A 57,671-nucleotide genomic window follows, 5' to 3' on the forward strand; every position below is an offset into this window, starting at 1 on the left:
GAAGTTCAACATTTCTCACGGAAATCCTTGAAAATTAAAAGGCCCCTCAGCTAAATTTAGAGGGACCTAAGTAGTAACGAATAAAATCAGTTATGGTTGTGGGCTAGAATATACCATGATGTAATCTAATCGGTAAATAAGGTAAATAATGAATTTAGATAATTGATTCTTAAGTATGGGGACGGTTTATATCGCCTTTAAGTCAACCCTTCTTTGAGTCCCACTGAGAGTTGACATGTGTAGTTCCGCAGATATGTTTAGGAAGGAGCGGCTTTGGCCATGTGACGCGCTAAATCTGATTCTCCCGCTCCTTGCAGGTTGAGTATTGTCGGTTTTTGTCGTAGAAGTAGGGGCTGATTGAGTGAAAAGAGGGGAGAGTTATGCTCAAGAGGACTGACTGATTACGACAATTTTCATAAAAAAAACGCCGGGAGCCTAAGGCTCACCGGCGTTGCTGTTGGGGTATTGAATTAGTTTTGCTCGTTCAGCATTTGGCGCAGAACGGTTTGCAGGATGCCGCCATTGCGGTAGTATTCTACCTCAACGAGGGAATCGAGACGTACCGTAACCGGGAACTGGAAGGAGCTTCCGTCTTCACGGGTAGCAGTAACCGTCACATTATCACCAGGTTTCACATCGTTGTTCAAACCTTCGATATTGAACGTTTCACGGCCTGTGATGCCGAGCGTTTTCCAACCTTGGCCTTCGTGGAAGCAAAGCGGCAGAACGCCCATACCGACCAGGTTGGCGCGGTGGATACGCTCGAAGCTTTCCGTAATAACGGCTTTGACGCCAAGCAGGAACGTTCCTTTAGCTGCCCAGTCGCGGGAGCTTCCGGTGCCATATTCCTTGCCGCCGATAACGATCAGATTCGTCTTGTCGGCTTGATATTTCATCGAGCCTTCGTAGACGGAAGTCACTTCATCGGTAGGCAGGTAGGTCGTAAAGCTGCCTTCAGTACCCGGAGCAACCTGATTACGGATACGGATATTCGCGAACGTACCGCGAACCATAACCTCGTGATGACCGCGGCGGGAACCATAGGAGTTGAAGTCCTTTTTCTCCACGCCATGCTCGATCAGGTACTTACCGCCCGGATAATCGGCACGGATGCTGCCTGCAGGGGAGATATGATCCGTCGTAACGGAATCGCCCATGAGGAGCAGTGTTTTGGCATGTTTGATGTCTTCAACATCACGAATTCCGTCCGCCAGGCTATCGAAGAACGGTGGGTTGGCGATATAAGTGGAGTTTTCATCCCACTCATACAGCTCGCCCTCTGGCACCGGAATTTTGTTCCAACGCTCGTTGTGCGTGTAAACGTTATCGTACTTGTCGCGGAACATCTGCGGTGTGATCGCCGAGCTTGCCGCGTTCGCGATTTCTTCGGAGGAAGGCCAGATGTCGCGCAGGAACACAGGCTCGCCTTGTTGATCATGTCCAATCGGATCGTTCGCGAAATCGATGTTAACTGTTCCTGCCAGAGCATAAGCAACTACGAGCGGCGGAGATGCCAGGTAGTTGGCTTTGATCTGAGCATGGATACGGCCTTCAAAGTTCCGGTTACCGGAGAGGACCGCCGCAACAGTCATGTCGTTGTCAGCGATCGCTTGGCTAGTCTCATCCGGAAGCGGGCCGGAGTTACCGATGCAAGTCGCGCAGCCGTAACCAGCAACGTAGAAGCCGAGTTTCTCCAAATAAGGAAGCAGGCCGGACTTGGTGAGATAGTCGGTTACGACGAGCGATCCTGGAGTCAGGGAGCTCTTCACGTATTCCGGTTTCACAAGTCCTTTTTCTACTGCTTTTTTGGCGACGAGGCCCGCACCCAGCATAACGCTTGGATTGGAGGTGTTCGTGCAGCTTGTGATAGCTGCCAGAACTACTGCACCTGTGCCCATTTGGCTGACTTTGCCGTTGTTGTGTTTAACTTCAATAACTTCTTCGATCTTCGCGTCGGAAAGGCCATAACCGCCCTTGTCAACAGGAGTGCGAACTGTGCTGCTCCAGGCTTCTTTCATCTGAGTCAGCTCGATGCGGTCTTGTGGACGCTTCGGACCAGCCAGGGAAGGTACGATCGTGGACAAGTCTAGCTCGACAACTTCCGTGAAAGCAGGATCTGGCGTATCGTCCGTACGGAACATGTTTTGGGCTTTGTAGTAGGCTTCAACAAGCTCGATCTGCTCTTCTGTACGGCCTGTTTGGCGCAAGAAGTTCAGCGTAATTGCGTCAACGGGGAAGAAGCCGACAGTTGCACCATACTCAGGAGCCATGTTGGCAACCGTTGCACGGTCAGGCAAGCTGATGTTGGACAGGCCAGGGCCGAAGAACTCGACGAACTTGCCAACAACGCCGCGTTTGCGGAGAATTTCAGTAACGGTCAGTGCCAGGTCGGTCGCCGTAGCGCCCTCTGCCAGCATACCCGTCAGCTTGAAGCCGATAACTTCAGGCATTACAAAATAGAGCGGTTGACCCAGCATACCGGCTTCTGCCTCGATGCCGCCAACACCCCAGCCGACAACGCCAAGACCGTTGATCATCGTTGTATGGGAGTCTGTACCTACGAGGGAATCAGGGAACACAACGGTTTCGCCGTCAATCACTCTAGTAGTTGCTACGGAAGCCAGGTACTCCAGGTTAACTTGGTGAACGATACCCGTATCTGGCGGTACAGCGCGGAAGTTATCAAACGCGGTTTGCGCCCAGCGGAAAAATTTGTAACGCTCGGCATTGCGCTCGAATTCGATTTTTTGGTTGATTTCAAGGGCGTCCGGTGAGCCGTAAGCGTCGACCATGACGGAGTGGTCGATAACAAGATCGACTGGCACGAGTGGATTGATTTTTTTAGGATCTCCACCGGCTTTTTTCACGGTTTCGCGCATGGCGGCGAGGTCAACAACGACCGGTACGCCGGTTAAGTCCTGCAGCACGATGCGTGCGGGAATGAATGGAATTTCCTTGTCTTCGCGTTTCTCAGCCCAGCTTATGAGCTGCTTGACGTGATCAGCAGTAATGCCGCGGCCATCGAATTGGCGAATAGCGCCCTCCAATAGCACTTTAATGGAGACGGGCAATTTGGAAATGGACCCATGTCCCTTCTTTTCCAAATCTTCGAGGCTGTAGTAGGTGTAAGACTTGCCTCCGAGTTCAAGTGTAGAACGGACCGAATACTGGTTCTGCAATGGCATCTGGCTTGCTCCCCTCAGGCGGATTTGCAATTGTTGAAACGAAAGTAGGCTGCGGGAGCGGCGGACGACTCCGGACAGGGGGTATGAAACAGAACCCATTCCGGCCAGGCCGGGCATGCCAAAACGCCGGCAAACTTCATCCGGCATCTGCTGCAAGTAAGCAGGCTGCTGTTTCATACAGTAAAACTTCATTTCAAAATCGCTTTATACTTATTATAAACGGATCGATGCCGTTTAGTAAAGGGATGAAAGCTGAATCCGAATGGGCTTTTCGAGCGTATAAGTGGACCTAAGCCTTGCTTTAGTATTTGCAGCTTGGCCGCCATATGATTATGATTTGAAGAACAGTAAATTTTGGAAATTGGAGGGACGCTTGTGGATTCAATGCAGCAGGAGCGGCAGGAGGAAGCCCGCCTTAACCGCTTCCGTAAATTTTTCATCAACAACAATTTTGTCTTGTTTCTGCTTATTCTGCTCCTCGTGGGCGTCAATATTTATATCTTTGCCCATATTACCTTCGTTTTTTCACCGCTGATTGCGCTAGTAAAAACAGTGCTGCTGCCGTTGTTGCTGGCCGGAGTTGCCTATTACCTGCTTAACCCGATGGTGGATTGGATGGAAAATCGAGGTTTGAAGCGGGGCTGGGTCATTGCCGCGTTGTACATCATCATTATCGGTTTCCTCACTGTGCTCGTTACGATCGTAATCCCGGTTGTTCGTCTGCAGATTCAGGGACTGATTCAAAACTTTCCGCTGTATATCAAGTATGTCCAAGATATAGTAACGGAGTATTTAGGAAGCAATATTGTGCTGGATTTGCAGCGGGAATTCAATGTTGACCTGCAGCAGATTGCCACTGAGCTTTCTCAAAGGGCAGGAAGCATCTTTCAGACAACACTGACCAACATCGGCGGCTTCCTCGGCACTGTAACTGAATTTGTTTTGGCGCTCGTAACACTGCCGTTCATCCTGTTTTACATGCTTAGAGACGGCAAAAAACTGCCGGAATTCATTTTGAAGCTGCTGCCGACTAGCTTACGCCCGGAAACGCGCCGTGTGCTGAGCGAGTCCAACGATCAGATCAGCTCGTACATCCGCGGCCAAATCATCGTGAGCATCTGTATCGGCATTCTATTGTATATTGGCTATCTCATTATCGGACTCCAATATTCACTCGTGCTGGCCATTGCTGCTGCCTGTACGGCGGTTGTTCCTTATATCGGGCCTGTGATCGCCATTACGCCTGCTTTGATCGTCGCTGCATTCACATCGCCGATCATGCTGCTAAAGATGATTGTTGTCTGGACGATTGTGCAACTGATCGAAGGTAAATTTATTTCGCCTCAAATCATGGGCAAGACGCTCAAAATTCATCCCATTACGATCATCTTTGTCATTCTGACGTCCGGCAAGCTGTTTGGCTTCCTGGGTATTATTCTTGCTGTTCCGGGTTATGCGGTGCTCAAAGTGTTCGTTATCCATCTCTTTGGATGGTTCATGGTGAATTCCAAGTTATATGGACCGGAGCCCGAGTATAAGATTCTAGGTGTCAAAAGGGATTCTGATCTGTTGCCATAAAAGAACGAGATGAAACAAGGCGCTCCTGCCGTCACGCGAACGTGTCGGAAGGAGCGCCTTGTCATTTGGCTGTAGCGATACAGGCCTGTTAATGACCTTACTGTGCCGAATGGCTGTGCGCGCGGCTCAGATGGCTGCGCAGCAAGTAAGCTTTCCAGCGGGAGAGCGGCACGCGCTTGGATTCAGGACCTGTACTACCGAAGTAGATCGTATTGTCTTCGATCGTACTGATCAGTGCGGTATTCACGTAACAGCCGGAAGTGACAGGAAAAAAGACTTCATTACCGCGCAAGCGGTTAATCTGTTCGGCAGACAGTTTCTTTTTTATGTTGTAGTTGCTGCCGTGAAAGCTGACCAGGCCCAGGGAACCGAGCCTATAATACAGAATGTCCGTTTCAACATCAAAGTCCTCGTACACGTTGCGGTCCTTTAATGGCACGTTTACCATTCCGTTTCCCCCCAGCATGTGTTGAAATCGCGCTTGATAACGCTTACATATCATAGCATAGCGGAATGAGTTTGGAAAGGGAGTAATGAGGCAGTACGCGGCTTTTGGCTGGTCAAACCAAAGAACGCTCTGCTATAATTAAATGAAAGAATTAAACTCGACAAAGAAACAGGTGAACGATGAACCCTGAAAAATTGTATTCTAGCTCCTTTGACGAGGCGGCTGATCATATTTTAGATCTACTTAGCCGGCTTCTTAACCTTAATACGTTGTTCGTCGCGGTCAATGACGGCAAAACGAATCGAATAATGAAGGCGCTCAACCGCGGCCAGCAACTAGTTAAAGAAGGGATGGTACTGCCCTTTTTTGAAGCTTACTGTAGCCTCGTACCCAATAAATTTGGCGGTTCAATAGTGATCCCGAGCACAAAAGTGCATGCATCAACCGCAACGATGGCGGTTACCGAGAAGCTGGGCGACCACTCCTTCGTGGGAATGCCGATCCGGCTCGCTGATGGTAGCTTGTATGGTACTCTCTGTGCAATGGATCAGCCTGGTTACCCATTCAGTGATTGGGAGATCCGCACGCTTCACTCCATGGCCATGTTCCTGACTTACACCGTTGAGTTGGAGGCCGAGAACGCCCTTCAGAAGGAACGGACCAATCAGCTTGCCCGGCGCAAACAAGAAGATGAAACCCGAATTCAACAGTTGAGTCAGCGTCACCGAACCGCTCAGGCCAAGCTTAGCCGCAACTCGGATCTGCTCGCAATGGTGAGCCATGAGGTTCGCAACTCGCTTAACGGTAATATCGGTATGACCGAGCTAATGCAGCAGTCAGAGATGTCTGAGGAACTGCAGACTTATGTAAAATTCATGGAAGATAGCAACAAAAACCTGCTGCAGTTGCTCGACAATGTGCTCGATTACAGCAAGCTGGATGAGGGCGAGATGAACCTCGAAATTTTCCCGCTGGATCTGTTATCGCTCATTGAGGACAGTATGTTCCTCTACGCTTCTCAGGCGCAGCTCAAAAATTTAGAGCTGCTACTTGATTTAAACAGGGAGCTGCCTTTACTGTACGGCGATGCGGGAAAGATCCGGCAGATTGTACTGAACCTGCTGAGCAATGCGATTAAATTCACGAGTAGCGGTAACATTACGATCCAGGTTCGATCGAATCCCATTGACAATCGCCCGGGATATGAACGAGTTTATATCGCAGTATCCGATACGGGAATTGGAATGACAGCTGATGAGCAGGAAATGTTGTTCCAGAAGTATAGCCGACCTCATGAAGGACAGGGAAGACAGGAGCTCGGAACCGGACTTGGCCTATATATTTCTCGCCAGTTGACGGAGCTTATGGGTGGAAAGCTTGAGGTGGAGAGCAAGCCGGGTAAGGGGAGCCGATTCTTCTTCTGGATTGAACTCAAGTCAGAGCCGATGCCTCTCGTGCAGTTGAATCATAAGCCGGTAGTTGGCAAAAGAGTGCTGCTGCTCGATGACAGCGAGGAACTGCTAGCCATCTTGGGCTCACTTCTGACGAGCTGGGGCATACATGTCTCAACTTGCTCGGAGCCGATGGAAATTATGAGCTTACTGGAGCAAGGATATTCCTATGACGCACTCATTGTAGACGAAAACCTTGGCGGTTCAGACACTTTGGAGGCTCTGTTAGCAGAGGCCGCCAAGCGTAGCTTGCCAATCATTCTAATGGCGCCGATCGGCAGCACGGCTTCACCGAAGCTGCACGAGCAAGCTCGGACTCTGCTTACCAAGCCGATTCGGCGGTTATATCTTTTACACGCGCTGACGGTCGTGCTTGGCTCAGGAGAATGAGGGGACCCGATGGGCTTTTCATAGATACAGGATTCTAAACAAGGCTGATCTGCAGCGCCGAAATCAGGCGACAGCAGATCAGCCTTTTTCAATACAAGCTGGTGGAACAATGGGAGCGAAGTTTAGCTATTGTCCCACAGGCGGCGGGCATTCGCCATGCCAACACGAGAGCCGAAACGGCAATCCTCAAGTCCCTCGAACTCGATGGAAATATAACCGTCGTAGCCGGAAGCTTTTACTAACCGTATGACCTCAGGCATATCAATGTCGCCCTGACCAACAACGGCTCCTCGCAGGAAATTTCCAGAGGCGGTCGTGAACCAGCCATCACCAGGATTGCGGTACGAAGGACGGAGATAAAAGTCCTTCAAATGTACGACGGATGCGATCGGCAAGTTTTTGCGGACGGCAGAAACGGAGTTCTCATCGGCGCACATGAAATTGCCCACATCCAGCGTTGTGCGGAAATTCGGCCGATCAACGGCTGAGACAAGAGCCTGCACTCGGTCGCTCGCCTGGATGAAGTAACCGTGGTTTTCCACACTCGTTGTAATACCAAAGCCTGCTGCATAATCGGCGATTTCGCGGCATGCGGCTGCTAAGCGGTCCAGCGAGTTGTTGAAGTTCTGGATGGACAGATCGGAGTCGCTAGCCACATCATGGCGCATGAACTTAACTCCGAGCGCATAAGCGATGTCCACTTCTTGCTTCACGCGGCTGATCTCGGTACGGTAGTCCGCATCGGACAGCCCTTGGAAGTTGGCGCCGATCGAATAGTTCGACAGTTCGATGCCGCGCGAGGCCGCTTTGTCGATAAGCGCTTTGGCGAGCTCCGGATTGCCTTTCAGTTCGAATCCAATCGGTACGATTTCTACATGTTCGCCGCCGTTGTCGGCAGTGAAGTCGATAATGTCTAGCACGTTCATTTCTCCCTTATGGAGAGCGCCGGCCAGGCTATACGTACTCAATCCGATTTTCATGGAAAGGTCACCTCGGCTCCTTTGGCTGCGGACTCATAAATAGCGCACAGAATTTTCATGACCTCGACGCCGTCCTCAACAGGGCTGATCGGTTGTGTGCCATTCACAATGCAATCGACGAAGTGGTCAATCTCGCTTTGGAATGCTCGGCCAATCTGCAATCCCTTACTGTCTGTTTGCGGAGAGGTGTTGAGAATCGTGTTATTCTTCTCGGTTACCATGACGACCTCAGGATCAATCTCAAAGCCGCCCTTCGTTCCAAACAATTTGATAACGCCTTCATCTTTGACGGAATGCAGAGAGAAGCTGACATCAACGAGCAGGGAAGCCCCGTTTTCGAAGCGGATGAGCGCGTTCGCCATATCCTCTACATCGTTTTGCTCGGCGTTGTAATCGGCTGCCATGTAGCGAGTCAGATGTTTGACATTGGCGCGATTGCCCAGATGTTTATACTCGTTTGCGCTGACGGACTTCACTTTTGGACGTCCCATCAAGTACCAGCATAAATCGATTACATGAACACCGATGTCGATTACAGGGCCGCCGCCGGAGCGGGACTTGTCGGAGAACCAACCGCCTGGATTACCCATACGGCGGATATAAGAAGCTTTGGCAAAGTAGAGATCACCGAACTCACCGTTCTCTACAAAGGAATTCAGCATCATGGCGTTAGGATCATAGCGTCGAACATAACCGACCATCAGCGTTTTACCGGATTTGCGGACAGCCTCCTGAACGGCGTAAGCTTCCTCGACCGTACGGCAAAGCGGCTTTTCAACAAGTACATGTTTGCCGGCTTCAAGCGCTGCGATGCTGATCTCCGCATGTGTATTATTCCAGGTGCAGATGCTTACAGCATCGATGTCTGGATCGGCGAGCAGATCGGCGTACTGCGTATATACTTTGGATGCGCCAAACTTGTCAGCGACCGCTTGGGCGCGCTTTTCATTGAGATCACAGATGGCGTAGACTTCGCTTTCTTTGTTGGTCGCATACCCTTGCAGGTGGAACTCGGAAATGGAACCCGTACCGATGACGCCGATTTTAATACTCATGCTTGCTTCACTCCCTATTGGCTTGGTAACCTTGATATAGGGCAAGTATAACGGGGCCTGAATCATCTCGCATGGGCGATTATGCGAACAATTTGCACAAATGTGCGATTTATCGCCGAGGGGCTCGGCCTGCCGAAACTCATGCGCGGGACGGCTTGCTCGCAGTGTTTAAGTCTAAGACGATTAACCGGAAGGAGCCGGATCTATGCAACAACGGCCTTTGTCTTTGCTGGAGCCGATGAATATGCCCGACCCGCATTTTCCGGTCAAGCATGGCACCATGCGTGAGACCGGGAGAGGGGTCACGCTGTTTCCCGCTCACTGGCACAATCATATCGAGCTACTGCAATTCCGCTCCGGCCATGCGGTTATCGAGGTCAATTACGTTCCAATCGAGGCTGGACCAGGCGATATTATGGTGTTCAACAGCAACGATATTCACATGGGAATTCTGCAGTCGGAGTCCGTGGAGTACGATATTCTGATCGCTGATCTGACCTTGCTGCAGAGCCAGTCGCCGGATGCTGCGGAAACGAAATACATCACCCCGATGGCGCAAAACCGCATCCTGTTCCGCAATCAGATTTCCGGTGATGCCAGACTGACGGCCATTCTCGATCAGCTTGCTGAGGAATTCCGCACTCGTCAGTCCGGCTTTGAGTTATCGGTCAAGTCACTGCTGTACGGCATGCTGACCGAGCTGCTGAGAGGTTATGTCGACCTGCGCCTGACGGAGAACGAATCGCATACCCGTTTGCGCAATCTGGAACGCTTTGAGCCCATTTTTCATTATATTGAAACCAATTACACCGACGACATAACGGTAGATGATCTGGCCGCTCGTGCGTCGCTCAGCCGCTTTCACTTCAGCCGGTTATTCCGGCAGCTTACGGGGCGGACGGTGACGGACTACGTCAACCGCATTCGCATCAACAAGTCGGAGTATCTCCTGCGTAGCAGTGAGAAGACGATTGCCGAGATTGCGATGGCTGCCGGTTACAATGATCTGAGTTACTTCAGCCGCACATTCCGCAAATATCGGGGGTATGCACCTTCCGAGGTGCGAAGCCGCCGCGATACGGAGACGGTGTTTTTGGATTAAAACAACGCACAGCCGCAGCGCCCTGAGGAGGGGAGCTAACAGCTGTGCGTTGTTTATTTGATATAGACGCCGCCAAACGGAAGCAGCTCGCGCAGCGTCCGGCGCAGGAAACCGCCCTTCTCCAATAGCTCCGGGAGTGAGCGATCAAAAGATCCACTCTGGATCAGCGCGGGGCCGCGGCCGCGCAGCTCCCATTGCACATTCATATGCTGGCTGGCCAGCGGATTTCCATAGACGGCAAGGCGAACTTGCGCCGATTCGGGGAAGGCGATAAGCGAGGCGGCATCGACGTACAGCGGCTGTTCCTCGCACAGGTCGATGGAGGCAAGACCGCCTGCGGTCAGTATGCCGAGTGTACCGGGACCGCTAAAGCGCATCCGAGTCAGCTCGCGCGTAATCCAAGCATTCTTGAGCTTTTGTACGCGAGGTTTCAGTGTCATGCCATCGCTGTAAAACATGACATGCCGGAAGTCGAACAGCAGATCGCTGCCTTCTTCAAGCTCTATTGCCTCCAGTCCGAAGCCGGGTGGCAGGCCAAGCAACAGCTCACTCGGGCCTTGCAGCCGGGAGCGAATCCACTTGCGCTTACGATAAATACCGGCTGCGTCCATGAAGCGATCCTCGCGGCTCTGGGGCGCTCCGCGATAGGCGAGAATCGCCTTTGGGTGAAGCACATGGAGCGCTTCTTGGGGCTCCAGCATGATGCGGGCATGTCCTTGTGGAGGCGGCGCGACTACTTTCATAATGCAGTTCCGCGTCCGCCGCGTTGCTGAGATCGGTAAACCCGATAACGCCAGATGCGCAGCGCCGCAATATAAGCGAGGAAGGTTACCGAGATGATCAGCACCGTCCAAGCGATGCTGCGCTTTATTTTGGCTTGGCGCTCCTCCGCCTGCTGCATTTGAGCTTCCAGCGCTTTGTTGTCCTCTACCAATTGCTCATTCTGGCGGCGGAAGTCATCATTCTGCCCGGTAAGCTCTTGCTGACGCGCTTCCAGCTCAGCCTGTTTACGAGTGTACTCCTCTTGTAAAAGCTTCTGTTGCTCCTCTAGACGGGATAGAGATTCGGTATATTGTTTCTCCAGCTCATCGACCTTGGCTGGAGTTTCGTATATATCTTTAAGGTTGTTCCATACTCCTGCACTTGCCTTCGGCAGCGGGCCGGTCGCAGCATGCACTGCAACTATTGCTAGCAGTAGCACGGCGGCCAAGCCGGTTTTATGCCATCGGATCCAATATTTCATGCGTTGCGATCCCTCCCTTTTCCCGGGAAATAATATTAAGTATATCAAGGATTAGAACTTCCTGTAAGTGATTGGCATAAAAAGTCGAAAGATAAATCAAGCGTGATAGAATTTGTAGGAATGGGTAGATTATGGTATCTTCACAGAATATAGAGCCGGGCAGAAATGAAAGGAAGTGATTTGTTTGGCTAACAAACTCGACATCTTCTATATCGGTACTTACGGCAAAGCTGCTGATCCTACTATCTATGGCTGTCATTTTGACAAAACTAGCGGCAATCTGAGCGTTTTTCAGAGATTTGCCGGCATAGAGCAGGCGTCCTTTCTGGCGGTTCATCCCGGGGGCAGAATCCTGTATGCGTGTAGCGAAACGGGAGAGACCCGAGGCGAGCCTAGCGGCTCTGTACATTCCTTATCGATCGATCCGCAGACAGGGGAGCTGGAGGCGCTGGAGGATGGGCTGACCTATGGAGAGCACCCCTGTTATGTCAGCGTATCGGTCGAAGGCGACGCTTTGTATGTGGCCAACTACAGTGGAGGCAACGCGGCCGTAATTCCGCTATCGTTCGAGGGCAGGCTGGAAGAGCCGGCTTCTTCTGTAATCGCTGGAGAGGGCGAGCTTGGTACCCTTAAAGACCGGCAGGAGAAGCCCCACGCCCATTGCATTGATCCACTTCCGGCTACGCCGTATGTGTATGTGGCTGATCTTGGCACGGATTCGGTCTACATTCATCGCCGCTCTGTTGACGGACGCTCGCTGCTGAGGACAGGTTCCTTGAGGCTTGAGCCCGGCAGCGGCCCGCGACATATCGCGGTTAAGGAAGGATTATCTTATGCGTATATCATTGGGGAGTTAGATTCCCATGTAACGGTTGCGCAGATTGGCAGCGAGGGCAAGCTGGAGGCGGTGCAGCGGATTTCTGCTCTGCCGCAGGGCTTCCAGGGCGAGAGCTGGGCTGCGGACATCCACCTGTCCCCAGACGGTCGATTCCTGTACGTTTCCAATCGGGGACATGACAGCATCGCAGCGTTCTCCGTTAACACGGAGAACGGTCGACTCTCCTTGATCCAGCATATATCAACCGGAGGTACTTATCCGCGGAACTTCGCTTTGTCGCCAGATGGGGAGTGGCTGCTCGCAGCCAACCAGAACAGCGGGAGCGTCAATGTGTTTCGCCGTGATCCGCAGACTGGCTTGCTTGAGGAGACGGATTCTCTTCTGAATGTACCGTCACCGGTCTGCATACGCTTTTTGTAACCAACTTAATAGTCCCATGAGAAAGGAAGTCCTGACCATGTCCACTTCGCAATCGGCCCGAATCGGCGCAGCCCGCACCGGGACCGTCTATGCGATATTGATCGCCATCAGCGTTGTACATATGCTGAATGATTCTATGCAGTCTGTTATTCCGGCCCTTTATCCCATTTTCCAGGATACGCTGTCCATCAGTTATACCCAGATCGGTTGGTTAACTTTCGCCCTGCAGATGACCTCATCGGTCATGCAGCCGGTTGTTGGCCTCATCTCGGACCGCAAGCCTTCACCGTGGCTACTGCCCGTTGGCATGGTACTGAGCATGATCGGGATAGCTGGATTGGCCTATGCTCCAAACTTCTGGTTGTTGATCTTTTTCATTATGTTCGTCGGTCTAGGATCAGCAGTGTTCCATCCCGAAGGTTCACGTGTTGTCTACTTCGCAGCAGGCGGCAGGCGCGGTTACGCTCAGTCGATCTATCAGGTAGGCGGTAACTTCGGCCAGTCGTTGGCTCCACTTATGACGATGTTCATCTTCATCCCGCTTGGTCAGGATGGAGCAATATGGGGTACGCTGCTTGCGGTCGTCGGTCTTCTAGTACTGCTCAAGGTGGTGCCTTGGTACAGCAAGCAGTTACAGGAGCATGGCAAGCCGGTCAAAAAAGCTCCGGTACCCCGTGGTGAGCTGTCGCTCGATGCGCGTCGCCAAAAAAATGTCGTGGCGTTGGCAATAACGCTGCTCATTACGCTTGTATTTGCCCGTTCCTGGTACGGAGCCGCGATCGGTACCTTCTATCAGTTTTATTTGATCCATGATTATGGTCTCACTAGCAAAGAAGCACAGGTTCCGGTGTACCTCTTCATGTTCTTCGGCGTTGTAGGCACATTTTTCGGAGGGATCATCTCGGATAAAATCGGCACCAAACGGATGATGCTGTTATCACTGCTCGGAGCGGCTCCGTTTGCGCTGTTGATGCCGCATTTGCCGCTGATCTGGATGTATCCCGTTGCTGCGCTGCTGGGCCTCATCCTTCAATCCGGATTCTCAGTCAGCGTTGTTTACGCACAGGAGCTGATGCCGGGCCGCGTTGGTATGGCATCGGGGCTTATCACCGGTTTTGCTTTTGGTATGGGGGCACTTGGCGCGGTTGTGCTTGGCCGACTCGGCGATTTGTACGGCTTGCAGAGTATGATGCTCTGGACCAGTGTGCTGCCGTTCGCCGGTTTGCTGGCGCTGTTCTTGCCAGGCGGCCGACAACCGAAGGCGGTTTAAGGGTGGCTTTCAGCCTCGGGGTGAGCCGGAGATGGGATTCGTTCTAGCAGGGCTGGTTGCACCGCTCAACTGTTAAACAAAGTCAGTAAAGAAATATGCAAAATAAGGCCCAAGGTAAGCTGGAAACAGCTCATCCTGGGCCTTTTTACTTAACAAAATATAACAAGAATTCTGCTGCATAAGCGGAGCGGAGAGAGCTAATCTTTCTGGAGAAGCAATATGGCATTGCCGTCCTCGTGGACGGCAATGCCATATGCGATGGAACTACGAGAATGAGACCGATAACCATTCTAGTAGGAGAAGCAACGCGTTCGCCTTTGTAGGCGGATTCCCCCCCTTAACAGGGGTAGGAATCAAGGAATCCGACTACAACAGCGATCGGAAGAAGGATTGGTTCGCGCAGCGAGTTCCACTGTTACATTTCTATGTTCAGCTTATATAGCGGTTATGCTGCAGAATTCTTCCGCTCCCGCCGATCCCAAGCGAGCATGACAAATGCCGCGAGCAATCCGAGCAGCGAGAAGACGGAAGCCGACCATGGCAGCACGCTGTAATCAAATTTTCCCGGTGAGAACTGGAAGAATACAACAATCCATCCACCGAAAAAGGCGCCAAACGCATTGCCGAAGTTAAGCACCGCATGGTTAGAGGTGGAAGCTAACGCAGGAGCGTCCTTGGCCAGCGTCATGATCCGAACCTGCAGTCCCGGCATTGGGGAGAATGCCGCTGCACCCCAAAGGAAAAGAACGACAAGTGTTATTCCCGCTGATTCATCCACTAAACCGAGTGTAACAAGCAGCAGCACTTGAATCGCGAAAGAACCGATTACAGTAGGCATAAGCGCACGGTCTGCGAGCTTGCCGCCAAGCATATTGCCGACGGTAACTCCGCAACCGATCAACACCAGCACCCAAGGGATGCTGCCTGCGGAAAAGCCGGTCACACTGGTGAGCAGCGGCTTGATATAGCTGAACAATGAAAATATGCTGATACAGCCCATTGTGCCGATTAGTAGAGCCAGGCCGATTTTTGGCTGCATAACAGCCCGTATTTGGCGAGCGGTGCTGGTTTCTTCCTGCTGTTTGACAGAAGGGATGAGGATGATGAGTCCGATCAGCGTAATGACGCCCATGATCGCAACGGCGCCAAACGACATTCGCCAGCCGTATTCCTGACCGATAAAGGTACCAAACGGAACGCCGAGAATGTTGGCAATCGTCAATCCAGCCATCATGATCGCAACGGCGCCAGCTTTGCGCTGTTCAGTTACTAAGCTGGTGGCATATACCGCGCCGATGCCGAAGAAGGTTCCATGTGCCAGGGAGGTGAAAATACGAGCCGCCAGCAAAACGCCGTAGCTCGGAGCAAAAGCTGCTGCAATATTGCCGATGATGAATAATATCATAAGCAGTGATAACAGCATCTTTTTGGGGAAACGGGCTGTCGCCAACGCAAGCACCGGTGCGCCGATGCCGACTCCAAGCGCATAACCGGTAATGAGATTGCCGGCCTTTGGTATGCTGACACCGAGATCCGCCGCCACTTCCGGCAGCAGTCCCATGATGACGAATTCCGTCATGCCGATGGCGAACGCCCCGGCGGTTAGGGAGTACAACGACAAGGGAAGTTTGTCGCGAGCAAGTGATTGAACCGATTGCATGTTCTAGTCCTTCTTTCTGTAATGTCATAGAAGTAAAGTTACAACTCACTTCCTGTAATCAGCTTCCGCCAGTATAGCAGATTCTGAAGGGGAGAATAGCGCTAGTATGTCAAAAAACCGGTGCACATCAATCGATGTGCACCGGTTTGGCAGGATCGCGCATGTAATCGAACATGAGGGAAAGCTGGCTTGCCGTGTTGCGGCTCAGCGACAGCGGAGGTAGCTCATGCTCGCCAAAAAAGGCTGCTTCACTCGTCTCCAGGCCACCCTGGAGCGAGCCGCTAACAACTTCACATAAAATGAATAGCTTGTAAATATGGTGGGCATCCGGGGGATGCTGATGCTTCAGCTTGTCGAGGACGGCGAGCAATTGCACAGCTCTTGTCTCTAGACCAGACTCTTCGCGAATTTCCTTAACCACGTTGTCGTTCGGAGACAGTCCGCTTTCGGCCCATCCGCCAGGCAAGCACCAGCAGCCATCGGATTTTTCACGGACGAGCAGCAATTTACCCTCCTGGAAAATGACGCCGCGCACATCCACCTTCGGTGTAGCATAACCGCTTCCAGCGGCGAAGCTCATTGTAATCTCCTTTTCGCCCGCCTCTGTGTAGGCTTGCATAATTTCTACACTCAGCGCACGCAGCTGTTCATATCTCTCGCTGTCATATACATCCCGACTATAAGTAAGCCCGGTTTGGGCGATGGCCTGCATTTCCCGTGCCCAGCTCAGCCATTTCGGCTCCACTTATTTAACCGTTCCTTCCCTTGCTGACCTCATCCTCACAAAGGAGGCCAAGCATATTTAGTTATTAATCCTCTTATTCCCGTTCATAGTCGGAATTCCTGCTCTTTTTAGCCCCCCTGCGTTGATTCAAGCTCAAACCCTTCGGTTAAAGTGAGGACAACTACTGAATTTACTGATACCTCCTAATCCGGCAACTGATATCGTACATGCGGCTTTAAGGCCATATGCACGGCAGCTGTTGGTTTGTTTGCCTTTTATGTAAGGAAAAGCTTGTTTCGAGAAGGAACTGACTGTTTATTGTGGAATAATTTAGCATGAGTTTCTCCCGAAAACGATTTTAGTATATTGCTATGTCATTTTTTGTCGAGAAATGAAGATATAGGAAACAATTTGAACTTGGGAGGGAAGCAAGATGGTTATCGAAGTGGGACGAGGGGGCATAGCTTACGTGCCAGACGCAGGCTCAACTGCAGCATGGGGGAGTACTGCAGAGGTTTTGCGGCAAGCAGAGCCTTCTTCGGAAAGAAAAGGCATGTGGAGAGGTAGCCGCAACATGGCCGGCTTCGGAGCCCTCGTGCTCGGCGACAAGGAAGAAGCGAACCATCCGCTGAAGGCGAGACAAGAATCGCTTGGCAGCATCCTAAATGATGATTTCGATATCCAGTCGACCGACTGCTACGATACGCTAGCGGAGGGGATGCCCGCGGATCAATCGTTGATCATTGCTTGCAGTGATCGCTGGAGCCAGCCGCTCACCGATGACCAGGCCAATGGCTTGGCGCGGTTTGTCGAAGGCGGAGGCGGGCTACTCCTGCTGCATTGCGGCATCTCTATTGCTTCCCACCCTCGCCTAGAAAATCTAATCGGTGCAAGCTGCTCCGAACATCCGCCGCATACAAGGCTTAGTTTCCATCCCGTGATCGGCAAGGGAGGAATCCATCCAGCCGTTCAAGACATCGAGCCATTTGAGCTCACGGACGAGCCTTATCGATATTCTTTTCTCCCTTCGACTGACCGCGAAGTAATCCTGGAGTATCTGCTTGATGGTCGGCGCTATCCGGCTGCCTGGGTCCATCGAACTGGACAAGGCCGCATCGTAACGCTTATGCCAGGCCATAATCGCGATTCTTTGCAGCATCCCCAAATTCGCCGTCTTATCCGCAGTTGCTCGATGTGGGCTTCAGGTAGAATTTAACAATTAATATTATCGCGGCAAAAAGCTTCGCTGGCATTGTTAAATGCCGATAGCGAGGCTTTTTCACTTCATTTTTCGCAGAATGGAATTGACTCCCTATTATCATAACGATTCCCACTGACGATAGATTATTATCACTAGGCTATCGATTAATCAGAGGGGGGCATACGATGGCGACGACACGACAAAGCATTGCCAATGGAAAGGAAGCAGAAAATGGGGTAGGCAGCGAAAATAAAAACAAGCAGCCGGGTCATTTGCTTCGCATAGCAAAACAGCAGGAACCAAATCAAGATAAGCGGGAGGCAGAACAGGAACAGGCCCACAAGGATTTACGCAAGCGAAATCTGGTCGTGCTTATTGTCGTTTCGTTGAATATGCTTCTGATTGCAGGAATGTTAATGCAGTTCAACACCGTAGCCAGTTATGCGCAAAAGGTAGCGATACCAAGTGTAATAGGACTCTCGATATTCTGGGGGCTGCATGCCTTTCGCAAATTAGAAAAACTAATTCCTTACGGTGTCATCTTGTTGATTAGTTATCTTACAATATTAAATATCGATAACGATCCTAAAAATCAACTGAGTGCTTTGGCTGCATTTTATCTACTTGCGCTTGGGATCATGTATAACAACAGGGTATCGCTGGCGTCTGGTGCTTTGAGCGGTGCAGTCATGATTATTATAAAATATGTCGCTTATCCGGTTGAAGGATCAATAACTTCTTTTATTTTCTTTACTTTTTATTTCGTGCTTGCGGCTACAATTATGATTAGCCAATCAGAGATCGGGCGATCGATTTTTATGCGAACGATGCGGTTGCAGATCGAGGCTGAGCAGAAGCTGCTCAAGGAGCAGGAACGGGAGCGGCTCACGCTTGAGTCGGTCAAAACACTTTCGGAGAGCATGAGCGGCATCCGTCAAAACGGCAAGGAGAACGATGCCTCTTTTAACGAGATGAACACCGCCTTCCAAGAGATGTCCTCAGGAGTGACAAGCCAGGCGGAGGTCATGTCCGAAATCTCCTCTCAAGTGAGCGACTCAATGGTACAGATCGAACGGATGTTGGGAACGATCGGTTCAATGGTCGAGCGGATCGATGCAACGAGCGAGGCATCCGGTGAAGGAAGCCGGGTCGTCGGTGAGCTTAGCCAGACGATCGGAGAATTTCAGATCAGTCTTGATGAGATGAAGGTTAGGTTTGAGGGACTTTCAGGTACGATCCGAGGTATTCTGCCCTTTACGGCGGCTATTCAAGACATCGCTAGGCAGACCAATCTTCTTTCGCTTAATGCCAGCATTGAAGCGGCTCGCGCAGGTGAGCATGGGGCCGGTTTCGGCGTTGTTGCTGCGGAGATCCGCAAGCTGGCCATGACGGCGGGTGATACGGCCGATCGTATGACGGACAGTCTGAACCTGGCCGCTGTGCAGACCGAGCAATCGACCTCAGCTATGGAAGAGAATGCGCGCAGAATGGAAGAAAGCCTTGGACATGTCGAGCGCACGAACGCGGCATTCCTTGGAATCAGACAGTCCGTGGAAACGCTTCATGAGGATGCAAGCCGGATTGCCGGAGAGATGGATGGCGTCGGCGTTTCAAGTAGAGAGGTCGAGGAGCGGGTCACAGATTTTGCCGCCGTTGTGCAGCAATCTTCAGCAACGCTCGAGGAACTGCTAGCTACGGTAGAGACGCTCGTCCGCCAAAATGCACTGCTGCAAACACGTATCGAGGAATCCGAGACGGCGCTTAAGCGCCTTTCTAATGCGAGCTGATTTGTCTGTGATTAAGCTGGATTAAAAAAAGGGAGGAGACTGAGCCAAGCTCAGTCTCCTCCCTTTATTTTTGTGATAGCTCCTATCGCATCGCTTTCAGCTGCCTCAGCCCTCCATTTTGCTGAAATAAGGCTTCTCAGATCCGTTACGGAGCGCCTCAGATTCACCGGCCCCTTGTCCTGTTTAGGGTCTGACCATCAAGCTTGCGACTGACCAATCGGCATCAATAACCGTCAGTGCTACGGCCAGTCTGTTCGGCCAAATTCTGTCCTTCGCGCATTGACTCATTGCCAAGATGGTCAATGTTGGACAAGGCATTAGCGAGGCCTTCGGCCACGCGGCGACCATAATCCGCATCCGCTTCTGTGAAGTGGTGAATCATTCCCTCACGAATGACAGGGCTACTGACCTTGAGCGCATCGATTAAATTATTGATTAGCTCTTCCTTTTCCCAATCCTCGAATTTGCGATATGTATCGCCTGCTTGTTGGAAGTCGTTTGTGCGATCCAACTTGGCGCGTACTAACTTGGCATCGTAGGACGGTTCATGCTCCGCTCCGGTTGGATTAGCCTCAAGCAACCCGCCCAGATTGGATGGCTCATAGTTGACATGGGGGTTTTGTCCCGGTGCTAAATCGACCTTGAACTGCATTTGTCCGTCGCGCTGATTGGTCGCAACCGGCGACTTTGGAGCGTTCACCGGCAGTTGCAAATAGTTCGTACCAACACGGTGGCGCTGCGTGTCGGAGTAGGAGAAAGTGCGACCTTGCAGCAGCTTGTCGTCGGAGAAATCCAAGCCGTCCACGAGCACGCCCGTGCCAAATGCCGCCTGCTCCACCTCGGCGAAGTAGTTTTCGGGATTGCGGTTCAGCGTCATTTTGCCCACAGGCAGGAAAGGGAACTTCTCGTGATCCCACAGCTTCGTCGGGTCAAGCGGATCAAAGTCCAGCTCTGGATGATCATCGTCGCTCAGAATTTGAACATTAAGCTCCCATTCAGGATATTCGCCACGCTGGATCGCCTCGTACAAATCCTGCGTTGCATGACTCGTATTTTTAGCTTGAATGGCTTCTGCTTCGTCTTGGGTCAGGTTTTTGATGCCTTGTGCCAGCGGCTCCCAATGATATTTGATAAGTACGCCTTTACCTTCGCTGTTTACCCATTTGTAAGTGTTGACACCAGATCCCTGCATCTGCCGGTAGTTGGCCGGAATACCCCATGGAGAAAAGAGGAACGTTATCATATGCGTGGATTCGGGCGTACGAGAGAGGAAATCGAACATCCGCTCCGGGTCGTTTAGGTTGGTCACAGGGTCTGGTTTGAAGGAATGCACCATATCAGGAAACTTCAGCGGATCGCGGATGAAAAATATTTTCAAATTGTTGCCGACCAAATCCCAGTTGCCTTCTTCGGTATAAAATTTGACGGCAAAACCGCGAGGATCACGCAGCGTCTCGGCGGAATGCGCGCCATGCACAACGGTGGAGAAGCGGACGAAAACTGGCGTCTGTTTGCCCTTTTCTTGGAACAGCTTCGCGCGTGTGTAGGTGGAGATTGGCTCTCCGCCTACGTCGCCATAAGCTTCAAAGACACCGTAAGCTCCGGCGCCGCGTGCATGGACAACTCGCTCAGGAACTCTTTCCCGATCAAAGTGAGAGATTTTTTCGATGAAATGATAATTCTCCAAAGTAGAAGGTCCGCGATTGCCAACCGTGCGGATGTTCTGATTGTCTGTAATGGGATGGCCTTGGCGATTTGTCAGCGTCATATCCTGGCTATTTGCCTGTTGCTCTTTCTTATCCAATTAAAACATCCTTTCCCGGGAATTTTTCATCCTTATTTTGTCATTGAAAGAAATATCTATGTAGACTATTTCATAATTGGGCGGATATAGATATTAATTCTGGACAGGGCATTGATTTTTCGATAAATTGATAATCTGTAAACTTTAGCGATGCGGAGGATTAAAATGAGAAAGCAATTAACGGAGACACCTTTAGGCCAAGGAAATAAAGTCGAGCGCTTCACCTCGTCAGGCTTCATCCTGGCGGCAATCGGAAGCTCGGTTGGCCTCGGAAATATGTGGAAATTTCCTTACATCACGGGTTTGTACGGCGGCGCAGCCTTTTTCCTGCTCTTCATCGTCTGCCTCATTCTGGTTGGTCTGCCGATCCTGCTCGCCGAGATGACGATCGGCCGCGGTGGACGCGGTAACGCTGCGAGTTCCTTCTCGAATTTGGCCAGTGATAAAAATTGGAAGTGGTTAGGTTTCCTGATGGTTCTGACCGCTTTCCTCATCATGGCTTACTATGGTGTCGTTGCTGGATGGACGCTGCAGTATACGGTAGATTCCCTTTCCGGAGCGCTGTCCAAGCCTGGTATGGATTTTGAAAAACAGTTTTTTGACTTTGCTGGAGGCTACTGGCCACTGTTCTGGCAGCTAGTTGTTATGGTGATTTGCGGAATCGTTGTCGGAAAAGGAATTTCTGGGGGTATCGAGAAGTTCAACAAATATCTCATTCCCGGCTTTCTGATTATCCTGCTCATTCTTATGTTCCGTGCTTTGACGCTGCCTGGCGCAGCGGCTGGTGTTGAATTCTTCCTGAAGCCTGATTTCTCCGTATTGACCGGTGAATCCGCGCTAATTGCGCTTGGACATGCATTCTTCTCGCTGTCTCTCGGTATGGGCTGTATGTTGACGTATGGTTCCTATGTGCAAAAGGAGCAATCGCTCGGCAAGGCGACGGTTGCAATCGGAATCGGTGACCTTGGTTATGCGCTGATTGCCGGATTGATCATTTTCCCGACCGTCTTCTCCTATGGGATTGAGTCTGATAAAGGCGTTGGTCTGGCATTCATGGCGCTTCCTGCAGCTTTCTCGCAAATGCCATTGGGTACCGTATTCGGCGGATTGTTCTTCCTGCTGCTGGCAATTGCAGCTCTTACTTCAGCGGTATCCATTCTCGAGGTGCCGGTTGCTTATGCGATGAGTGCTTGGAAATGGTCACGTAAAAAAGCGGCTGCAATCATTTCAGCGGTATGTTATGTGATTGGTATTCCAGCGGCTTTGTCCGTTGGAGGAGTGCTCACTGACTGGACGCCTTTCGGCAAAAATGTGTTTGATTGGTTCGATTTCACGACGGCGTACGTGCTCATGCCGCTCGGCGGACTCGTCGTAACGCTGTTCACCGGCTACGCATGGAAGCGTGCTGGAGAGGAAGCTGGACTGACCGGCTTCTGGTACAGGGCTTGGATGTTCAGCCTGCGTTATATAGCGCCTGTGCTGATCCTGGCAGTCCTTCTATACTCCATATTCGTTAAGCCAGTTTGATTTTAGCGAATGAAAAATAAAAGCTGCTTCGTTCCCCTGTTTTCACAACAGGTGGGTCGAAGCAGCTTTTTTAATCCGTTAACTCCTAATAATTAGTCTTGCCGCTGGATATGGTAACAATGTTAGCCAGTCCATTTGCCATGCGAAAAGGAGAAAACTAATATGACCAATCGCCGCTTGCTGTTCCGCTTCACTGACGCTCAGTCTGCTTCGGTCGCAGCTGCGACGCTTATGGAGCTTGGATACGACGCTGTTCCCCAAGGAATGCAGGAGATCGGATTGTCGCTGCATGGCAGCGACCTTACATCCGCATTGGAGATCGCTTTTGCACATGGCGGAGAGCTGGACGTGCAGGAAGAAGAGTTGATCCAGATCCCTGCACATATGGTGAACGAGGATCTCATCGCCTGGGAAGAAGGCTTCGGCCTGTCCCGTTCAGTAGAGGAGGCGGAAGGGCTCCATAATCGCGACGATGCCACAGATGGCGAGTCGGCTTTTCCGGATCAGGACGGTTCGCTCAGTTACTTTTCGGGAGATGTGCACGCCTGAGCTAAAGCGCCGGGCAGAATGGCGGCATTCAACGTCGGGCCGTATCCTGCAGATAGCATCGGTTCAAGCAATCGTCAGTCAGCGCTCGCCTGCTCTTCCTTGACCTGCAGTGCCGCGCTCTCTCCGGCATGGCGGCCGGTTGTGAAAGCGGCTGTAATGTTGTATCCACCGGTGTAACCGTGCAGGTCCAACACCTCTCCGCAAAAGTACAGCCCCTGGATTAGCTTGGATTCCATCGTCCTTGGGTTGATTTCTTTCAAATGAACGCCGCCGCCAGTAACAAACGCTTCTTCGATGGATAACGTGCCGTTCACGCGGACGGGCAATTCTTTGAGCAGCCGAGTGTACTCCTGCAGCGTAGCGCGACTCAGATTATCGTAGGTGACCAGGGGATTCAATCCCGCTAGCTCAAGGGAAAATTCAATCATCCTGTCCTGCATCAGCTCGGTTAGAACGTTTTTGAACGCCTTGCGGGGCTCATTCTCCGCCAGTGTCAGCAGTTCGCTGTACAGCCCGTCAGCGGAGCGGTCAGGAAACAGATCAACGGTGAGCCGGACATCCGCGCCACCGTTTTTTTTGCGTTCCTTAACGACGAACTGGCTGCAGCGCAGCGCTGCCGGGCCTGATAAGCCGAAGTGGGTGAAAATCATGTCTCCTTCTTGCTCGGTGAGAACTTTGCCCTTAGTGTTCCATACGGACAGCACGATCGCGCGCAGCGAGAGCCCCTGAAGCCTGCGACTGCGGATGAACGGCTCCGCTGAGGTGAGCGGCACCTCTGTAGGATAGAGCTCCGTCACCGTATGTCCGGCAGCATCTGCCCACGGATAAGCATCTCCGGTTGAGCCGGTGTGAGGCACTGACATGCCGCCTGTCGCCACGATAACGGCGCGTGCAAGCAGTTCACGTCCGTCGGTCAGCCTGACGCCGCGAATATGTCCGTCCTCATGCATCAGCTCGGAAACCTTTTCGTTGATACGAATCGTCACGCCGCTGTCTCGAACAGTTCCGACCAGAGCGTCCACGACCGTCTTGGCCTTGTCCGATACAGGGAACATGCGGCCGCGATCCTCTTCCTTGAGACGGATGCCCAGCGACTCGAAAAACGCAATTATTTCGCGGCTACCGAACTCCGATAAGGCGCTGTGCAAAAATTTTCCGTTGCCGGGAATGTAGCGGATCAGCTCAAGCGGCTCTTTATTGTTCGTTACATTACATCTGCCACCTCCGGAGATGCCAAGCTTGCGGCCAAGCTTGCTGCCCTTATCAAGGAGCAGCGTCCCAGCACCGCCCTTGCCGGCGGCGGCTGCGGCCATGAGTCCCGAGGGACCTCCACCAATAATGATAATGTCAAATTTCTCGCGACTTGTCATGCTATCTTGTTCGCTCCTTTTATAAACGATGATTCCTGAAGATAACTTCTTGTCCGACTGCAAAGGTCGGTATTGTATTCTGACAGATACAGACTACAATCAGTGTATCAGAACTGCAGCCAAAGCGAAAAAAGGAGGGGATGAGGATGCGCGAATGGATTCTCAAAACAGGGGATGACAAAGAGCTGTATGCAAGGGAATGGCAGCCGAAGTCCCATTCGGCCGAAAAAGCTACAGCTGTCGTATGTTTTGTGCATGGCATGGGTGAACATAGCGGACGTTACGATGATCTTGCTGAAGCGCTCTCCGAGGTAGGGATTGCATCACTCGCTTATGACCAGCGCGGACATGGACGATCTCCGGGCCGTCGGGGACATGCAGACAGCATGGAGCAGCTATCCGGGGATGTCGAAATGCTGATTGGCGAAGCGGAGGCACGATTTCCCGGAGTACCCTTATTTCTGTACGGCCACAGTATGGGTGGAGCTGTAGCGCTGCACACCGCGCTCACCCGAAACCTCCCACTCAGAGGGCTCATCCTGTCCAGTCCTTGGCTTCGTCTCGAATCTCCGCCTTCACGGGTAGCGGAAGCGGCAATCGGAGTGCTGTCGAAGTTATGGCCCTCTTTAAGCCAACCGACTCGAATCAAAGAAGCGGAGCTGTACCGGCCGGGGAAACATGTCGTAGCGGACAGTCCCATGGACGACGATTGCCACACCCGAATTACAGCCGCTATGTACCAAGCCGTGTCAGAGGCGGGCCGCTGGTCTCTCGAACACGGGGATGAACTGAAACTACCTACTTTGTTACTGCATGGCACTTCAGACCGCATCACTTCCTTCGAGGCGAGCAAGGAACTCGCTTCAAGAATCGGCTCTCATTGCAACTTCCAACCCTTCGATGGGGGATTCCATGAGCTGCATCATGATTTGGAGCGAGAGCAATTAATTTTAAACTTGAATAAGTGGATTTATACAAACCTGGATTGTCAAAAATCGCCACCTGTGCTTTAATCGGAGGTATGCAAGACGGTTCGGCAAAAGGGGGGAATTTCTGCATAAATGTGGGAAAAATTGATACTGCAGGCGTTTGTTTCCTTATTGCCAGTGTTCCTCTACCAGCTGTGGATGTACCGGCTTAATCAAGGCCGCAGCTCGATTCCTTTTTTCTGTGTGGCGTATGGCTTCTCGCTTGCAGCCTGCTTCCTACTTACCGATACGATGGCCTACGGCTTTGATCTTAATCTACGATACATCCCTTTTCTAATGGGATCCCTTTATGGAGGGATTCCAGGGCTTGTGACTATGACGACCATTTATATCGTGATGCGCTTGCCGCAGCTTAGCGATAATTGGGAGACATTTGGATTCGTCGGCCTCATCTTGGTGCTGGTTCCTCTTCTTCTACTGACAATCCGACCTTTCCAGCTGGGCCGCATAAGCGACAAGTTCAGAATTGTTTTTTTCCTGCTCACGGCAGAGGCAGCTTATTACGCCATGATGTATCTCGGCTATTTGAATCAAAACGAGCCGAATCGCCTGGCAGAAGGAACGATCCAAATTGCTGCGATCACACTTGTCAGCTATGGCACTGCTGCGCTAACGATATACACGATCAACCAGGTGATGCAGCACTATCAGCTACAGCACCAGCTGCGGAGAATGTCTTCTAATTTTATGAACGAAGTACATAAGTTGCAGCAATTCATCGATCAAATGGCGATGGGGACGATGGGCACGGTTATCGTGGATGCCGATGGAAGAATATCTCATTTGAACGATGCGGCCATCCGGCTGAGCGGACAAGCTTTGAAGGGTCGCAGCAGACTCGAATTTACCGGCATGCCGTATAATATGTTTTTTCGCAAACAGGGAATTTGCAGCGAACTGCTTGATGATGCGATGAAAGGCAGCATGTCTCCTTCTAAGATTTTTTCGGACGGGGACCGCACTTATATGCAGACGGCCTTTCCTATCCGCAACCTGCAAGCCGGCATTGTGACGGGAGCAGCTATAGTTATTCAGGATATAACGGAGATGAGTCAGCTTCGGGCTGAGCTTGGCAGAATGGAGCGGCTAAGCCTGGTTGGGCAAATGGCCGCCAGCATCACGCATGAGATTCGCAATCCGATGGCTGTCATTCGCGGTTTCGTCCAGCTGATGCGCGAGCGGAGTCCGGATAGCCAGCAGGAGTACTTCCGTATCGTTATTGAAGAGCTTGATCGGGCCAATTCGATCATCAATGACTTCCTGTCGCTAGCCCAGAACCGTGTCATCGAAAAGGAACAGACCTCTCTCCATCATATTATCCAGGAGCTGGTTCCGCTGCTGTGGGCCGATGCCAATCTGCGAGGGCAGTCGATCGAGCTGGAGCTTGCAGATGATATGCCGCTACTGGAGCTCAATGACAAAGAGATTAAGCAGATGATTCTGAACCTGGCGCGAAACGGCATGGAAGCGATGGGGGACAAAGGAGTTTTAAAGCTTGGTACCCAGATCAACTCCGCGAGTGTTGAACTGCGGGTGGAGGACACGGGAGAGGGCATACCTGCGGACAAGCTGGCGAGGTTGTTTGAGCCTTTTTATACAACCAAAACGCGCGGCACAGGTTTGGGACTGCCCTTGTGTCTAAGCATTGCGGAGCGGCATAACGGCAGGATCGACGTGCAGACCAATCCGGGGGAAGGCACATTATTCAGAGTCATTTTCAACTTGCCTGATACACAAGAAGACTCGATAACGGCATAGTTCGCATTCTCTGCGGCATACTAGCAGGGAAGCGGCCGGCCAGCCCGGACGTGTCCATTAGACAGGAGCTGACAGCATAATGGCCAAATCCAGCAATGAATCCAAAGAACAGCAGCAACAAAACAAGCAAGCCGGCAAAGACAAAGCCCCCGAAGCTCCCGGCTTTGACAAAAAGCTGGACGGGCCGAATCGTCCTTCGATCTGACCTAAGGCTGCTGATCCTCATCTGCGGCAGCATGATCTGCCCGGTAAAATGCCGCCCTTCCCTTCATGGTGAAGAGGCGGCTTTTGTATATGCCATTTGCCGGGACATTTCCCAACGCTGGCAGATCGGGTATAATAACGGGGAAATGTTAAAATCCCCGAAAGGTGTGGTAATAAATGTCGATGTCTTTTGAACGATACATGTTTGATATGGTGCAACCAATGAGGGATGATCTGACCCGTCTTGGCATCCAGGAGCTTCGCACTACAGAGGATGTAGAGGAGAAGCTGCCTTCCGCTAAGGGAACCGCGCTTGTCGTTGTTAACTCCGTATGCGGCTGCGCAGCTGGCCAATGCCGTCCAGGCGTGGCTCAGGCGCTTGGTCATGATATAACGCCTGATCATCTGTTTACCGTTTTTGCAGGTCAAGACAAGGAAGCTACAGCAAAAGCAAGAGAGCTGTTTGCACCTTACCCGCCTTCTTCGCCTTCCATCGCATTGATGAAAGATGGCGAGCTGGTGCATTTCATCGAGCGCCATCAAATCGAGAATCGCTCGGCGGAGGAAATTGCCGCTGATCTGACCAACGCTTTTGACCGCTTCTGCCGCTAACTTTTAGCACCTTACGCAAATGGAGGAAAGAGACATGAGTCTTCAGCAGGAGATTATTGCCGCGCTAGGCGTCAAGCCGAGCATCGACCCTGAGCAGGAGATCCGCCGCCGGGTGGATTTCCTCAAGGAATACGTTGTCGGCGCGGGTGCTTCCGGGCTTCTGATCGCTATCAGCGGCGGTATCGATAGCGCCGTTGCAGCCGGTCTCTGCAAACGCGCGACGGATGAGCTGTCGCAGGAGACGGGCCGCGAGTATATTACGCTTGGGGTGTTCCAGCCGTATGGGGAGCAGTCCGATATTTCTCACAGCTATGAGGTTGCGGATGCATTCCAACTGACTCATCGCGTGGAGACGAATATCGCGGAAGCGGTAGACGAGATCGCCTTGGAGGTTGAACACAGCCTTAAAGGCATCGGCATGTCTCGCCATATCAATCGCGGCGTCAAGGGCAATATCAAGGCGAGAACGCGTATGGTTACCCAATATGCGCTTGCCGGTGAGCTGAACTTGATCGTTGTTGGAACGGATCATGCTTCCGAGGCCATCACGGGCTTTTATACAAAATGGGGCGACGGAGCGGTCGACATTACGCCTCTCAGCACGCTGAACAAACATCAGGTGCGGCAGCTGGCTGCTGTGCTCGGCGTGCCGCTCAGCGTCCAGGAGAAAGCACCGACCGCTGGATTGTGGGAAGGTCAGACGGATGAGGACGAGCTTGGCATCAAATACGATGACAATAGCGCTTATCTCGAAGGCCGCGAAATTCCAACCGAAGCGAGAGAACTGCTGGAGAAGCAATACCAGAAAACCCAGCATAAACGTTCTCCGATTCCTGGAATTTAATATACAAGCAGGAGGAACCGCTGTTGATTGTCGGTATCGGACATGACTTATGCGAGATCGACAGGGTCGAGAAGCTGCTCGCCCGCGAGACGGGCGGGCGCTTCTGCGAGCGCATCCTGACGGATCGTGAGCAATTGCTCGCGGCGCCGCTGGAGGGACGCCGATTGGCGGAGTTTGTCGCGGGCCGTTTCGCGGCCAAGGAAGCAGTAGCCAAGGCGCTTGGCTGCGGCATCGGCGCCAGCGCGGGATTCCGCGACATCGCCGTGCTGCGCGGTGACTCGGGACGTCCGATATGTGAGCTGTCCGAGCACGCTCGGTTGGCGCTCGGACTGGACGAGCCTATCGTCGTCCATATTACGATCACTCACGAGAAAGGGCTGGCATCAGCCTTTTCTGTGGTGGAGCGGATTTAGCCTGGCCGCGTATGGCCGGGAGCTGGGCAGGCGGAAAGCTGAGTAGGCTGAGAAAAGGCCAGGCAGCGCCAAAAAGCCAAAAAAGTTAGGCAAGGCGAAAAGGATAGCAAGGCCAGAAAGGTCTGGCTGAGCCTATGCAAAAGAGGGTACCCGACGAACCGGTTGAGACCGGACTGCGGGTACCCTTTTTTTTGGGGGAGAACTCGGAGAAATGCGGTCCATGCACATCCTAACGTAACTGAGCGAGCTTATTTCCCCTCAATAACGTCTCTCAGTTCCGTTACACCTGAATAGCTTTCGATTTTGCTAAAATAAAGCTTCTCTGCTTCTCAGTTCCGTTACGGATGGAGTTGCTTTAATTTCACACACAAGCGAAACTCAGAGCGGCATAGCCTAACCATTCATGCCTAGCCACTCGTGCATAGCCCGACCACTCACGCATAGCCCCATTCATACCAATTTGCTCAGCCCTTAAGGCCAGCGAGCCAATCGGTCAGAGCCTGAATTTCTTGTTCGGACAGACTATGCTTGAACCCGGGCATGAGTGAGCCTCCGTTTTCAATCTGCTGTTGGATCATTTCCGGAGTAAGGCGCGATCCAATGTCTCGAATATCCGTTTGGGCGTTCATCCGACCTTTGAGGTCTGTGCCATGGCAGCTGATACAGCTAGCCTTGTACAGGGCGATGGTTTCGGCTGGGCCCTCAGGCATAGTCTGTCCCCCAGGCGAGTTTGTTTCAGATGCACCACAGCCACCAAGCAGCAGCGCCGGAAACAGAGTAACAGCTAATAGCTTTCGATTTAGTTTCATTCGTGGAATTTCCTTTCAGCCGAATTAGAATGATTTCAATTTCATCGTATTATTTCGTATAATAGACCGGAAAGCGGGACGATAGACTCGCAAGTCTTACCACAGCAGGGAGCTGAGCGGATGGATCAAAATAAATCCGTCATCATGAGAAGCCGTCTGAGACAGCTACATGCCACTTTCACTCTCGCCGCTTGCAGCGAACTTAAGCCGGGCGGCCGGACAGAACAACCATTGCTGCATGAGCAGCATTGCCTCATGCTGCCTTTGTCAGGGCGCTGTGAGATTCAACTGAATCAAGGAGAGAAACATTCGGCCCAGCCCGGGGAACTGTATTTCATTCCTCAAGGGGTTACGATGAACTGTACGGTAGCTAATGAAGAAAACTTCCGTTTCTACTGGATTTGCTTCCATTTAGATGCAGGCACATCGGAGTTTATCCGCCTGCTGAATCTTCCTCTATTTTCTTGCATGGCCGACCCTCAGCGGGTTGAGCAGCTTTTTCACCAACTGGTGGAGCTGAAGGGACAGCTGACTCTAGCAGATGAGCTGAGAGCCCGTGCAATCGTCATGGAACTAGTCGCTTTTTTCCTAGAAGGCGGACTGATAGATCATGCCGAGTGGTTCAACGATCCTGAGCTGCAGGCTTTATCTGGCGTGCTGAACTATATCGACGAGCATCTGGCGGATAATCCAACCGTAGAGGAACTGGCCCGGCAAATCTATCTTCATCCCAATTACTTTATCACTTATTTTCGTAGCCTGACAGGGCTTACACCAATCCAATATGTCAATCAGCGCAAAATTGAGCATGCTCGCGAACTGCTGGACAGCGGAGACACTCCGGTTCAGGAGGCGGCCCGAGCGGTTGGCCTTAATAATCCTTATTTTTCCCGCTTGTTCAAGCAACAGGTAGGCATGGCGCCTCGCCGATACCGCCAGTTAATGGCAAGCAAGAAGGAGCAGCGAGTGCAACAGCCGGCTAGTGTTGGGATTGAATCTACCCGCTGGATGGAGGAATTCGGCTGGATGGAGGATGCACTTCCGGCGCATAGCAGTGCTGCCTACAGAATGCGCGGCATGGCTTGTACGCCTCATATTAGCTACAGAACGTTCAGCAATTAGAGCAAGGAATAACAGCCACAACAAAGAATCGGAAGCCGGAATTTGTTCGCGGAGCGAGTTCTGTTTTTACAAGTTCAAATCAATAGAGATTCACATCGCAAGGCTTGCAAGTGCAAGGCTGCTTGGAAGGAGCCATATCAATGAATTTATCAAGCACGGTGGACACCGCAGCCAGTTATTTCAGCCGGGAATTGCTGGCCTGGTACCGAATGAGCAAGCGGACGCTGCCCTGGAGGCAAAACCGTGAGGCTTACAGAGTCTGGGTGTCGGAGATCATGCTCCAACAGACACGGGTGGATACCGTAATTCCTTACTATGAGCGGTTCATGAACCGCTTTCCAACGCTGCAGGCGTTGGCCGAAGCGCCTGAACCCGATGTGTTAAAACATTGGGAAGGTCTTGGCTATTATTCGCGTGCCCGCAACCTACAAGCAGGTGCTCGCGAGGTCATGGAGCGTTATGGGGGTCAGGTGCCAGATGACAAAGCGGCTGTGTCCGCTTTGAAGGGAGTTGGCCCCTATACTTCCGGTGCAATTATGAGCATTGCATTCAATCGGCCAGAGCCTGCTGTCGACGGCAACGTCATGCGCGTGCTGTCACGGTATTATAATCGAGACGAGGATATCGCCAAGCCGAGCACACGGATTGGTATGGAAAAGCTTGCTGCATCGCTTATTCCCGAAGGAGCGGCTGGGGATTTCAATCAGGCGTTGATGGAGCTGGGAGCTCTAGTATGCACGCCGCGCACGCCTGGATGCCTGACTTGCCCCGTCATGATCCATTGCGCGGGACGGCTGGCTGGACGCGAGACAGAGCTGCCAATTAAGGCAAAGGCAAAACCGCCGAAGCCGCAGGCGCGGCTTGCCGCAATCATTGAAGGCACCGGCGAGCATGCCGGAAAGGTGCTGATCCGGCAGCGCCCGGACAGCGGACTGCTGGCCAGCCTTTGGGAGCTGCCCCATGTGCAGCTGGACGAGCCGGCGGTTAAGCCGCGCGGCCGAGCAGCCAAGCTGGCGGCGGCTGCCGAGCCGCCGGTGGAGCGGCAGGCCGAGGATGCCGCTGAGCTGCTACAGCGGCTGCAGGCGGAGAGCGGCCTGCGCGTTGTTGCCCGCCGCTGGCACGCGGCGGAGGAGCATACATTCAGCCATCTACACTGGATGATGAGGGTGTATGTGGCGGAGCTGGACACGGGCGCAAGCCGCGCCGTATGGCCAGCTGGGCTACGCCAAGCTGGCGCTCTGCCCACAGAAGTTGCGCAGCAGCCAGCGATAATCGCCGCAGAGTCGGCTGCGCCATATTCGTCTGCGGAGTCGTCCGCGCCTAACGCGACGGATGAGCCCGACGGGTATCGTTGGATCGGCCGGAATCAGATGCGGGATTATGCGTTTCCGAATCTTTTTGGCAAAATTCTATATGACTACTGGGACGCAACTGGGGTGGAAGAAGGGGGAGTGTGAGAATGGGCTCATTGCTGGAGACGCTGCAGCAGGAAAAGATCGTCGCCATTTTCCGTGGCATCGGGCAAGCCGAAGCGGATCGTGCCGCCCGGGCGCTGGCAGACGGAGGTATCCGCCTCATGGAAGTGACCATGAACACGGACGCTGCGCTGCCGATTTTGGCGCGTTGGCGGGAGCAGCTGGATGGCTTGGCCTTCGTCGGAGCGGGCACCGTGTTGGATGAGAAGGGGGCTCGCGAGGCAATCGCGGCAGGGGCACAGTTTCTAATCTCACCTAATCTGGACGAGGCGGTCATAACATACGGCGCAGAGAGAGGCGTATCGGTGTGGCCCGGCGTTATGACGCCGACCGAAATCGTACGTGCTTGGAAAGCTGGCGCCGAAGCAGTGAAAATATTCCCAATGGCTTCGCTCGGCCATCGTTATTTGCAAGAGCTGAAAGCACCGCTGGATCATATCCCGATGATGGCTACGGGCGGGGTCGATCTGGACAATATCGGTGATTATTTCCGAGCTGGAGCGGATGCTGTTGGTCTCGGCAGTAAGCTGGTCAATTTGCAATGGGCTCGGGAGGGCCGATTCGAGCTCATGGAGCAGCGTGCGCGAGAGTTTACGGAGACTGTGCGGGGCTTGGGTCGGCAGAGTAACTCGTTCAGCTAATATAAATGCAAAACAAAGGAGGAGACCATGACAAGGGGTCTCCTCCTTTATTTTAACGGCGGGCTTACTACCAGCTCAAGAAATTCTCCGTTTAACCTTACCGCTCAGAGTGAAATAGGTCCCCATGCGCAGCAGCCTTTCGACGGGTCCGATACGGAAGTGCGAGACGTACCAGCTGCTTGCAAACAATTGAACGGAATAGATCAGAACAGCCAGCAGAATGCCGGCGCTAACCCCGATTTTACCGAACCAACCTAATCCATATCCATAAAAAATGGTCGTGCAGATGACGCTCTGCATCAAGTAGTTCGTCAGCGACAGCTTACCTACCGCAGCGAAGCGGCTGCGCCATGTCGGCGACATTAGCTTGCTGTAAATGAGGGCAAAAGCCATGATGTAACCGATCGACAATACGGGCCCGCCTGAGAGGACCATTCCGGGAAATACGAACTTGAGCAATTTGAGTCCGATTCCGAGTGTGATGAAGATCAATGCCCCTTTTGCATACATGGGGGACTCCATATCCGGGTTCTGGAACCAGCTTTTTTTGGCCGCATAAATGCCGAGCAGGAACATGGGAAGCGAAATGAGCGGCGCTAACAACAGCAAGGCAATAAGGAATACCGGGTCTTCTTTGATCGGACTTTCTGTGTTGCGGTGATGTTTGATCTCGCTATAAGTGCCTTCTGGATAAAGGGTAACGGTTTCCTGTACATAAGTGAGCGTCTCTTTATCCATTTCTATGATTGACGGGTCGGAGGGACTATCGGATATAAATCCAAGCAGGCCCATAAGCGACATAAGCACAATGGCCCAGACGAGCAGCGTTTTGGGCTTGCGGTTCAAGAAAAGCAGTAGAAGGAATCCTAAACCTCCATAGTAAATTAAAATATCTCCTTCCCAGATGTAGACGCTATGCAGAGTTCCCAAGCTCATCAGCAGTAGAAACCTTCTAGAGAGCGCCCAACCCGGCTTGCGACCTTGCGCTACAAGGCCTTCTTTTAGCTTAAGCAGGCTGTAGCCGAACAGAAAAGCGAAGATTGGCATAAAGCTGCCCTCAATCAGGATTACGGTCACTTCGTAAAAAATCGAGTTTCCAGCAACGGCAGGAAATAAATTAAGCTTGTCGGTGCCGAACAGCCCGTACTGGAAAATCAGCATATTGGCTAGCAAAATGCCAAGCAAGCTGAATCCCCTCATGCTATCTACCAAATGAATTCTCTTTGTTTGTTGCTCCATCTTCATCTCTGTCTCCATCTCCCTCACCTCTGGAATCAGATTAACATTCCATCTTAAATTCCCGATAAACCTTTTTCTGGATGTAAAGGGAATGAAGTTTAACTAGAATTTAAACGGCTCTGGTACAATTTAGCTGAGGTGGATGATGATGCATAAAGCCCGAATTTTAATCGTGGATGATGAAAAATCGATTGTTCAACTAATTGAAATGGTTCTCCGCAAGGAGGGCTTCAAGGATATTTACGCTGTTTTCAATGCGAAGGATGCCTTGGAGGCATCTTCTAGCTTTGCACCGGATATCATTTTGCTGGATGTCATGCTCCCGGATGGCTCGGGATTTGATCTCTGTCCTAAGATCCGTCAGGGATCGAATGCTCATATTATTTTTCTCACGGCGCGCGCCTCTGATCTGGATGTACTGACGGGCTTCGCAATAGGAGGGGATGATTATGTCACCAAGCCGTTCAATCCATTGGAAATTGCCGCGCGCATTAAAGCTCGGCTACGCCGGAATGCATTGATTGATGCGGCAACGGGAACAGCACCTCCAGCGGCATCGGAATCGAGATGGGAGAGCGACAGCAGACCGGATAACGAGAGCAATAGAAGAAGATATAACTTTGGGCGCTTTGTACTGGATGAATTTTCAGGGGCACTCAAGGTAGAGGGAAGGGAGATATCCTGTCCGGCGCAAGTGTACCAGCTTCTGCTTTTCCTTTGCCGGAATGCCGGCATCGTCTTTTCCAAATCCCAGTTATACGAAAAGGTGTGGGGGATCGATGGTTGCGGAGATGATCATACGGTCATGGTGCATATCCGCAAAATACGTGAGCGTATCGAGATCGACCCTGGTAATCCGGATTATCTGCTAACGGTACGGGGGCTCGGTTATAAACTGGTCCGAGGTACGGAAGGATGAAGCGGATTCGTATCCGCTTGGCGCTGCACTTCACCTACCAGGTCGTGTTGTTATGGGTTTTTATCCTGCTGTTAATCGTACTATCTACGCTGCTCTCTACGCAGTACTTCGTCAATCGGGATTTGAAGCGGACCTTCTCCTCAGCTGCCCTGGAGAGCATTCAGCTCGACAGCGTTTTTAAGGACGGCAAGGTTACGGTGAATAAGCGATGGGATAAGCTGCTTATGGACAACGGTTACTGGCTTCAGATTATTGACTACTCCGGCGCTGTCATTTATTCCTCCCCTGCTGACAATGAGCTCAAGACCAGTTATGGCGCGGGAGAGCTGCTGCGTATTCGAGAGACGCGGCGAATGGGGCCTTATCATGTTGTTTCCTCTCTGCTGAATGAGACCGAAAGTGACGAAAAAGCAGCTTTGTATCTGATGGGGAAGAAGGATAAAGGAGCGAGCCAGCTTGAAACCTGGTTCGGGCAGTATGCGGAAAATGGTGTTGTACGGGACAGTGGGACGGCTGAGCTGAACAGGCAATTGAACGATGCAGGGAACACGCTGCAAATCGTTAATGGCAAGGGGGAGATTGTTCAGTCGCTTGGGTCTTCAGGAGCTTCCGACAGCTTCGGAGGTTCTGGTAGCACTCACGGTTCTAATGGTTCCAGTGGTTCCAGTGGCTCGGATAATTCCGGCGACTCTGGCGGTAAAACGAACTATTCTCCGCTGGAGCTTATATCTATGCGCGCGGAGCCGGGAAACTACCCGGTTGATCTGTCATTCTACTTGGATGAGAGCTCGGATTATGTTTGGCTGATCCAGCAAAAGAAGCCATCAGGCGTCTTTGTTTCACAAAGCTTATTTAGAGAAGTGATTGTCGTTCTGGCCATATTCGCCGGCTTGCTGTTATTGTCTTCGTTGTTTATTTCCATCTGGCATGGTTATCGTTATGGTCAGCCGCTTATGCTGTTCACAAGCTGGTTCGAGCGCATGAGTCAGGGCAAGTACAGCGAGGCTCTAACGGAAAAAGAGCGCAAAAAAGTGTTCAGGCGAAATGGGAAAATTCGTTTTCGCTACAGATTATATAAAGAGATGATCGCCGGTTTCTATGAAATGGCGACCAAGCTAGACTCCTCTCAGCGAGAGCTGCGAAGGCTGGAGCAAACTCGGGAGGAATGGATGACCGGTATTTCGCATGATTTGCGGACTCCTCTATCGACGATTCAGGGCTACGGGCATTTGCTGGAGAGCGGCGAGTTCGCCTGGGACGAGAAGGAGCTCCGTGAAGTAGGCAGGACTATACGTGATAAAGGCGACTATATGCTTGGCCTTTTACAGGACTTTTCCCTTACGTTTCAGCTGCGCAATAATACCGTTTCATTCCCGCTGGAGCCTATAGAATGCAATGAATTCGTTCGTCGAACAGTGCTGCGTTATGTTAATGATGCAACTATCGAGGGAATCGGCTTTGCATACGAGGAATGGGAGCGAGACCTGCTGATTGCGGGGAGTCCGAAGTGGCTGCAGCGTATGTTAGACAATCTGCTCGTCAATGCGGTTAAGCATAATCCACGGGGGACCCAGGTTACAGTTCGCGTTTTGAGGCAGGCAACGGAGGCGTTGATTGAAGTGAGCGACGACGGCATCGGTTTGGATGAAGAGACGCAAAGCAAACTGTTTGACCGTTATTACCGGGGCACCAGCACCGATGAATCAACCGAAGGAGCCGGGCTCGGAATGAGCATCGCCCGTTCTATTGCCATCGCCCACAGCGGGCGAATTAGTGTGAAATCCAATCCAGGCCAAGGTACGACAGTTGTCGTTGCTATTCCTTTGCAAAAGAGCAGGTCTGCTGACATAGCAGTTGGTGAGTGATTGAAGGAGGGAGGGAGCTGATGCTGATTCCGGCCGTACCGTGGCACAGCTAAGCCCCCTTCCTCCGCGTTCCATTCCATTGACAGCGTTTGCAAAAAATCGATATAATCAGGCATAACTTGCGGAGAAACGCTCCGCGACTTGCCATGCTACAAAGGAGCAAATGTTAATCGGGAGGAATCGGCCATGAGCAGAACGCCTTCAAGTGAAACCTTTATTCTGTCCATCGATCAGGGTACGACGAGCAGCCGGGCGGTTATCATCAACCGGAGCGGAGAGTTCATTGCCTCGGCCCAAGAGGAGATTCGACAGTATTATCCGCAGCCGGGCTGGGTAGAGCATGACGCCAGCGAAATTTGGGTGTCGGTGCTCGGTGTCATCGCTGCGGCCTTGTCCAAGGCGCAGCTTCGTCCGAATCAGATCGAAGCGATTGGCATTACGAATCAGCGCGAGACGGCAGTTGTGTGGGACAAGGCGACAGGTTATCCCATTCACCGAGCTATAGTGTGGCAGTCCCGACAGACGGCCGACATCTGTCAGGAGCTGCGTGAGCAGGGACATGAGGAGACTTTCCGCAGCAAGACGGGGTTGCTCATTGATCCTTATTTTTCGGGTACGAAGATTAAGTGGATTCTGGATCATGTCGAGGGAGCGCGGGAGCGGGCGGAGCATGGGGAGCTGTTGTTCGGGACAATTGATGCGTGGCTCATCTGGAAAATGACCGGAGGAGCGATGCATCTCACCGACTATACAAATGCTTCCCGTACACTGCTGTTCAATATCCACGAGCTGAAATGGGATGAAGAGTTGCTCGCCATTCTTGACATACCGGCAGCGATGCTGCCGGAAGCTCGTCCTTCCTCTGGCGAGTTCGGCGTTACGGCGGAGGCGCATTTCTTTGGGTGTCAGGTTCCGATAACTGGCGTTGCTGGTGACCAGCAGGCTGCGCTGTTCGGACAAGCTTGCTTTTCAGAAGGAATGGCTAAAAACACCTACGGCACTGGCTGCTTCATGCTGATGCACACCGGTTCCAAGCCGGTCCGTTCTAGCAATGGTCTGCTGACTACAATTGTTTGCAGCGCGGCAGGCGGCTCGGCGGAATATGCGCTTGAGGGCAGCGTGTTCGTTGCCGGCTCGGCGGTCCAGTGGTTGCGCGATGGGCTGCGCATGATCAAGTCGGCAAAGGAGAGCGAGATGTATGCATCCCGTGTTGATTCTACCAAGGGAGTTTATGTCGTGCCGGCGTTTGTCGGGCTGGGGACTCCCTACTGGGACAGTGAGGTGCGCGGAGCGGTATTTGGCCTGACTAGCGGCGCGGAGAAAGAGCATTTTGTGCGCGCTGTGCTGGAGGCGCTTGCTTATCAGACGAAGGATGTACTTGCTGTCATGGAAAAAGAATCCGGGATGGAGCTGTCCGCACTGCGCGTTGACGGTGGCATTGTGAAAAATAGCTTCCTCATGCAATTCCAGAGCGATATTTTGGGCGTGCCAGTGGAGCGGCCGGAAATCAATGAAACAACGGTGCTCGGCGCCGCCTACTTGGCAGGACTAGCCTCAGGTTATTGGCAGGATCGACAGGAGCTGGAGGCGATTTGGCGCATGGAGCGGCAGTTCGTTCCAGCGATGCCGCCGGAGCAAAGCGTCGAGCTTTACAGCGGGTGGAAAAAAGCGGTAGCGGCGGCAAGAGCGTTTCAATAACGGCGACATTTGGCACCTTGATGATACAACAAGCCGCTCGGCAGAAGTCAACGCCATAAGCGCTGAGTTGTCTTTGATAGGACAAGGTAGCTCGGCAGCTTGTGGTTTTTCTATATCCTACAATCGATCACCATCAGGACTGGGTGTGGAATCTATTGCGTTTGCCCAGGTGGTAAGGAGGGTCACGGAATGGAAAGCAGTGAACGGATGGAAGGAAAAGCAGGAATGAAAGTAAAAGTAGGTGTGAAAGCAGAAGCAGGTATGACTGGCTCTGTAGCACACGGGGGAGGGAACTTTTCCGCTGTTAACAGAGAAGCTATGCTCGGTAGGCTGGAAACGGAGCAATGGGATCTGCTCGTCATCGGAGGAGGTATTACCGGTGCGGGCATCGCGCTCGACGCCCAGTCGCGAGGAATGCGTGTGGCGCTTGTGGAAATGCAGGATTTTGCGGCCGGAACTTCCAGTCGATCGACGAAGCTTATCCATGGCGGTCTGCGCTACCTCAAGCAGTTAGAGGTGCGGATGGTCGCCGAGGTTGGCAGGGAGCGATCCGTAGTTTACGAGAACGGTCCGCATGTGACGACCCCGGAATGGATGCTGCTGCCGATTTACAAAGGAGGTACATTCGGCAGATGGTCCACCTCGCTTGGTCTGGCGCTGTATGATCGGTTGGCCGGCGTTAAGCTGCGGGAGCGGCGGCGGATGCTGGGAGCTGCCACGACTGCGGAGCGGGAACCGCTGCTGCGCCGGGAAGGTCTGAAGGGCGGCGGATACTATGTCGAGTACCGTACAGATGATGCCCGGCTGACGATCGAGGTGGTCAAAAAAGCAGCCGAGCTTGGCGCCCTCGCCGTGAACTATGTCAAGGCGGAGGAGTTGCTTTACGAGGACGGCAGCACCGGGGGCAGTGAGAGGGCCGGTGAGCGGACAGGGAACGTCCGAAGCAGGGATGCCCATGCTGCCGGAAAAGCTGAACTCAGCGGCCGTGCGGCCAGCGGGCGACGGCTCTGCGGCATCAAGGCTGTCGATACGATCAGCGGCAGGAGCTTCATCATGCGTGCACGCCGTATCGTTAATGCGACCGGCCCTTGGGTCGATGGAATCCGCGAGCTGGACGGCTCCCGCAAGGGCAAAACGCTGCGTCTGACCAAAGGTATCCATCTCGTTTTTGACGGGGCGCGCTTCCCGCTGCGGCAGGCGGTCTATTTTGATACGCCGGACGGGCGGATGATGTTCGCCATCCCTCGGGATGGCAAAACTTATGTTGGTACGACCGACACTGACTACCACGGCGATGCGACCCATCCGCGGATGACAGCGGAGGACCGCAAGTATGTAATAGAGGCGGCAGCTGTTATGTTTCCAAGCCTTGCTTTGACCGAGGCTGACGTAGAGTCGAGTTGGGCAGGTGTCAGACCGTTAATCTACGAAGAAGGCAAAAGCCCATCAGAAATATCACGGCGGGATGAGATTTTCCACTCGGAATCGGGATTATTCACGATTGCCGGCGGCAAGCTGACCGGCTATCGCAAGATGGCCGAGACGGTTACGGACCGTGTCGCTGGGGAACTGCAGTCGGAGGGGCTCGGACCGTTCGGCCGCTGTCATACACGGACGATGCCCATCTCCGGCGGCGATGTCGGCGGAGCAGCCGGGTTCGCTGCGGCAACCGCTGCCGCAGGGGAGCGCGGTCGGCAGCTTGGCCTTGGTGCAATGGAGGCGGAGCGATTGGCCGTGCGTTATGGGAGTAACGCGGATGCTGTACTGCAACTGCTACCATCCGACGAACGCAATAGGCGCGGAGGCGCATTGCCCGGATCTCTTAGCAGTCAAGCCGGGCCCGGCACAGTCGCCGGAAGCGGTGAGCTGCCGCGCTCGGTACATGCGGAGCTACTTTACGCCATCCGGCATGAGATGGCAGTCAAGCCGGCGGATTTTTTGATCCGCCGGACTGGGGCGCTCTTTTTTGACCGGGCAGCCGTGATGAAATGGAAGGAACAAGTCGTCCGCATCATGGCGGAGGAGCTTGGCAGCTCGGTACGCCAGAAACAGTCTTTCCTTCAGGAGCTTGAAGTGGAGCTAAAGGCGGCCGTTGATCCGATTAACTGATCCAATTAGCTAGTGTTTCGCACATAAAAAGAGGCCCGCCTTATAGGCGGGCCCAGAGAGAATATATGAATAAGGGGGGTCTGAAAGTAAGTATAAGCCGCATAAATGAAGTCTAGCTGAAGGTAATATTACAAATAGATTACATCTTTGAAAATAAAGTTTCAAAGACCCGACTAGCCCGAATTCGGAGGGAAGCTATGAATAAGCGGAGGCATTGACTCCGCATATTTTTTAGGTGAAAGCCCTTCCATCTTTTTAAATAACTTGCTGAAGTAGAACAGGTCGGGGATTCCTACCCCATCGGCAATTTCTTTGATCGTAAACTTATGCAATCGAAGCAATCGCTTTGCCTCCTCGATTCTCAGACCGAGCAAATATTGGGAAACGGATTGTCCTGTCGCTTGTTTGAAAAGAGAGCCAAAATATTTAGGAGAAAGATTGGCTCTTGCGGCTAACATAGGCAAATCGATTTTTTGCGTGTAATTCTGTTGCATAAATTGAACGGCTTCCAGCATCAAATCGGCATGGGAATTATGAATTCGTATTCCTTCTTTAGTCGTCAGCTCCTGATGAACAAGCCCTAACAGTCGCAGCAGGGAGGACTTTAGCCAAATATGGGCATCGGCTCTCGACTCATTAAAGTGTAAGACCAACTCCTTGAACGCTTCATGAAACGAATGCGTTCGGCTTGGCGTCATACGCTCAGGAATATCCAAGTCCATTAATTCAGCATATGGACGGGCTTTTAGCCAATTCACATCTGGAATGATCTCTCCTTGCCTCCGGCCTAGATAGACGGAAGGGGAGAAATCGGTTGATTCACCAAGAAACATATAATCGAAGTGGACGGCAAAACAGTGCATCGGCTCCTTTTCGAATACATACATCTCATTCAGCTTATGCGGGCGTATGTACAACAAATCTCCCGGCTCCATCGGATACTTATTGTTTTCGATTCTCAGCCAGCCTGATCCGCTGACCACAAATATAAACTCATGATCATAAATATATCGTTCGTGGAGATGAGCTCCTGGATGAACGACGACCTCGTGAATAAATCTGACATAAGGGGATAACGTTTTGTAGTCGACTCGATAGATGTTGGCCATTGCAATCACATCCTAGTCTTCGACTTTATTCTAAGTTGAATTAAACCATTAATCCGAGGTGGCATCAACAAGCATTTTCACATTCGACTTTATTACAAAAACTTCCGAATTCTCTCCATCCTCCTTTGATTAATCACCTTGTATGATAGGGGCATATCACAAGCCAAGGAGGCTACATTGGATGGGTACCCCTGCAGCACAGATTACCGATGAACAGGTTTCTTTTTATCGCGAGAATGGATTCGTCAAAGTAGAAAATATGCTTACGGGCGAAGAGCTGGAACAGCTTCGGGAGTATCTGGAGGAAGCGATGCAGGAGGATAGCGGCCGTTCTGTAAAGACCGACAAAAATGGTGGCGCTTACTTCCGGGTGTTGAATCAGAAGGTGAACACCTGGAGAGACCATGGCGGAATGGGCAAATTCAGCTTTCATGAAAAGTTTGCGAAGGCCGCGCTCGATTTGACCGGGTCCAATGAAATCCGCTTTTTCCATGACCATGGACTTTGGAAAATGCCAGGTGATTCTAAACCAACTCCTTGGCATCAAGATACTCCCTATTGGCCGGTCAATGAGGCTGAGCGGGGCATGCTTTCCATCTGGATCGCCTTGGATGACGTCAATGAGCAAAACGGCTGCATGGCTTTTGTGCCCAAGTCGCATAAACTCGGGAAGTTAACCGGAATTAACTTTTTGGAGCCTCAAAATATATTCGATTATGTAGAGGGCGGGCAATTGGACGATCAAAAACCTGTTGTTGTACCGCTTAAAGCAGGCAGCTGTACGTTTCATAACGGATTGACGTTCCACTATGCACATGCGAATGTGACCGACCGTCCAAGACGCGCATTAGCCATTATTTATATGCCTGATGGGATCACGTATAACGGGAATGGTCATATCGTTACGGAGGGATCGAATTTGAAGAAAGATCAGCCATTTAAAGGGCCATTATTCCCGCTGTTGGTGAAGCGCCATGCCTAATTCAACGATCAGCCTTCATCTCGTGCCGGGTTGGGCGAAGCTTCCGGAAGACGTTGCGCTCGGATTTACGCATGGTATCGCCGTAGATTCTCAAAAGCGAGTATTTGTTTTCAACATGAGCCAGCATGCTGTGGCCGTGTTCGATTCCTCGGGACAGTTTTTGCATTCATGGGGAAGCGATTTTGCAGCAGGGGCTCACGGCATGCATCTCCGCAAGGAAGAGGATGGCCAAGAGTACTTGTACTTAACCGATATTTCACGCCATCTGATCGCTAAGTACACGCTGGATGGGGAAGAAGTATTTACGGTAGGCGTCCCGCCGCTTCCCGATCTCTACCCGACGCCGGGGCATTATATGCCGACGGACATCGATGTTGCCCCGAATGGCGATATCTACGTGGTAGATGGATACGGACAGTATGCGGTTCATCGTTTTGACCGAACGGGTCGATGGCTGCAGCACTGGGGTGGCAAGGAAGGTGCCGAGCATGTCTTACACGAGCCCCATGGATTAGGGATCGATACCCGTCCAGAGGAGCCCATCGTATACGTTGCAGACCGACGGAACCAGCGCTTCGTTGCTTTCCAACTCGATGGCACCTTTATTGAAACTTATAGCGGTGATTTCCTGCTTCCTTGCGACTTGGTTCCCTTTGGTAAAGACGGATTTATCCTGCCGGACCTGAACGGCCGAATTACGATTACGGACGGCAGCTTCCAGCATTCCGCGCATACGGGCGAAAACCCCTCCATTTGGCAAGTTCCTGGATGGCCCGGCATCCCCCCGGACAATTGGGTGGACGGACGTTTCATCTCTCCGCATGGTTTATGTGTAGACGATGACTGTGTGTTTGTAGTTGAATGGGTGCCGCAGGGCCGAATTACGAAGTGGGAAGTAAGATGGAACTAGTTATATAAGACTGCCAAGACTGCCAGATGACTCTGGCAGTCTTTTTGTCGTTCTCCCAGATTGTCAAACTGGTGTAACACAACCTGATTAGACTTATCCTATGTGATCGGAAACGAGCCATGGAGAGATGGAGGCAAGATGAATTATGGATAAAACGATTTTAGTGACCGGCGGTACAGGCTCATGGGGAGTGGAGCTGGTCAAACAGCTGTTGCTGACACAACCGAAGGAAATTCGCATTTTCTCTAGAAACGAATCGCTTCAAGTACAAATGCATCGCGAAATTGGTGACCCTAGGCTGCAATTCGTGATTGGCGATATCCGGGATAAATCGGAATTAATGATGGCTTGTTCCGATGTAGACGAAGTCTATCATTTGGCGGCGCTTAAACATGTCCCAATTTGTGAAGAACAGCCGGAGAGCGCACTTAAGACAAACGTAATGGGGACGCAAAATGTGATTGATGCTGCCATGGAAAGCGGCGTGCGGAAAGTCATGTATGTATCTACGGACAAAGCTTCTAATCCTAATAGTACCTACGGCATGACTAAAGCATTGGGTGAAAAGCTTATTTTATCCGCCAATGTTAGGTCGGCTGGAACTACATTTGCGTGTTTCAGAAGCGGCAATGTGCTCGGTTCCGCCGGAAGTGTCATTCCTTTGTTCCAGCGGCAGCTCAAGGAAGGCCATGATCTTACTGTGACCGATCCCGGAATGACGAGGTTTTTCCTAACCTTGGGCAATGCGGTTCAAATATTGCAGGTAGCTATGGAGAGCAGCCAAGGTGGAGAAATCTATATCCCGAAAATGGGAGCATGCAATATTTCTGATCTAGCTCGGGTGATGATTGAATACTCCGGCTCCAGCATCGCCAATATCCGATATGTAGGTATTCGTCCAGGAGAGAAGCTGCATGAAACGTTGATCACGGAAACGGAAAGTAATCATGTTGTTGATCAAGATGAGCGATATTTTGTCATTATGCCCCCGTGTTCAAGCGGTGAACAGACAGTGGATGATGGACAACGCAGTGAGCTGGCCCGGCGAGGGTATCATTCGGACGATTGGAAGATGTCGCAGGAAGAGATCGGACAGTTGCTTCATCAAGGTGGGTTTTTAGCATGAAACGAAAAATAGTCCTTACGGGAGGCGGTTCGGCCGGACATGTAACGCCGAATCTTGTCTTGATCCAGCGATTATTGGAAGAAGGCTGGGAAATCCATTATATTGGCTCCAAGCATGGAATCGAGCGTCAATTGGTCGGTGGGCTTGATGCGGTCCAATACCATTCGGTTTCCACGGGAAAGCTGAGACGATACTGGTCTTGGGAAAATGTATCGGATTTTTTCAAGCTTACACTCGGCATCTTACAAGCGATATTCCTTATGTTGCGGATCAAGCCGGACGCTATGTTTTCCTTGGGAGGTTTTGTGGCGGTTCCAGTTGTTATTGGCGCCCGCTACAAAAGGGTCCCGATTCTTATTTTCGAGCCTGATCTGTATCCGGGTCTAGCCAATCGGATTTCTAGCCGTTTTGCCCGAGTTATAGGTACGACCTTTGCGGGAACGTCTCAGATTTACTGGATCAACGATAACAGGACCATGCATATAGGACCTATTTTAAGAGAGGAACTGAAGCTGGGGAGCAGGGCGAGAGGCATTCAGCGACGCGGATTTGACGACGACAAGCCTATTGTTCTTATTATGGGAGGCAGCCAAGGTGCGGAACGAATTAATCGTATCGTCAGAGAAGCACTGCCTGAACTGTTGATGAGCTATCAGGTCGTTCATATTTGCGGGGTCGGTAAAATGGATCCTTCCTACGATCGGTTTTCAGGTTATATACAGCTTGAATATGCCCATGCTGAGCTTCCCGATCTGATGGCAATGGCGGATATGGTTGTTTCGCGGGCCGGCTCCAATGCGATTCATGAATGGCTGCATTTACGAAAGCCTATGCTCCTTATTCCACATGTGATCGGCGGTGCACGGACAGGCCAACTGCTGAACGCACACCATTTTCAAAACGCGGGATACGCTGAGCTTCTATATGAGGAAGAGCTGACAAAAGCGGCATTTCTGAGCGCGGTAGACGCCGTTTATCGTGACCGGAAATTATATTCGGCCCGTATGAGTAGGCACGAGACGGATGGGGCTGCTGAAAAAGTGATGAGATTAATCGACAAAGAAGCTCGTTCGCAAAAGGCTGGGGCAACTATATGAGCAGCAAAATACCTAAAGTTTTACTTATAACCTTTACCATTATCGTCGTGACCCTGCTAACACTTGCTTATAACGATGCCATTTAAGCCGTTACGGCTGCTCAACTAGGTTTTTCCGTCGATAAGCGGCTGGAGTTGAAGCTGTTAAGCCCTTAAAAATTCGGTGGAAATGCGGAATGCTCATAAACCCGCATTTCTCCGCAATGTTGGCGATGCTCTCGTCGGATTCCAGCAGCAAACCTTTGGCTTGAATAATTCGTTTGGCATTCACATAATCGGTAACATTCATCCCTGTAAACTGCTTGAATACTCGTGAAAAATGAGGCGGAGAAACAGAAGATTTCTCGGCAAATTCGACCAAGCTATACGCTAGTCCAGGCTGCGCATCTATTTCAAGCAGGGCCCTCTTAATCCAAGAGGGTCCTATTCGTTTATCCCCTGCTCTAGGGGTAAAATGACGAGCTAGATGGCGGTTCAAATGTAATAACAGTCTTCCGAGCTCAAGACGAATTGACGCCCGATACCCTTCAAGCTGATCGGTTTGCTCCCTATGAATCCATTCCATAGAGCTTTCAACGCTTGAACGGACTGTTTCCGTCAGATCGAATTTATAATGTTTTTGGCCACGAGCGATATCGAAGCATTGCAACAGCGAGTAGGAATGATCGTAGATTTCTCCAGCGGCAAAAGCAGGCGTAAAAAAAATCGCCGTGGAAATAATCGGATTGAGCTCATCCGGCAGGGAGCGATGTACGGTATTGCCTGGAATAATGAACAGGTCCCCGCTTTTTTTCTCATACAGCGTGTTATCTATAAAAAAGGTACCTGTTCCTTGATGGATATAAACGAGCTCAAAGTGCTCGTGGAGATGATCGGGAAGCTCATCCTCAGGATGTTTGACATGCTGATGGATGATATGAAAGGGAAATAACGGATCTCCTATAAAGGGCTTGCGGAAGGGCTCCATACGGATCATCTCCAATGAATAAGTTCGTCCCATCATAATATCAAAATAGAGTACAAATATGAATATATAGATCATATCATTGTAAATTTTGATTATTTATAATGAGATTAACAGAAGGAGGAATGGAGATGCGAATCGACTCTCATCAGCATTATTGGCGAATTGAACGCGGTGATTACGGATGGATTACGCCGGACATCCCTGTTCTTTATCGGGACTTTTTGCCGGAGGATCTTGCGCCTCACTTAATGAAACATGGATTGGACGGCACGGTTGCCGTGCAGGCAGCGCCTACTTTAGAGGAAACAGAGTATCTATTCTCTCTCGCGGATCAGCAGGATTCCAACATACTCGGCGTGGTCGGCTGGTTGGATTTATTCGATCCCGCACATCGCCAGCATTTTGACCGCTTCAATAAACATGATAAATTCAAAGGCTTCCGTATCATGATTCAGGAAATGCCGGATTCCAGCCGAATTTTGGAGCCTGAATTTGTGGAAGCGCTGAAAGGATACGCAGCGGATGATGTTCCGGTAGATTTGCTGCTGTTGTCCCGCCAGTTGGAGCATACCGTTCAGCTTCTGAATGGGGTTCCAGGGCTGCGCGGGGTCATCGACCATATTGCCAAGCCTGAGATTAGCAACGGTGAAATAGACAATTGGCTGAAATCGATGAAAGAAATCGCGAAGCATTCCAATATCTATATCAAGCTATCGGGAATGGTGACGGAAGGCGATCATGGGAGCTGGAAACCGGAAGATTTCAAGCCTTATATCGGGCATGTATTAGAGCTGTTCGGGCCTGACCGGGTCATGTTTGGCAGCGATTGGCCGGTCTGTTTGCTGGCGGCAGAGTACGATGCCGTTGTAGCGGTTTTGCAGGAAGCAATCCCAGCTCATTGGGGAGAGGGCGAACGCGCCAAGCTGTTTGGTCTTAATGCGAAGGAGTTTTACAAGTTATGAGTTTGTTATTGAACCGGGCAGCGTTAGACGAGAGGGGCAGAGGCAGGCTGGACGAAGTTCAAGGAGCGCCGGTGACCATCCTGCAAATTGGCGAGGGCAATTTTCTGCGTGGATTCACAGACTGGATGATTCAAGCTTGCAGAAACCAGGGATTATTCTCAGGAAGCATTGCGGTGGTCCAGCCCCGGCCATCGGGAAGGGCCAAAATCGAGAAACTGGCCGCACAAGACGGCATGTACACGCTTGTTACCCAAGGGCTGGAAAATGGCCAGGAGGTGTGTCGGAAGGAAACTATTGGGGTGTTCTCGCAAGCTTTCGATCCCTATTCGGAGTGGAAGCGTCTACTCGAACTAGCAGCAAGTCCAGAGCTTCGTATCGTCATCTCGAATACAACGGAAGCCGGACTCGTATATCGCCCAGAGAAGCTGACGGGAGGACCGATCCAATCCTACCCTGGAAAAATAGCCTACTTGCTGTATGAACGCTATAAAACGTTCCTTGGTGATCCTGAGAAGGGGCTGATTCTGCTTCCATGCGAGCTGCTTGAGCGGAACGGGGATGTACTGAAGGCTGCAGTCCTGCAGTATTCCAAGGACTGGAAGTTCCCGGCCGCATTCCATGACTGGATTAAACAACATAATCGTTTCTTGAGCTCGCTTGTCGATCGCATTGTACCTGGATATCCGGAGGAAGCGCAAGCTGAAGCGTGGTTCCACGAGTGGGGGTACCGCGATGAGCTGCTGTGTACCGCGGAGCCTTATCATCTATGGGCGATTGAGGCCGAGCCTGAGCTGGAAGCCATTCTTCCGCTGCGGAAGGCCGGGTTGAACGTTCACTGGACGGATGATTTGAAGCCGTTTCAGCAACAGAAGGTTCGCATTCTCAACGGCGCGCACACATGGATGGCTCCGCTGGGCATTTTGCATGATATCGAGCATGTCCGGGCGTTCATGGAACATCCAGAGTTTGGCGCAGCGGTGCGAGAGACGGTATGGAGAGACATTCTTCCGACCTTGCCCTACGGGGAAAATGAGCTTAAAACCTACGCGGACAGCGTATTCGATCGCTTCGGCAATCCTTACATCCGCCATCGGCTTGCCGATATTGCCATGAACTCGATGGGCAAATTCAGCGTCCGGCTTATGCCGACCCTAGCTCATTACGCTGAGTCGGGAGAAGCGATACCTGCGAGGCTTGCCCTTGGCTTGGCGGCGCTGCTGCGTTATTACAAAGTAACCAAGGGCTCGGATGGCGAATTCACGGGGACGTCGTTGAAGGGTATCCGTTATGTCGTTCGAGACGACTCCAACGCCCTTGATCGGATCGCTGGCCATTGGCAAGCCGCAGGCGCATCAAATGCCGACGCTATTGGAGCCATCCTTGCTGACAAGGAGCTTTGGGGCAGTAGTTGGAGCGGATTGGCGGAATCGGTCATTGTACAATCGGAAGTTCTGGAAAGGGGAGAGGGGAATGAATGATTGGCTTCGCTTGTCGGATCAGGATGGGGTTGTCATTGCGCTTCGGCCCATCGCTTCCGGTGAAAGTATCGTGCTTGAGAACGAGCTTGTTGTTACGATCCGCGAGGATATTCCTAAGGGTCATAAAATACTGACGGTACCAACTTCGCTCGGACAGGATATATACAAATTCGGATATTCCATCGGCAAAGCCAAGGAAGATATCGAGGCAGGATCATGGGTGCATACCCATAATCTACGGACAGGGCTTGGTACCATTCTTGAGTATAGCTACGAGCCGATCGCGGAGCAGGAGCAGGAGCAGGAGCAGGAGCAGGAGCTGGCAAGCGAGGTCCCGATGTTCCAAGGGTATGTCCGACCGAGCGGCGAGGTTGGCATCCGCAATGAAATCTGGGTCATCAACACGGTTGGCTGCATCAACAAAACTTGTGAGATTTTGGCTAAGCGCGGAAGCGATCTTGCCCGGGCGCGGATCGACGGTGTGTTCCATTTTGCCCATCCATTCGGCTGCTCACAGCTTGGCGATGACCTTCAGTTCACACAGAAGCTGCTCGCTTCGCTGGTTAACCATCCCAACGCTGCGGGAGTGCTTGTCGTCGGACTCGGCTGCGAGAACAATGGGATCGAGCTGTTCAAAGAGGCGATCGGTTCTTATGACGAACATCGCGTCAAGTTTATGAGCGCCCAGACCGAAGAGGATGAGCTGGAAAAAGGTTTGGAACTGATCCAAGAGCTGGCCTCCTATGGGGCGAGCTTCAAGCGGGAGCCGGTGCCTCTTTCTAAATTAAAGATTGGCTTAAAATGCGGCGGTTCCGACGGTTTCTCCGGCATTACGGCGAATCCGCTCGTCGGCTCAATATCCGACTCCTTGATCAAAGTCGGCGGCACGGCGATTCTCACCGAAGTGCCAGAGATGTTCGGCGCGGAGAAGATCCTTATGGATCGTGCTGTCAATGAAGGCGTTTTTGAGAATATCGTCACTCTCATCAACGATTTCAAGCAGTATTTTATCCGTCATGGTCAAGAAATCTATGAGAATCCCTCTCCTGGCAACAAAGCTGGCGGCATAAGCACGCTGGAGGAGAAGTCGCTCGGCTGCACTCAGAAGGGCGGCAGAGCTTTGGTGCAGGATGTTGTGAAATACGGCGAGCGAGTCCGTCAAAACGGGCTCAATTTATTGGAAGCGCCGGGAAATGATCTCGTTTCCGTGACGGCTTTATCGGCGGCAGGTGCTCATATCGTCTTGTTTACGACGGGACGCGGCACGCCGTTCGGCGGACCCGTTCCTACGGTGAAGATTGCTACCAATTCGGATCTTGCGCGGCATAAAAAGAACTGGATCGATTATAATGCCGGACAGTTGCTGGAAGGCAAGTCGATGCCGGAGATGAGCGAAGAATTAATGAGTTACCTCATTGAGCTGGCTTCCGGCGAGCGCAAAACGAATAACGAGCGGAATGGGTTTCGTGAAATAGCGATATTTAAGGACGGGGTGATTCTTTAATGAAATACCGCAAGCTGGGAAAAACGGGCCTGGATGTTTCCACACTGAGTTTTGGCGCTTCATCGCTCGGCTCCGTTTTCCGGAACACAGATGATGGCGAGGCCATCACGACGGTACATGCTGCCGTAGATTCAGGCATCAATCTGATTGACGTGTCCCCTTATTACGGGCTGACAAAGGCCGAGACGGTGCTTGGCAAAGCGATTCAACAAATCCCGCGTGACAAGTTTTTGCTTTCTACAAAAGCAGGGCGTTATGGAGCGGATGAGTTCGATTTTTCGGCGAAAAGAATTACGGCAAGCGTTGAGGAAAGCTTGGCGCGCCTTCATACGGATTATATCGATGTGCTCTTCCTGCATGATATCGAATTTGTGCCGGCAAACATTATCATCGAGGAAGCTATTCCGGCTTTGCAGCAATTGAAACAGCAAGGGAAAATCCGCTTTACCGGTATTTGCGGCCTGCCTTTGGAGCTGTTCGAATATATGCTGCCAAAGGTCGACGTTGATGCGATTATTTCGTATTGCCATTATTCCTTGAATGACACTTCACTCTTGAATCTGCTGCCATTGCTGGAATCCAAAGACATTGGCCTCGTAAATGCCTCCCCTCTGTCGATGGGTCTGCTTGGTATGCGTGGAGCGCCCGACTGGCATCCAGCAAGTCCGCAACTAAAAGCGGCATGCAAAGCAGCTGCTCAGTTCTGCGAGTCGCATGGCGAAGATATTGCCAAGCTTGCGGTGCAGTTTTCCACTTCCAATGAGCTTATTCCTACTACACTCGTCAGCACGGCGAACCCGGTGAATATCGTCAAAAACGCCATGTGGGTCGATGAGCCAATCAATAAAGAGCTGCTTAAAGCAGTGCAAGAGCTGTTAGCTCCTGTATTAAATGAAACCTGGGTCAGCGGAAGACCCCAATACAACACCAAAATTCAGTTAAACGAAGGCGGGCATTAAAGCGATGAAGGGTATTGTATGCGAGGCGGTCGAGTCGTTCCAGTATCGCGATGATTTGCCGGAACCAGAAATGTTGCCGGGAGAAGCAATTGTACAAATTCGCAGAGTCGGGATCTGCGGAACCGATCTGCATGCCTTTAAAGGCAATCAGCCGTTTTTCTCTTATCCTCGTATTCTGGGCCACGAGCTGTCGGGTACGATTGTACAGGTAAACGAGGGTCAGCATGGTCTACAGGTGGGAGATCAGGTCGCTGTTATCCCGTATTTGCACTGTGGAATCTGTGTAGCTTGCCGCAATGGAAAAACGAACTGCTGCACCTCGATGAAGGTGCTTGGCGTTCATACGGACGGCGGAATGCGGGAGCGGATTGCCGTGCCGACTTCGCATCTGATTCGGACGGATGGCTTGACTCTAGATGAGTCGGCCATGCTGGAGCCCCTGGCGATTGGCGCTCATGCTGTTCGCCGCTCCAAGCTGACGGCGGGTGAGACTGTGCTCGTAATCGGCGCAGGGCCGATTGGGCTAGGTGTAATGGCTTTTGCCAAATATGCGGGGGCCAAAGTTATTGCGATGGATGTCAACGACGAGCGCTTGGCTTTTTGCCGCTCATGGGCTGGCGTCGACGATATCGTTAACGCATCCAATGGAGCTGCGGAGCAGCTCCAGCGTTTGACAGATGGCGATTATCCGACGATTGTGTTTGATGCTACAGGCAATTCCAAGTCAATGGAAACGGCATTCTCTTATGCGGCTCATGGCGGTACATTGGTCTATGTAGGCTTGGTGAAAAATGATATCTCGTTCAACGATTCCGAATTCCATAAGCGGGAAATGACTCTTATGGGCAGTCGCAATGCGACTAAGGAAGATTTCGACCGCGTGCTGGAGGCGCTTAAAGCTGGCGGCATCGATATCGGACGGTATGTCACTCATCGCGCCAGCTTCGAGGAGATGGTTGGACAGTTCGACGTTTGGCTGAACCCTGCCTCGAAGGTCATTAAGGCGATTGTAGAGCTATAACCGAAAGCCATGAAACTTAACTCCTAGGGTATTGTTGTCCTTGAGGTTAACCTCTATAATAGGGAGAGGACAAGGGGGCGATTGCAGTGGAAGAAACGTTGAAGGAATTAATAGGCGTTATAAAAGGCATGAACACGCGTCTCGAAAGCATTGACGAGCGACTCGGGTTGATCGATGGAAGACTCGATTCGCTTGAAGGTAGATTCGAACTGGTGGAAAGCAGACTCGATTCGCTGGAAGGCAGATTCGACTCGCTGGAAGGCAGATTCGACTCGCTGGAAGGCAGATTCGATTCGCTGGAGGGCAGATTCGACTCGCTGGAAAGTAGATTCGACTCGCTGGAAAGTAGATTCGAGACGCTGGAAAGTAGATTCGAGACGCTGGAAAGTAGATTCGAGACGCTGGAAGGCAGATTCGACTCGCTGGAAGTTAGACAAGCCGAAGGATTTCGCCAAACGAACGAACGCTTGGATCGTATCGAAAAGCGCCTAGATTTAACGTTTCAGCAAGTCGCTGCAACCGCCGAGGACATTACGACATTGAACTCGTTTACCGAACGGCTGGACGCCCAGCACAATCTGATTGCCAAGATTGAAGAATCGGTCGAGATTTTGAAAGTCAAAGTCCAATATTAAGCAATCCTCCTCCCCCCCCTTTTTTTTCCTACTCGTTTATCCCATATCGAGCCAGTGCCTTCAAGGCGCTGGCTCTTAGTTCATTTTGCAGCGATATTCCTTCCAGTACCCGCACCCGCTTGCCGAGAAAACGCAGCTTCAGCAGTAAATAGCCAGACTCATCCTTTTGATAAGTAACGGTGATCCGATACATTCCACTCTCCGCATCATAGTGTACTTCCTGCTGAAAACAAGACAGGGCGTACAGAATACGCGACAGCTCCCGGTTATATCGGGGCAATAGTTCAATAACTGCATTGGCGCGACGGCGCGCTCTAAGAGCCGCAATGCGGCGGTCGAGGCGGTCTGCTTCTTTCGGCGGCATGGGCATTGGCTCCACGCCGTGCATACGCGACAGTCGAGTTCGCATGAGAGGGCGGCCATTTGCTTGAAGCCAGAGCAAATACCATTCTTTTGTGGACATCGCATATTCGAGACGATAGGGATAACCAAGCGCGTGATGGCGAACAAGGCCTCCTTTGCCCTCACAAGTAATTCTCATGCCGCTGCGGCAGCGGATCAACTCAGCCAGCTCCGGCAGGTAAGGGGCGTATAATCGCCGCTCACGACTGCGGGCTTTTTCTTTCAAATGGGCGAGAGATAACGGTTCGTCCTCCTGCAACAACAGTTGCAGCTTATCGAATGCTGTTGCACCGAGGAAGGAAGGAGCGGTGTGATGCTCCAGCATGAGCCGCAGCCAGGAGCGTTCCCCGCTTGTGACGGCGAGCGCACCGCTGTCTGCCAGACGCCGACTTAACTCGTGATTATGCACTTTATCAAACAGACTCATAGATTTTCGCAAGCTCCTTCCATTCCTCGATCATCTCCTGCCTCATCGCTTTAGGCTCCAGCACCTCACAGCTCGATCCGAAGCTGCGCAGCCACGGCCGGATTTCCCTCGTTCCATTCACTTCAATGTGGAACAGGAACGATCCCGATCCCTCTTCGCTAATGATTCCGCTCTGCCCTTGCAGCAGCACTCGTTCGCGGATGAAGTTGTAGCGAGCACCCTCCGGTTGGAAAAAGCGCACCGATACACGAATCGGCGCTCCCATATCAACGAGCCAGCTCCAGCGGGTTTTCTCTTCAAGCTGCTCTCTTTTGAGCGCGACGAACTCCGGGTCGGCGGGCAAGCCCATCTCCAGGCCGCTGATCCCTTCCATGCGCCACGAACCGAGACCAACGGTTGGCTTGAAGCCAAGCAAATACCAGCGGCCATACTGATGGTCGTAAACGGTTTTGAGCGGCAGCATCGTTACTTTGCTGGCCGGGTTTTGCCGGACATGCAGCGGATTCGTGCCGCGTGCGACGTAGCGGCTGTCTGATTTAGGCGTTAAGTAATCGAATGTTACCTGTGAGCGTGTCTCGATCGCGGTGAGCAGCGGGTACAGATAAGCTTCATCGAGAATGCGGCAATCATAATGGTAGGCAAAACCAACGCCGAAGCTGAGACATTCCGCTTCACCAAGGCTGCGGCGGAGACTGTCCTGCAGGAGGTAACCGAGAACCGACGGGACGCGTGTACCAGCCATAACATGGACGAACAGCTCTAGCCGCTGCAGCTCCTCCGTTTCCAATTGGTTCCATAGTTCATTGCGCAGGCGAAAACGAAACGGCCGTTGGCCGCTGCGGGAGACGATACCGGCTTCTACCAGATAGGCAAGATCGGAGCGGATCGTTTTTTCATCGGGCAAAGCCGCTTCCTCCGGCATGGCGGCCCAGCATGCCTCTAGCAGCTCGGAAGCGGTCCAAGCTGCAGCGTTTCTAGCAGCAGAGCAAGTCGGATCGTTTCCGACTCCTTGAGTGATTTTGCACGAAAAAGGAACATGAGCATCGGGTCGCGCCCGCTCTCGCGCCTCGCCTGCAACAGCTCCGTCAAGCCTGGATTGGGCGTCGTCGCGGCAGCAGATACGTCCAGCACATTTGACGCGTCGGAAGATGCCAAGGGGGAGCTCCCTGCAGCTACCTCTTTAAGGCGGCGCAGCGCCTTGTCTAGCGTGTGGACGGATATACCCAGTCGCTCGGCTGATTCCTTGCGGCTATAGCTGCCGCCCGTCAGCGCCATCATACGGAGCAGCTCGATCTCCTTGTCAAAGCTTTCCCTGGCCATGCGTTAATTCCCCCGATCGTCTGAAACCGAACGCTATTGATTCTACAAGAGTCGACGCGATTCCTCCCGATTCCATTTTTTGCACAATGAAAAAGAGCTTTGCCATACTTACGCCCTGTTCCGCCGTCACCCTGCCCGTTAAGATGAACCAGAAGGCAAGGGCAACTAGGCAGGGATTTCGGCCGCAGGCCATGTTCCGCAGTGCTGAGCGCGATGCGTCACGGCATGTTTTGCTAGTCTTCTCGTATTAAATTGATGCCCGGCCGCCCGAGCGGGCGGTCCGTGGCGGAAAACGGCATTAGCCGACCTCGAGAAATGGAAGGGCAACGATTCAGGTCCGGTCCCAGCCGCGCTAAATTAAGGCGGCAGCCGCAGATCAGCTATGCAACGCCGGGGCAAGCGGCGGTGAAAGTCCGGTTCGGACGGGAGCCCGAACACTTCAGGGGCAGCCCACAAGGTGTCTCCTGGAGAAGAAGGGCTGCCCTGGAAACCGGTACATTCCCGCAGATGCGCACCGAGCGTTCCGCTCGATTCGCGAGGGAGCGAGCTTGGATCGTACGCCACCATATCATGGAATGCAACGGTCTTAAGGACCATACGTATAAAAGGAGCTGGTAGTATGTTTAAAACTATAACGATTAAGCAGACAGAAAGAGGATTGTTGTACCGCAGAGGCAGTTTTGCCGGATTGTTGAAGCCGGGCACGATTGTGCTGAACCGCCTTCGCGGTGAAAGTGTTGTTGTCCATCGCATTGATGAGCCATTCATTCCGCCTGACGGCCCCCTGTCCGTCTACCTGCAGGACGAAGCGTTGGCGAAGCAGCTCGAGGTCATTGAGGTGCAGGATGCGGAATATGCTGTGTTTTATGCCGATGGTCGTATTAACAAGCTGCTGCACCCGGGCATCCATGCCTTTTGGAAAGGAGCGGGGGAGTATAGCTTTCTGCGCATTGACACGCGACAACCGGAGCTGGACTCTAAGCTGGGGTCGGAGCTGATCCAGTTCCTCAGGCCATACTGGAGTGTACTTGAAGTCGAGAGATGGGAGCGCGGCTTTCTGCATTTCGATCATGTGAGCCAGCGTGAGCTAGGTCCGGGACGATACCGTTTCTGGGATGGCCCGGTCAAGGCAAGCGTGCTGAAGGTGGACTTACGCCGTCAGCAGCTGGATCTGGTTGGTCAGGAGATGATGACCGCTGACAAAATCACGTTGCGGCTGAACTTTGTCAGTCAGTACCGCATCATCGATCCAGCGCGGACGCTGGACATCAAATCGTTGTCGGAGCAGCTTTATATCGCGCTGCAGCTCATTCTTCGCGACTACATCAGCGGATTGGAGCTAGATGCCCTACTCTCCTCCCGCGAAGATGCGGCGACAGCAGTGTTGGAGCGGCTGCGCGTAGCCGGCACGGAGTACGGAGTGGAGTTTTTGAGCGCGGGCATCAAGGACGTCATTTTACCGGGCGAGATTCGCGATATTTTGAACACAGTGCT

The 57,671-nt window shown here is 52.0% G+C and carries 47 protein-coding genes and 2 pseudogenes (1 of these 49 cut by a window edge); 33 read left to right on the top strand and 16 right to left on the bottom strand.

Annotation, left to right across the window (positions count from 1 at the left end):
* Positions 1 to 470: 470 nt before the first annotated feature.
* Entirely contained in the window at positions 471 to 3,185 is a 2,715-nt protein-coding gene (acnA, locus tag CGZ75_RS21495; protein WP_089526547.1) for an aconitate hydratase AcnA, read from the bottom strand.
* 384 nt (positions 3,186 to 3,569) lie between these two features.
* On the opposite strand from acnA, the gene CGZ75_RS21500 reads away from it, so the two are divergent.
* A complete protein-coding gene (locus CGZ75_RS21500) occupies positions 3,570 to 4,763 on the top strand; it encodes an AI-2E family transporter (RefSeq protein WP_089526548.1) in 1,194 nt (397 codons plus the stop codon).
* A 97-nt stretch (positions 4,764 to 4,860) separates the two neighbouring features.
* Here the strand turns inward: CGZ75_RS21500 and CGZ75_RS21505 are convergent, their stop codons facing one another.
* Positions 4,861 to 5,211 carry a hypothetical protein gene (locus CGZ75_RS21505; RefSeq protein WP_089526309.1) on the bottom strand — a complete coding sequence of 117 codons (351 nt, stop codon included), beginning with the start codon at positions 5,209 to 5,211 and terminating at the stop codon, positions 4,861 to 4,863.
* Positions 5,212 to 5,390: 179 nt separating this feature from the next.
* On the opposite strand from CGZ75_RS21505, the gene CGZ75_RS21510 reads away from it, so the two are divergent.
* Entirely contained in the window at positions 5,391 to 7,052 is a 1,662-nt protein-coding gene (locus CGZ75_RS21510) for an ATP-binding protein (RefSeq protein ID WP_089526310.1), read from the top strand.
* A gap of 122 nt (positions 7,053 to 7,174) precedes the next feature.
* On the opposite strand, the gene CGZ75_RS21515 is transcribed toward CGZ75_RS21510, so the two are convergent.
* Together CGZ75_RS21515 and CGZ75_RS21520 are read right to left on the bottom strand one after the other, a co-directional pair.
* On the bottom strand, positions 7,175 to 8,032 hold the full coding sequence (locus tag CGZ75_RS21515) for a sugar phosphate isomerase/epimerase family protein (RefSeq protein ID WP_089526311.1): 858 nt from the start codon (positions 8,030 to 8,032) through the stop codon (positions 7,175 to 7,177).
* Positions 8,029 to 9,087 carry a Gfo/Idh/MocA family protein gene (locus CGZ75_RS21520; RefSeq protein ID WP_089526312.1) on the bottom strand — a complete coding sequence of 353 codons (1,059 nt, stop codon included), beginning with the start codon at positions 9,085 to 9,087 and terminating at the stop codon, positions 8,029 to 8,031. Before CGZ75_RS21520 ends, CGZ75_RS21515 begins: the two co-directional genes overlap by 4 nt.
* A 205-nt stretch (positions 9,088 to 9,292) precedes the next feature.
* Here CGZ75_RS21520 and CGZ75_RS21525 point away from each other — a divergent pair, with 205 nt between their 5' ends.
* A complete protein-coding gene (locus CGZ75_RS21525) occupies positions 9,293 to 10,189 on the top strand; it encodes an AraC family transcriptional regulator (RefSeq protein WP_089526313.1) in 897 nt (298 codons plus the stop codon).
* 53 nt (positions 10,190 to 10,242) lie between these two features.
* Here the strand turns inward: CGZ75_RS21525 and CGZ75_RS21530 are convergent, their stop codons facing one another.
* The gene (locus tag CGZ75_RS21530) at positions 10,243 to 10,932 is read right to left on the bottom strand and encodes an AIM24 family protein (RefSeq protein ID WP_089526314.1); all 690 of its coding nucleotides are present in this window, start codon (positions 10,930 to 10,932) and stop codon (positions 10,243 to 10,245) included.
* Positions 10,929 to 11,432 (bottom strand): hypothetical protein, encoded by a 504-nt coding sequence (locus CGZ75_RS21535; RefSeq protein ID WP_089526315.1) that lies wholly within the window; start codon positions 11,430 to 11,432, stop codon positions 10,929 to 10,931. The genes CGZ75_RS21530 and CGZ75_RS21535 overlap by 4 nt, the downstream gene beginning before the upstream one ends.
* Before the next feature lie 184 nt (positions 11,433 to 11,616).
* Between CGZ75_RS21535 and CGZ75_RS21540 the strand changes: the two genes are divergently transcribed.
* Both CGZ75_RS21540 and CGZ75_RS21545 read left to right on the top strand, forming a co-directional pair.
* Positions 11,617 to 12,690: a lactonase family protein gene (locus tag CGZ75_RS21540; protein WP_176444953.1), complete on the top strand. Its 1,074-nt coding sequence runs from the start codon at positions 11,617 to 11,619 to the stop codon at positions 12,688 to 12,690.
* Positions 12,691 to 12,727: 37 nt separating this feature from the next.
* Complete coding sequence (locus tag CGZ75_RS21545; RefSeq protein WP_089526317.1) at positions 12,728 to 13,960, top strand: MFS transporter; 1,233 nt, start codon at positions 12,728 to 12,730, stop codon at positions 13,958 to 13,960.
* A gap of 445 nt (positions 13,961 to 14,405) precedes the next feature.
* Here the strand turns inward: CGZ75_RS21545 and CGZ75_RS21550 are convergent, their stop codons facing one another.
* Positions 14,406 to 15,620 carry an MFS transporter gene (locus CGZ75_RS21550; RefSeq protein ID WP_089526318.1) on the bottom strand — a complete coding sequence of 405 codons (1,215 nt, stop codon included), beginning with the start codon at positions 15,618 to 15,620 and terminating at the stop codon, positions 14,406 to 14,408.
* Positions 15,621 to 15,747: 127 nt separating this feature from the next.
* Positions 15,748 to 16,365 (bottom strand): NUDIX hydrolase, encoded by a 618-nt coding sequence (locus CGZ75_RS21555; RefSeq protein WP_089526319.1) that lies wholly within the window; start codon positions 16,363 to 16,365, stop codon positions 15,748 to 15,750.
* A gap of 412 nt (positions 16,366 to 16,777) precedes the next feature.
* Between CGZ75_RS21555 and CGZ75_RS21560 the strand changes: the two genes are divergently transcribed.
* Both CGZ75_RS21560 and CGZ75_RS21565 read left to right on the top strand, forming a co-directional pair.
* Complete coding sequence (locus CGZ75_RS21560; RefSeq protein WP_089526320.1) at positions 16,778 to 17,560, top strand: ThuA domain-containing protein; 783 nt, start codon at positions 16,778 to 16,780, stop codon at positions 17,558 to 17,560.
* Positions 17,561 to 17,730: 170 nt separating this feature from the next.
* The gene (locus tag CGZ75_RS21565; protein ID WP_089526321.1) at positions 17,731 to 19,332 is read left to right on the top strand and encodes a methyl-accepting chemotaxis protein; all 1,602 of its coding nucleotides are present in this window, start codon (positions 17,731 to 17,733) and stop codon (positions 19,330 to 19,332) included.
* A 223-nt stretch (positions 19,333 to 19,555) separates the two neighbouring features.
* Here CGZ75_RS21565 and CGZ75_RS21570 read toward each other — a convergent pair.
* Positions 19,556 to 21,103 (bottom strand): annotated as a pseudogene (locus tag CGZ75_RS21570) (catalase); the annotation flags it as partial.
* Positions 21,104 to 21,301: 198 nt separating this feature from the next.
* On the opposite strand from CGZ75_RS21570, the gene CGZ75_RS21575 reads away from it, so the two are divergent.
* Both CGZ75_RS21575 and CGZ75_RS21580 read left to right on the top strand, forming a co-directional pair.
* Positions 21,302 to 22,663 (top strand): sodium-dependent transporter, encoded by a 1,362-nt coding sequence (locus tag CGZ75_RS21575; protein WP_089526322.1) that lies wholly within the window; start codon positions 21,302 to 21,304, stop codon positions 22,661 to 22,663.
* Positions 22,664 to 22,825: 162 nt separating this feature from the next.
* Positions 22,826 to 23,212, top strand: coding sequence for a hypothetical protein (locus CGZ75_RS21580; protein ID WP_089526323.1), 387 nt, complete (start codon positions 22,826 to 22,828; stop codon positions 23,210 to 23,212).
* Between the two features lie 74 nt (positions 23,213 to 23,286).
* Here the strand turns inward: CGZ75_RS21580 and CGZ75_RS21585 are convergent, their stop codons facing one another.
* A complete protein-coding gene (locus CGZ75_RS21585) occupies positions 23,287 to 24,582 on the bottom strand; it encodes a BaiN/RdsA family NAD(P)/FAD-dependent oxidoreductase (RefSeq protein WP_089526324.1) in 1,296 nt (431 codons plus the stop codon).
* A 146-nt stretch (positions 24,583 to 24,728) separates the two neighbouring features.
* Here CGZ75_RS21585 and CGZ75_RS21590 point away from each other — a divergent pair, with 146 nt between their 5' ends.
* The 6 genes from CGZ75_RS21590 to acpS all read left to right on the top strand — a co-directional run bounded on the left by CGZ75_RS21590 (position 24,729) and on the right by acpS (position 29,402).
* Positions 24,729 to 25,595 carry an alpha/beta hydrolase gene (locus CGZ75_RS21590; RefSeq protein ID WP_176444954.1) on the top strand — a complete coding sequence of 289 codons (867 nt, stop codon included), beginning with the start codon at positions 24,729 to 24,731 and terminating at the stop codon, positions 25,593 to 25,595.
* Between the two features lie 48 nt (positions 25,596 to 25,643).
* Entirely contained in the window at positions 25,644 to 27,329 is a 1,686-nt protein-coding gene (locus CGZ75_RS21595; protein WP_089526326.1) for a two-component system sensor histidine kinase NtrB, read from the top strand.
* 79 nt (positions 27,330 to 27,408) lie between these two features.
* Positions 27,409 to 27,534: a hypothetical protein gene (locus CGZ75_RS26305; RefSeq protein ID WP_281255130.1), complete on the top strand. Its 126-nt coding sequence runs from the start codon at positions 27,409 to 27,411 to the stop codon at positions 27,532 to 27,534.
* A 176-nt stretch (positions 27,535 to 27,710) separates the two neighbouring features.
* On the top strand, positions 27,711 to 28,145 hold the full coding sequence (locus CGZ75_RS21600; RefSeq protein WP_089526327.1) for a BrxA/BrxB family bacilliredoxin: 435 nt from the start codon (positions 27,711 to 27,713) through the stop codon (positions 28,143 to 28,145).
* Positions 28,146 to 28,179: 34 nt separating this feature from the next.
* Positions 28,180 to 28,989, top strand: coding sequence for an ammonia-dependent NAD(+) synthetase (nadE, locus tag CGZ75_RS21605; RefSeq protein WP_089526328.1), 810 nt, complete (start codon positions 28,180 to 28,182; stop codon positions 28,987 to 28,989).
* A 23-nt stretch (positions 28,990 to 29,012) separates the two neighbouring features.
* Complete coding sequence (gene acpS, locus CGZ75_RS21610) at positions 29,013 to 29,402, top strand: holo-ACP synthase (RefSeq protein ID WP_089526329.1); 390 nt, start codon at positions 29,013 to 29,015, stop codon at positions 29,400 to 29,402.
* 464 nt (positions 29,403 to 29,866) lie between these two features.
* On the opposite strand, the gene CGZ75_RS21615 is transcribed toward acpS, so the two are convergent.
* Positions 29,867 to 30,211 carry a c-type cytochrome gene (locus CGZ75_RS21615; RefSeq protein WP_089526330.1) on the bottom strand — a complete coding sequence of 115 codons (345 nt, stop codon included), beginning with the start codon at positions 30,209 to 30,211 and terminating at the stop codon, positions 29,867 to 29,869.
* Positions 30,212 to 30,331: 120 nt separating this feature from the next.
* Here CGZ75_RS21615 and CGZ75_RS21620 point away from each other — a divergent pair, with 120 nt between their 5' ends.
* From CGZ75_RS21620 to CGZ75_RS21630, 3 genes are all read left to right on the top strand, one after another.
* Positions 30,332 to 31,333, top strand: coding sequence for an AraC family transcriptional regulator (locus tag CGZ75_RS21620; protein WP_089526331.1), 1,002 nt, complete (start codon positions 30,332 to 30,334; stop codon positions 31,331 to 31,333).
* 140 nt (positions 31,334 to 31,473) lie between these two features.
* Complete coding sequence (mutY, locus tag CGZ75_RS21625) at positions 31,474 to 32,790, top strand: A/G-specific adenine glycosylase (protein WP_089526332.1); 1,317 nt, start codon at positions 31,474 to 31,476, stop codon at positions 32,788 to 32,790.
* A 2-nt stretch (positions 32,791 to 32,792) separates the two neighbouring features.
* Entirely contained in the window at positions 32,793 to 33,449 is a 657-nt protein-coding gene (locus CGZ75_RS21630; RefSeq protein WP_089526333.1) for a bifunctional 4-hydroxy-2-oxoglutarate aldolase/2-dehydro-3-deoxy-phosphogluconate aldolase, read from the top strand.
* A gap of 75 nt (positions 33,450 to 33,524) precedes the next feature.
* Here CGZ75_RS21630 and CGZ75_RS21635 read toward each other — a convergent pair whose 3' ends face one another.
* The gene (locus tag CGZ75_RS21635) at positions 33,525 to 34,688 is read right to left on the bottom strand and encodes a DUF418 domain-containing protein (protein ID WP_089526550.1); all 1,164 of its coding nucleotides are present in this window, start codon (positions 34,686 to 34,688) and stop codon (positions 33,525 to 33,527) included.
* Positions 34,689 to 34,836: 148 nt separating this feature from the next.
* Here CGZ75_RS21635 and CGZ75_RS21640 point away from each other — a divergent pair, with 148 nt between their 5' ends.
* From CGZ75_RS21640 to CGZ75_RS21655, 4 genes are all read left to right on the top strand, one after another.
* The gene (locus tag CGZ75_RS21640) at positions 34,837 to 35,607 is read left to right on the top strand and encodes a response regulator transcription factor (protein ID WP_089526334.1); all 771 of its coding nucleotides are present in this window, start codon (positions 34,837 to 34,839) and stop codon (positions 35,605 to 35,607) included.
* Positions 35,604 to 37,472 carry a sensor histidine kinase gene (locus CGZ75_RS21645; protein WP_089526335.1) on the top strand — a complete coding sequence of 623 codons (1,869 nt, stop codon included), beginning with the start codon at positions 35,604 to 35,606 and terminating at the stop codon, positions 37,470 to 37,472. The genes CGZ75_RS21640 and CGZ75_RS21645 overlap by 4 nt, the downstream gene beginning before the upstream one ends.
* 186 nt (positions 37,473 to 37,658) lie before the next feature.
* Positions 37,659 to 39,170: a glycerol kinase GlpK gene (gene glpK / locus CGZ75_RS21650; protein WP_089526336.1), complete on the top strand. Its 1,512-nt coding sequence runs from the start codon at positions 37,659 to 37,661 to the stop codon at positions 39,168 to 39,170.
* Positions 39,171 to 39,488: 318 nt separating this feature from the next.
* Complete coding sequence (locus CGZ75_RS21655; protein WP_089526551.1) at positions 39,489 to 41,279, top strand: glycerol-3-phosphate dehydrogenase/oxidase; 1,791 nt, start codon at positions 39,489 to 39,491, stop codon at positions 41,277 to 41,279.
* Positions 41,280 to 41,452: 173 nt separating this feature from the next.
* On the opposite strand, the gene CGZ75_RS21660 is transcribed toward CGZ75_RS21655, so the two are convergent.
* Positions 41,453 to 42,388 (bottom strand): AraC family transcriptional regulator, encoded by a 936-nt coding sequence (locus CGZ75_RS21660; RefSeq protein WP_089526337.1) that lies wholly within the window; start codon positions 42,386 to 42,388, stop codon positions 41,453 to 41,455.
* A 181-nt stretch (positions 42,389 to 42,569) separates the two neighbouring features.
* Between CGZ75_RS21660 and CGZ75_RS21665 the strand changes: the two genes are divergently transcribed.
* The 4 genes from CGZ75_RS21665 to CGZ75_RS21680 all read left to right on the top strand — a co-directional run bounded on the left by CGZ75_RS21665 (position 42,570) and on the right by CGZ75_RS21680 (position 46,503).
* Positions 42,570 to 43,370: a phytanoyl-CoA dioxygenase family protein gene (locus tag CGZ75_RS21665; protein ID WP_176444955.1), complete on the top strand. Its 801-nt coding sequence runs from the start codon at positions 42,570 to 42,572 to the stop codon at positions 43,368 to 43,370.
* Positions 43,363 to 44,280, top strand: coding sequence for an NHL repeat-containing protein (locus CGZ75_RS21670; RefSeq protein ID WP_089526339.1), 918 nt, complete (start codon positions 43,363 to 43,365; stop codon positions 44,278 to 44,280). The genes CGZ75_RS21665 and CGZ75_RS21670 overlap by 8 nt, the downstream gene beginning before the upstream one ends.
* A 145-nt stretch (positions 44,281 to 44,425) precedes the next feature.
* Positions 44,426 to 45,406 (top strand): polysaccharide biosynthesis protein, encoded by a 981-nt coding sequence (locus CGZ75_RS21675; protein WP_089526340.1) that lies wholly within the window; start codon positions 44,426 to 44,428, stop codon positions 45,404 to 45,406.
* The gene (locus CGZ75_RS21680; protein WP_089526341.1) at positions 45,403 to 46,503 is read left to right on the top strand and encodes an undecaprenyldiphospho-muramoylpentapeptide beta-N-acetylglucosaminyltransferase; all 1,101 of its coding nucleotides are present in this window, start codon (positions 45,403 to 45,405) and stop codon (positions 46,501 to 46,503) included. The genes CGZ75_RS21675 and CGZ75_RS21680 overlap by 4 nt, the downstream gene beginning before the upstream one ends.
* Before the next feature lie 90 nt (positions 46,504 to 46,593).
* On the opposite strand, the gene CGZ75_RS21685 is transcribed toward CGZ75_RS21680, so the two are convergent.
* Complete coding sequence (locus tag CGZ75_RS21685) at positions 46,594 to 47,469, bottom strand: AraC family transcriptional regulator (protein WP_089526342.1); 876 nt, start codon at positions 47,467 to 47,469, stop codon at positions 46,594 to 46,596.
* Positions 47,470 to 47,597: 128 nt separating this feature from the next.
* On the opposite strand from CGZ75_RS21685, the gene CGZ75_RS21690 reads away from it, so the two are divergent.
* The 6 genes from CGZ75_RS21690 (at position 47,598) to CGZ75_RS21715 (ending at position 54,028) form a co-directional block, all read left to right on the top strand.
* Complete coding sequence (locus CGZ75_RS21690) at positions 47,598 to 48,431, top strand: amidohydrolase family protein (RefSeq protein WP_176444956.1); 834 nt, start codon at positions 47,598 to 47,600, stop codon at positions 48,429 to 48,431.
* Positions 48,428 to 49,909 (top strand): tagaturonate reductase, encoded by a 1,482-nt coding sequence (locus CGZ75_RS21695; protein WP_089526344.1) that lies wholly within the window; start codon positions 48,428 to 48,430, stop codon positions 49,907 to 49,909. Before CGZ75_RS21690 ends, CGZ75_RS21695 begins: the two co-directional genes overlap by 4 nt.
* Positions 49,902 to 51,413 (top strand): UxaA family hydrolase, encoded by a 1,512-nt coding sequence (locus CGZ75_RS21700; protein WP_089526345.1) that lies wholly within the window; start codon positions 49,902 to 49,904, stop codon positions 51,411 to 51,413. Before CGZ75_RS21695 ends, CGZ75_RS21700 begins: the two co-directional genes overlap by 8 nt.
* A complete protein-coding gene (locus CGZ75_RS21705; RefSeq protein ID WP_089526346.1) occupies positions 51,413 to 52,372 on the top strand; it encodes an aldo/keto reductase in 960 nt (319 codons plus the stop codon). Before CGZ75_RS21700 ends, CGZ75_RS21705 begins: the two co-directional genes overlap by 1 nt.
* A gap of 4 nt (positions 52,373 to 52,376) precedes the next feature.
* A complete protein-coding gene (locus CGZ75_RS21710) occupies positions 52,377 to 53,393 on the top strand; it encodes a zinc-binding alcohol dehydrogenase family protein (RefSeq protein ID WP_089526347.1) in 1,017 nt (338 codons plus the stop codon).
* Positions 53,394 to 53,479: 86 nt separating this feature from the next.
* Positions 53,480 to 54,028 (top strand): tropomyosin, encoded by a 549-nt coding sequence (locus tag CGZ75_RS21715; protein ID WP_089526348.1) that lies wholly within the window; start codon positions 53,480 to 53,482, stop codon positions 54,026 to 54,028.
* Positions 54,029 to 54,056: 28 nt separating this feature from the next.
* On the opposite strand, the gene CGZ75_RS21720 is transcribed toward CGZ75_RS21715, so the two are convergent.
* Both CGZ75_RS21720 and CGZ75_RS21725 read right to left on the bottom strand, forming a co-directional pair.
* The gene (locus CGZ75_RS21720; protein WP_089526349.1) at positions 54,057 to 54,857 is read right to left on the bottom strand and encodes a WYL domain-containing protein; all 801 of its coding nucleotides are present in this window, start codon (positions 54,855 to 54,857) and stop codon (positions 54,057 to 54,059) included.
* Positions 54,844 to 56,177, bottom strand: a pseudogene (locus CGZ75_RS21725) (WYL domain-containing protein). The gene CGZ75_RS21720 and the pseudogene CGZ75_RS21725 overlap by 14 nt, the downstream one beginning before the upstream one ends.
* Positions 56,178 to 56,796: 619 nt before the next feature.
* On the opposite strand from CGZ75_RS21725, the gene CGZ75_RS21730 reads away from it, so the two are divergent.
* Positions 56,797 to 57,671, top strand: the 5' portion of a protein-coding gene (locus CGZ75_RS21730; RefSeq protein ID WP_089526350.1) for a slipin family protein. The gene runs 235 nt beyond the window's last position; the window shows 875 of its 1,110 coding nt (coding positions 1-875); the start codon lies at positions 56,797 to 56,799; the stop codon falls past the right edge of the window.

The organism is Paenibacillus herberti (assembly GCF_002233675.1).
GTDB lineage: Bacteria > Bacillota > Bacilli > Paenibacillales > Paenibacillaceae > Paenibacillus_O > Paenibacillus_O herberti.

Bases quoted from the DNA above. Each gene is read 5' to 3' on its own strand.
- acnA (WP_089526547.1), bottom strand. From the start codon at position 3,185: ATGCCATTGCAGAACCAGTATTCGGTCCGTTCTACACTTGAACTCGGA.
- CGZ75_RS21500 (WP_089526548.1), top strand. From the start codon at position 3,570: ATGCAGCAGGAGCGGCAGGAGGAAGCCCGCCTTAACCGCTTCCGTAAA.
- CGZ75_RS21505 (WP_089526309.1), bottom strand. From the start codon at position 5,211: ATGGTAAACGTGCCATTAAAGGACCGCAACGTGTACGAGGACTTTGAT.
- CGZ75_RS21510 (WP_089526310.1), top strand. From the start codon at position 5,391: ATGAACCCTGAAAAATTGTATTCTAGCTCCTTTGACGAGGCGGCTGAT.
- CGZ75_RS21515 (WP_089526311.1), bottom strand. From the start codon at position 8,032: ATGAAAATCGGATTGAGTACGTATAGCCTGGCCGGCGCTCTCCATAAG.
- CGZ75_RS21520 (WP_089526312.1), bottom strand. From the start codon at position 9,087: ATGAGTATTAAAATCGGCGTCATCGGTACGGGTTCCATTTCCGAGTTC.
- CGZ75_RS21525 (WP_089526313.1), top strand. From the start codon at position 9,293: ATGCAACAACGGCCTTTGTCTTTGCTGGAGCCGATGAATATGCCCGAC.
- CGZ75_RS21530 (WP_089526314.1), bottom strand. From the start codon at position 10,932: ATGAAAGTAGTCGCGCCGCCTCCACAAGGACATGCCCGCATCATGCTG.
- CGZ75_RS21535 (WP_089526315.1), bottom strand. From the start codon at position 11,432: ATGAAATATTGGATCCGATGGCATAAAACCGGCTTGGCCGCCGTGCTA.
- CGZ75_RS21545 (WP_089526317.1), top strand. From the start codon at position 12,728: ATGTCCACTTCGCAATCGGCCCGAATCGGCGCAGCCCGCACCGGGACC.
- CGZ75_RS21550 (WP_089526318.1), bottom strand. From the start codon at position 15,620: ATGCAATCGGTTCAATCACTTGCTCGCGACAAACTTCCCTTGTCGTTG.
- CGZ75_RS21560 (WP_089526320.1), top strand. From the start codon at position 16,778: ATGGTTATCGAAGTGGGACGAGGGGGCATAGCTTACGTGCCAGACGCA.
- CGZ75_RS21565 (WP_089526321.1), top strand. From the start codon at position 17,731: ATGGCGACGACACGACAAAGCATTGCCAATGGAAAGGAAGCAGAAAAT.
- CGZ75_RS21575 (WP_089526322.1), top strand. From the start codon at position 21,302: ATGAGAAAGCAATTAACGGAGACACCTTTAGGCCAAGGAAATAAAGTC.
- CGZ75_RS21580 (WP_089526323.1), top strand. From the start codon at position 22,826: ATGACCAATCGCCGCTTGCTGTTCCGCTTCACTGACGCTCAGTCTGCT.
- CGZ75_RS21585 (WP_089526324.1), bottom strand. From the start codon at position 24,582: ATGACAAGTCGCGAGAAATTTGACATTATCATTATTGGTGGAGGTCCC.
- CGZ75_RS21590 (WP_176444954.1), top strand. From the start codon at position 24,729: ATGCGCGAATGGATTCTCAAAACAGGGGATGACAAAGAGCTGTATGCA.
- CGZ75_RS21595 (WP_089526326.1), top strand. From the start codon at position 25,644: ATGTGGGAAAAATTGATACTGCAGGCGTTTGTTTCCTTATTGCCAGTG.
- CGZ75_RS26305 (WP_281255130.1), top strand. From the start codon at position 27,409: ATGGCCAAATCCAGCAATGAATCCAAAGAACAGCAGCAACAAAACAAG.
- CGZ75_RS21600 (WP_089526327.1), top strand. From the start codon at position 27,711: ATGTCGATGTCTTTTGAACGATACATGTTTGATATGGTGCAACCAATG.
- nadE (WP_089526328.1), top strand. From the start codon at position 28,180: ATGAGTCTTCAGCAGGAGATTATTGCCGCGCTAGGCGTCAAGCCGAGC.
- CGZ75_RS21615 (WP_089526330.1), bottom strand. From the start codon at position 30,211: ATGAAACTAAATCGAAAGCTATTAGCTGTTACTCTGTTTCCGGCGCTG.
- CGZ75_RS21620 (WP_089526331.1), top strand. From the start codon at position 30,332: ATGGATCAAAATAAATCCGTCATCATGAGAAGCCGTCTGAGACAGCTA.
- mutY (WP_089526332.1), top strand. From the start codon at position 31,474: ATGAATTTATCAAGCACGGTGGACACCGCAGCCAGTTATTTCAGCCGG.
- CGZ75_RS21630 (WP_089526333.1), top strand. From the start codon at position 32,793: ATGGGCTCATTGCTGGAGACGCTGCAGCAGGAAAAGATCGTCGCCATT.
- CGZ75_RS21635 (WP_089526550.1), bottom strand. From the start codon at position 34,688: ATGGAGCAACAAACAAAGAGAATTCATTTGGTAGATAGCATGAGGGGA.
- CGZ75_RS21640 (WP_089526334.1), top strand. From the start codon at position 34,837: ATGCATAAAGCCCGAATTTTAATCGTGGATGATGAAAAATCGATTGTT.
- CGZ75_RS21645 (WP_089526335.1), top strand. From the start codon at position 35,604: ATGAAGCGGATTCGTATCCGCTTGGCGCTGCACTTCACCTACCAGGTC.
- glpK (WP_089526336.1), top strand. From the start codon at position 37,659: ATGAGCAGAACGCCTTCAAGTGAAACCTTTATTCTGTCCATCGATCAG.
- CGZ75_RS21655 (WP_089526551.1), top strand. From the start codon at position 39,489: ATGCTCGGTAGGCTGGAAACGGAGCAATGGGATCTGCTCGTCATCGGA.
- CGZ75_RS21660 (WP_089526337.1), bottom strand. From the start codon at position 42,388: ATGGCCAACATCTATCGAGTCGACTACAAAACGTTATCCCCTTATGTC.
- CGZ75_RS21665 (WP_176444955.1), top strand. From the start codon at position 42,570: ATGGGTACCCCTGCAGCACAGATTACCGATGAACAGGTTTCTTTTTAT.
- CGZ75_RS21670 (WP_089526339.1), top strand. From the start codon at position 43,363: ATGCCTAATTCAACGATCAGCCTTCATCTCGTGCCGGGTTGGGCGAAG.
- CGZ75_RS21675 (WP_089526340.1), top strand. From the start codon at position 44,426: ATGGATAAAACGATTTTAGTGACCGGCGGTACAGGCTCATGGGGAGTG.
- CGZ75_RS21680 (WP_089526341.1), top strand. From the start codon at position 45,403: ATGAAACGAAAAATAGTCCTTACGGGAGGCGGTTCGGCCGGACATGTA.
- CGZ75_RS21685 (WP_089526342.1), bottom strand. From the start codon at position 47,469: ATGGAGCCCTTCCGCAAGCCCTTTATAGGAGATCCGTTATTTCCCTTT.
- CGZ75_RS21690 (WP_176444956.1), top strand. From the start codon at position 47,598: ATGCGAATCGACTCTCATCAGCATTATTGGCGAATTGAACGCGGTGAT.
- CGZ75_RS21695 (WP_089526344.1), top strand. From the start codon at position 48,428: ATGAGTTTGTTATTGAACCGGGCAGCGTTAGACGAGAGGGGCAGAGGC.
- CGZ75_RS21700 (WP_089526345.1), top strand. From the start codon at position 49,902: ATGAATGATTGGCTTCGCTTGTCGGATCAGGATGGGGTTGTCATTGCG.
- CGZ75_RS21705 (WP_089526346.1), top strand. From the start codon at position 51,413: ATGAAATACCGCAAGCTGGGAAAAACGGGCCTGGATGTTTCCACACTG.
- CGZ75_RS21710 (WP_089526347.1), top strand. From the start codon at position 52,377: ATGAAGGGTATTGTATGCGAGGCGGTCGAGTCGTTCCAGTATCGCGAT.
- CGZ75_RS21720 (WP_089526349.1), bottom strand. From the start codon at position 54,857: ATGAGTCTGTTTGATAAAGTGCATAATCACGAGTTAAGTCGGCGTCTG.